60 protein-coding genes, 1 tRNA gene and 2 pseudogenes (1 of these 63 running past the window's edge) are annotated in these 57671 nt (G+C 37.5%); 37 read left to right on the top strand and 26 right to left on the bottom strand.

Annotated features, from left to right (window positions below; genetic code table 11):
* From AAV97_RS19535 to AAV97_RS19485, 11 genes are all read left to right on the top strand, one after another.
* Positions 1–49, top strand: the final stretch of a protein-coding gene (locus AAV97_RS19535; RefSeq protein WP_042085885.1) for a LexA family protein. 563 nt of this gene lie to the left of the window's left edge; the window shows 49 of its 612 coding nt (coding positions 564–612); its start codon lies off the left edge, out of view; its stop codon occupies positions 47–49.
* Positions 50–322: 273 nt separating this feature from the next.
* Positions 323–1114: a pyrimidine utilization protein D gene (gene rutD, locus AAV97_RS19530; protein ID WP_046761483.1), complete on the top strand. Its 792-nt coding sequence runs from the start codon at positions 323–325 to the stop codon at positions 1112–1114.
* A 5-nt stretch (positions 1115–1119) separates the two neighbouring features.
* Positions 1120–1707: a malonic semialdehyde reductase gene (locus AAV97_RS19525; protein ID WP_004828946.1), complete on the top strand. Its 588-nt coding sequence runs from the start codon at positions 1120–1122 to the stop codon at positions 1705–1707.
* A gap of 329 nt (positions 1708–2036) precedes the next feature.
* A complete protein-coding gene (gene rutA / locus AAV97_RS19520; protein ID WP_046761482.1) occupies positions 2037–3152 on the top strand; it encodes a pyrimidine utilization protein A in 1116 nt (371 codons plus the stop codon).
* Positions 3153–3157: 5 nt separating this feature from the next.
* Positions 3158–3928, top strand: a complete 771-nt coding sequence (gene rutB, locus AAV97_RS19515) for a pyrimidine utilization protein B (protein ID WP_396349566.1) — start codon at positions 3158–3160, stop codon at positions 3926–3928.
* A gap of 87 nt (positions 3929–4015) precedes the next feature.
* Entirely contained in the window at positions 4016–4399 is a 384-nt protein-coding gene (rutC, locus tag AAV97_RS19510) for a pyrimidine utilization protein C (RefSeq protein WP_005032464.1), read from the top strand.
* A 94-nt stretch (positions 4400–4493) separates the two neighbouring features.
* On the top strand, positions 4494–5060 hold the full coding sequence (gene rutF, locus AAV97_RS19505) for an NADH-dependent FMN reductase RutF (RefSeq protein ID WP_046761480.1): 567 nt from the start codon (positions 4494–4496) through the stop codon (positions 5058–5060).
* Positions 5061–5084: 24 nt separating this feature from the next.
* Positions 5085–6443, top strand: coding sequence for a pyrimidine utilization transport protein G (gene rutG / locus AAV97_RS19500; RefSeq protein WP_046761479.1), 1359 nt, complete (start codon positions 5085–5087; stop codon positions 6441–6443).
* A 16-nt stretch (positions 6444–6459) separates the two neighbouring features.
* The gene (locus AAV97_RS19495; protein WP_081409781.1) at positions 6460–7359 is read left to right on the top strand and encodes an NAD(P)-dependent oxidoreductase; all 900 of its coding nucleotides are present in this window, start codon (positions 6460–6462) and stop codon (positions 7357–7359) included.
* Positions 7360–7560: 201 nt separating this feature from the next.
* The gene (locus AAV97_RS19490) at positions 7561–7800 is read left to right on the top strand and encodes a hypothetical protein (RefSeq protein ID WP_005032456.1); all 240 of its coding nucleotides are present in this window, start codon (positions 7561–7563) and stop codon (positions 7798–7800) included.
* A gap of 310 nt (positions 7801–8110) precedes the next feature.
* Entirely contained in the window at positions 8111–8863 is a 753-nt protein-coding gene (locus tag AAV97_RS19485; protein ID WP_004828925.1) for a class II aldolase/adducin family protein, read from the top strand.
* Between the two features lie 100 nt (positions 8864–8963).
* On the opposite strand, the gene AAV97_RS19480 is transcribed toward AAV97_RS19485, so the two are convergent.
* Both AAV97_RS19480 and AAV97_RS19475 read right to left on the bottom strand, forming a co-directional pair.
* A complete protein-coding gene (locus tag AAV97_RS19480; protein WP_046761478.1) occupies positions 8964–9653 on the bottom strand; it encodes a pirin family protein in 690 nt (229 codons plus the stop codon).
* Positions 9654–9824: 171 nt separating this feature from the next.
* Positions 9825–11054 (bottom strand): L,D-transpeptidase family protein, encoded by a 1230-nt coding sequence (locus tag AAV97_RS19475; RefSeq protein WP_004828919.1) that lies wholly within the window; start codon positions 11052–11054, stop codon positions 9825–9827.
* Positions 11055–11326: 272 nt separating this feature from the next.
* Between AAV97_RS19475 and hemE the strand changes: the two genes are divergently transcribed.
* From hemE to AAV97_RS19455, 4 genes are all read left to right on the top strand, one after another.
* Positions 11327–12400 (top strand): uroporphyrinogen decarboxylase, encoded by a 1074-nt coding sequence (hemE, locus tag AAV97_RS19470; protein WP_046761477.1) that lies wholly within the window; start codon positions 11327–11329, stop codon positions 12398–12400.
* A 21-nt stretch (positions 12401–12421) separates the two neighbouring features.
* A complete protein-coding gene (locus tag AAV97_RS19465; RefSeq protein WP_171249402.1) occupies positions 12422–13228 on the top strand; it encodes a DUF817 domain-containing protein in 807 nt (268 codons plus the stop codon).
* 144 nt (positions 13229–13372) lie between these two features.
* A complete protein-coding gene (locus tag AAV97_RS19460; RefSeq protein ID WP_046761476.1) occupies positions 13373–13843 on the top strand; it encodes a DUF3015 family protein in 471 nt (156 codons plus the stop codon).
* 163 nt (positions 13844–14006) lie between these two features.
* Complete coding sequence (locus tag AAV97_RS19455; RefSeq protein ID WP_046761475.1) at positions 14007–15938, top strand: DUF4105 domain-containing protein; 1932 nt, start codon at positions 14007–14009, stop codon at positions 15936–15938.
* A 22-nt stretch (positions 15939–15960) separates the two neighbouring features.
* Here AAV97_RS19455 and AAV97_RS19450 read toward each other — a convergent pair whose 3' ends face one another.
* On the bottom strand, positions 15961–16779 hold the full coding sequence (locus AAV97_RS19450; RefSeq protein WP_046761474.1) for a helix-turn-helix domain-containing protein: 819 nt from the start codon (positions 16777–16779) through the stop codon (positions 15961–15963).
* A 301-nt stretch (positions 16780–17080) separates the two neighbouring features.
* Here AAV97_RS19450 and eat point away from each other — a divergent pair, with 301 nt between their 5' ends.
* From eat to AAV97_RS19410, 8 genes are all read left to right on the top strand, one after another.
* A complete protein-coding gene (eat, locus tag AAV97_RS19445) occupies positions 17081–18511 on the top strand; it encodes an ethanolamine permease (protein ID WP_046761473.1) in 1431 nt (476 codons plus the stop codon).
* A 2-nt stretch (positions 18512–18513) separates the two neighbouring features.
* A complete protein-coding gene (locus tag AAV97_RS19440) occupies positions 18514–19896 on the top strand; it encodes an ethanolamine ammonia-lyase subunit EutB (protein ID WP_004828909.1) in 1383 nt (460 codons plus the stop codon).
* Between the two features lie 14 nt (positions 19897–19910).
* Positions 19911–20726, top strand: coding sequence for an ethanolamine ammonia-lyase subunit EutC (gene eutC, locus AAV97_RS19435; RefSeq protein WP_046761472.1), 816 nt, complete (start codon positions 19911–19913; stop codon positions 20724–20726).
* Positions 20727–20991: 265 nt separating this feature from the next.
* Positions 20992–22167, top strand: coding sequence for an acyl-CoA dehydrogenase family protein (locus tag AAV97_RS19430; protein WP_046761471.1), 1176 nt, complete (start codon positions 20992–20994; stop codon positions 22165–22167).
* Positions 22168–22221: 54 nt separating this feature from the next.
* Positions 22222–25293, top strand: a complete 3072-nt coding sequence (locus tag AAV97_RS19425) for a peroxisomal multifunctional enzyme type 2 (protein WP_046761470.1) — start codon at positions 22222–22224, stop codon at positions 25291–25293.
* 108 nt (positions 25294–25401) lie between these two features.
* A complete protein-coding gene (locus AAV97_RS19420) occupies positions 25402–26583 on the top strand; it encodes a lipid-transfer protein (protein ID WP_046761469.1) in 1182 nt (393 codons plus the stop codon).
* Between the two features lie 146 nt (positions 26584–26729).
* A complete protein-coding gene (locus AAV97_RS19415) occupies positions 26730–27602 on the top strand; it encodes a metal-dependent hydrolase (RefSeq protein WP_046761468.1) in 873 nt (290 codons plus the stop codon).
* Between the two features lie 403 nt (positions 27603–28005).
* Complete coding sequence (locus AAV97_RS19410; protein ID WP_046761467.1) at positions 28006–28692, top strand: TetR/AcrR family transcriptional regulator; 687 nt, start codon at positions 28006–28008, stop codon at positions 28690–28692.
* 24 nt (positions 28693–28716) lie between these two features.
* Here the strand turns inward: AAV97_RS19410 and AAV97_RS19405 are convergent, their stop codons facing one another.
* From AAV97_RS19405 to AAV97_RS19370, 8 genes are all read right to left on the bottom strand, one after another.
* Complete coding sequence (locus AAV97_RS19405) at positions 28717–29460, bottom strand: hypothetical protein (RefSeq protein ID WP_046761466.1); 744 nt, start codon at positions 29458–29460, stop codon at positions 28717–28719.
* 314 nt (positions 29461–29774) lie between these two features.
* Positions 29775–30134, bottom strand: coding sequence for a cupin domain-containing protein (locus AAV97_RS19400; protein WP_004828890.1), 360 nt, complete (start codon positions 30132–30134; stop codon positions 29775–29777).
* Positions 30135–30211: 77 nt separating this feature from the next.
* The gene (folE, locus tag AAV97_RS19395; RefSeq protein ID WP_171064926.1) at positions 30212–30760 is read right to left on the bottom strand and encodes a GTP cyclohydrolase I FolE; all 549 of its coding nucleotides are present in this window, start codon (positions 30758–30760) and stop codon (positions 30212–30214) included.
* 128 nt (positions 30761–30888) lie between these two features.
* The gene (locus tag AAV97_RS19390; protein WP_005032424.1) at positions 30889–31590 is read right to left on the bottom strand and encodes a Smr/MutS family protein; all 702 of its coding nucleotides are present in this window, start codon (positions 31588–31590) and stop codon (positions 30889–30891) included.
* Between the two features lie 114 nt (positions 31591–31704).
* The gene (locus AAV97_RS19385; RefSeq protein WP_046761465.1) at positions 31705–32688 is read right to left on the bottom strand and encodes a hypothetical protein; all 984 of its coding nucleotides are present in this window, start codon (positions 32686–32688) and stop codon (positions 31705–31707) included.
* 262 nt (positions 32689–32950) lie between these two features.
* Positions 32951–33757 carry an indole-3-glycerol phosphate synthase TrpC gene (trpC, locus tag AAV97_RS19380; RefSeq protein WP_046761464.1) on the bottom strand — a complete coding sequence of 269 codons (807 nt, stop codon included), beginning with the start codon at positions 33755–33757 and terminating at the stop codon, positions 32951–32953.
* Positions 33758–33775: 18 nt separating this feature from the next.
* Positions 33776–34822, bottom strand: coding sequence for an anthranilate phosphoribosyltransferase (trpD, locus tag AAV97_RS19375; protein ID WP_004828881.1), 1047 nt, complete (start codon positions 34820–34822; stop codon positions 33776–33778).
* A gap of 15 nt (positions 34823–34837) precedes the next feature.
* Entirely contained in the window at positions 34838–35425 is a 588-nt protein-coding gene (locus AAV97_RS19370) for an anthranilate synthase component II (protein WP_005032417.1), read from the bottom strand.
* Between the two features lie 403 nt (positions 35426–35828).
* Between AAV97_RS19370 and AAV97_RS21585 the strand changes: the two are divergent.
* Positions 35829–36120 (top strand): annotated as a pseudogene (locus AAV97_RS21585) (terminase); the annotation flags it as partial.
* Between the two features lie 178 nt (positions 36121–36298).
* Entirely contained in the window at positions 36299–36676 is a 378-nt protein-coding gene (locus AAV97_RS19365; RefSeq protein WP_046761463.1) for a hypothetical protein, read from the top strand.
* Positions 36677–37289: 613 nt separating this feature from the next.
* On the opposite strand, the gene AAV97_RS19350 is transcribed toward AAV97_RS19365, so the two are convergent.
* Positions 37290–37691 carry an EF-hand domain-containing protein gene (locus AAV97_RS19350; RefSeq protein ID WP_228136571.1) on the bottom strand — a complete coding sequence of 134 codons (402 nt, stop codon included), beginning with the start codon at positions 37689–37691 and terminating at the stop codon, positions 37290–37292.
* A gap of 444 nt (positions 37692–38135) precedes the next feature.
* Here AAV97_RS19350 and AAV97_RS19345 point away from each other — a divergent pair, with 444 nt between their 5' ends.
* The 10 genes and pseudogenes from AAV97_RS19345 (at position 38136) to glnA (ending at position 45551) form a co-directional block, all read left to right on the top strand.
* Complete coding sequence (locus AAV97_RS19345) at positions 38136–38711, top strand: hypothetical protein (RefSeq protein WP_046761591.1); 576 nt, start codon at positions 38136–38138, stop codon at positions 38709–38711.
* 219 nt (positions 38712–38930) lie between these two features.
* Positions 38931–39230, top strand: a pseudogene (locus AAV97_RS21510) (transposase); the annotation flags it as partial.
* 137 nt (positions 39231–39367) lie between these two features.
* Positions 39368–39444: transfer RNA gene (locus AAV97_RS19340), tRNA-Met, on the top strand.
* 326 nt (positions 39445–39770) lie between these two features.
* Positions 39771–39992: a hypothetical protein gene (locus AAV97_RS19335; protein ID WP_004824682.1), complete on the top strand. Its 222-nt coding sequence runs from the start codon at positions 39771–39773 to the stop codon at positions 39990–39992.
* A 237-nt stretch (positions 39993–40229) separates the two neighbouring features.
* Positions 40230–40430, top strand: a complete 201-nt coding sequence (locus AAV97_RS21505; protein ID WP_046761460.1) for a hypothetical protein — start codon at positions 40230–40232, stop codon at positions 40428–40430.
* Positions 40431–40945: 515 nt separating this feature from the next.
* Entirely contained in the window at positions 40946–41206 is a 261-nt protein-coding gene (locus AAV97_RS19325; protein WP_046761459.1) for a hypothetical protein, read from the top strand.
* A gap of 111 nt (positions 41207–41317) precedes the next feature.
* The gene (locus AAV97_RS21500) at positions 41318–41443 is read left to right on the top strand and encodes a hypothetical protein (RefSeq protein WP_009586673.1); all 126 of its coding nucleotides are present in this window, start codon (positions 41318–41320) and stop codon (positions 41441–41443) included.
* A gap of 686 nt (positions 41444–42129) precedes the next feature.
* Positions 42130–43071 carry a hypothetical protein gene (locus tag AAV97_RS19320; RefSeq protein WP_005032399.1) on the top strand — a complete coding sequence of 314 codons (942 nt, stop codon included), beginning with the start codon at positions 42130–42132 and terminating at the stop codon, positions 43069–43071.
* Between the two features lie 121 nt (positions 43072–43192).
* Complete coding sequence (locus AAV97_RS19315) at positions 43193–43726, top strand: GTP-binding protein (protein ID WP_034707885.1); 534 nt, start codon at positions 43193–43195, stop codon at positions 43724–43726.
* 409 nt (positions 43727–44135) lie between these two features.
* On the top strand, positions 44136–45551 hold the full coding sequence (gene glnA / locus AAV97_RS19310) for a type I glutamate--ammonia ligase (protein WP_009586679.1): 1416 nt from the start codon (positions 44136–44138) through the stop codon (positions 45549–45551).
* 458 nt (positions 45552–46009) lie between these two features.
* Here the strand turns inward: glnA and AAV97_RS19305 are convergent, their stop codons facing one another.
* The 5 genes from AAV97_RS19305 to AAV97_RS19285 all read right to left on the bottom strand — a co-directional run bounded on the left by AAV97_RS19305 (position 46010) and on the right by AAV97_RS19285 (position 49356).
* Positions 46010–46417, bottom strand: coding sequence for a DUF3106 domain-containing protein (locus tag AAV97_RS19305; protein WP_046761458.1), 408 nt, complete (start codon positions 46415–46417; stop codon positions 46010–46012).
* The gene (locus tag AAV97_RS19300) at positions 46407–46733 is read right to left on the bottom strand and encodes a hypothetical protein (protein WP_004824662.1); all 327 of its coding nucleotides are present in this window, start codon (positions 46731–46733) and stop codon (positions 46407–46409) included. The genes AAV97_RS19305 and AAV97_RS19300 overlap by 11 nt, the downstream gene beginning before the upstream one ends.
* Entirely contained in the window at positions 46726–47340 is a 615-nt protein-coding gene (locus AAV97_RS19295; protein ID WP_010591608.1) for an RNA polymerase sigma factor, read from the bottom strand. The genes AAV97_RS19300 and AAV97_RS19295 overlap by 8 nt, the downstream gene beginning before the upstream one ends.
* A gap of 156 nt (positions 47341–47496) precedes the next feature.
* Complete coding sequence (locus tag AAV97_RS19290; protein ID WP_004824658.1) at positions 47497–48273, bottom strand: TrmH family RNA methyltransferase; 777 nt, start codon at positions 48271–48273, stop codon at positions 47497–47499.
* Between the two features lie 108 nt (positions 48274–48381).
* Positions 48382–49356, bottom strand: a complete 975-nt coding sequence (locus tag AAV97_RS19285) for a class 1 fructose-bisphosphatase (protein ID WP_046761457.1) — start codon at positions 49354–49356, stop codon at positions 48382–48384.
* A 174-nt stretch (positions 49357–49530) separates the two neighbouring features.
* Here AAV97_RS19285 and AAV97_RS19280 point away from each other — a divergent pair, with 174 nt between their 5' ends.
* Positions 49531–49716: an NF038105 family protein gene (locus AAV97_RS19280; protein ID WP_004824653.1), complete on the top strand. Its 186-nt coding sequence runs from the start codon at positions 49531–49533 to the stop codon at positions 49714–49716.
* 81 nt (positions 49717–49797) lie between these two features.
* Positions 49798–50403 carry an SMI1/KNR4 family protein gene (locus AAV97_RS19275; protein WP_042086463.1) on the top strand — a complete coding sequence of 202 codons (606 nt, stop codon included), beginning with the start codon at positions 49798–49800 and terminating at the stop codon, positions 50401–50403.
* 125 nt (positions 50404–50528) lie between these two features.
* Here AAV97_RS19275 and pal read toward each other — a convergent pair whose 3' ends face one another.
* From pal to AAV97_RS19230, 9 genes are all read right to left on the bottom strand, one after another.
* Positions 50529–51098 carry a peptidoglycan-associated lipoprotein Pal gene (gene pal / locus AAV97_RS19270; RefSeq protein ID WP_004824646.1) on the bottom strand — a complete coding sequence of 190 codons (570 nt, stop codon included), beginning with the start codon at positions 51096–51098 and terminating at the stop codon, positions 50529–50531.
* Positions 51099–51148: 50 nt separating this feature from the next.
* Entirely contained in the window at positions 51149–52432 is a 1284-nt protein-coding gene (gene tolB / locus AAV97_RS19265; protein WP_005032388.1) for a Tol-Pal system beta propeller repeat protein TolB, read from the bottom strand.
* Between the two features lie 221 nt (positions 52433–52653).
* Complete coding sequence (locus AAV97_RS19260; protein ID WP_046761456.1) at positions 52654–53133, bottom strand: cell envelope integrity protein TolA; 480 nt, start codon at positions 53131–53133, stop codon at positions 52654–52656.
* Positions 53134–53204: 71 nt separating this feature from the next.
* The gene (locus AAV97_RS19255) at positions 53205–53651 is read right to left on the bottom strand and encodes a cell envelope integrity protein TolA (protein ID WP_228136570.1); all 447 of its coding nucleotides are present in this window, start codon (positions 53649–53651) and stop codon (positions 53205–53207) included.
* A gap of 63 nt (positions 53652–53714) precedes the next feature.
* Positions 53715–55010 carry a cell envelope integrity protein TolA gene (gene tolA / locus AAV97_RS19250; RefSeq protein WP_046761454.1) on the bottom strand — a complete coding sequence of 432 codons (1296 nt, stop codon included), beginning with the start codon at positions 55008–55010 and terminating at the stop codon, positions 53715–53717.
* Between the two features lie 3 nt (positions 55011–55013).
* A complete protein-coding gene (gene tolR, locus AAV97_RS19245; RefSeq protein WP_004824636.1) occupies positions 55014–55463 on the bottom strand; it encodes a protein TolR in 450 nt (149 codons plus the stop codon).
* Entirely contained in the window at positions 55463–56161 is a 699-nt protein-coding gene (tolQ, locus tag AAV97_RS19240; RefSeq protein ID WP_004824635.1) for a protein TolQ, read from the bottom strand. The genes tolR and tolQ overlap by 1 nt, the downstream gene beginning before the upstream one ends.
* Before the next feature lie 24 nt (positions 56162–56185).
* Positions 56186–56593 carry a tol-pal system-associated acyl-CoA thioesterase gene (gene ybgC / locus AAV97_RS19235; RefSeq protein ID WP_004724526.1) on the bottom strand — a complete coding sequence of 136 codons (408 nt, stop codon included), beginning with the start codon at positions 56591–56593 and terminating at the stop codon, positions 56186–56188.
* Between the two features lie 568 nt (positions 56594–57161).
* Positions 57162–57356, bottom strand: a complete 195-nt coding sequence (locus AAV97_RS19230; RefSeq protein ID WP_046761453.1) for a hypothetical protein — start codon at positions 57354–57356, stop codon at positions 57162–57164.
* Positions 57357–57671 lie beyond the last annotated feature (315 nt).

Here is a 57671-nt window from a genome sequence, read left to right as displayed (position 1 = left end):
GTTTGAAATTTGGGGTGTCGTCACCTATAACTTAAAGCGTATGCGTTGATTAGCTTCTTTTTAATTGTCTCTAATTACTCAAGCTAGCAACATTCGTGTTGCTTTTTTTGATCGAATTTTAAGTAAAGTGAATGCATTACATGAAAAAATGAGTTGATATATTCACTACATTAAAAACCTGCCTTTAGCTGAGTTAGCTGTTTATAAACATGCTCGCTTCAAGCAAGCATGCTCAAAATTCATAAATACCAAAATTTAAAAAATATTAATTCGGCATATTTCTTGCTGTTGTTCGCTTAATTAATTTATCGAATGGTAAAAAATGAAAGAGAAGATTTTTCCTTGTAGCAACGGACAAGATGCCGAATTCGTCATTTTGTCTTCAGGTTTAGGTGGACATGCAACATTCTGGCAACCGCAGATTGAGCCGCTAACGCAATATTTTCATGTCTTGGTTTATGATCAAGAAGGCTGTCATGCAGATTCAGCCCATTTGCCTCAATACTATTCCATTCAAAATATGGCTGAACAAGCCCTCGCAATTTTGCAAAAGTATAAAATCGATAAATGTCACTTTATTGGGCATGCCTTAGGTGCAGTGATTGGAGCTGAACTGGCTGTGCTGGTACAAAATACTTCGATTTCTTTATTGAGTTTAACCATGATCAATGCTTGGGACACTTTGGATCCCCACACACAAAAATGTTTTCAAACTCGAATCGCTTTATTAAAAGATTCTGGGGCAGAAGCTTATGTGCGTGCACAGGCTTTATTTCTTTATCCCCCTGCTTTTATTTCAAAAAATCACCAAGAAATACAACAGATAGAGAATATAGGACTACAAGACTTTCCTCCATCGCACAATGTAATGGCACGATTGAAAGCACTGATGAAATTTGAAATTTTACCCATTCATCGAAAGGCTTTATTGAATACAGACTTGTATTACATTGCCAATAAAGATGATTTTCTAGTGCCTTATCAAAAAAGTCACGATCTTCAAGCAGCATTAGGGCATGGGGACTTAACCGTATTGGACTATGGTGCACATGCTTCAACAATCACTGACAGTAAAACACTCAATCATTTGTTGATTAAAAACTTAAAAGGATAAGCGCGATGAGTAAGCAAGAAAATATAGATTTAGATCAATTGTTTCATCAAGCCAGAACACATAATGGCTGGTTAGATCAGCAAATCTCAACTGAACAAATTCACAAAATCTATGACTTGGTTAAAATGGGACCGACATCAGCCAATTGTTGTCCTGCACGATTTGTATTTTTAACGACGGCTGAGTCAAAAGCCCAGCTTAAACCTGCGTTGTCTACAGGAAATATTGAGAAAACCATGTCGGCGCCTTTAACCGTATTAGTCGCCACAGATCAAAAGTTTTATGATCAATTTGGTAAATTATTTCCGCATGCCGATGCGAAGTCTTGGTTTACGTCAAGCCCTGAACTGACACAAGAAACAGCGTTTCGTAACAGTTCAATGCAGGCTGCTTATTTGATTTTAGCTTGTCGGAGTTTAGGGTTAGATACGGGACCAATGTCTGGCTTTAATCCTCAAAAAGTAAATGATATTTTCTTCAAGAATACGGATTATCAAATTAATATGATCATTAATATTGGATATGGAGATCATACAAAAATATATTCAAGACTACCTAGGTTGGATTTTTTGGAAGCATGTAAAATATTATAAATAATATTTAAATAAGAAAGAATTAAATTAAACCGTATCTATTTTTGATGCGTTTTTTTATTTAATGTAAGCATTTAATCGAGAAGTTTTAGAAATGATCTAATTCGGCGCATTTTGCACCATTTTAGTTTATACGTGTTTTCATAATATAAAACTATTTTTTACCAAAAGGTAAAATAAAAATTGAATATTAAAAATTAAATATAATAAACAATAATATAAATTTAGTGGCACGCCCTATGCATTATTAAAAATATCAAAGCGTCTAAATTTGAGTTTATGGCGAAGTTTTTTTTCTTAGAATATTTTTTATGCAGTGAGGTTTAAAGATGAAAATAGGTGTATTTTGTCCGATTGGAAACAATGGCTGGTTGCTGTCAGAAAATGCTCCGCAATATAAACCAACATTTGAGTTGAATAAAAAGATTGTACAACGCGCTGAATATTATGGTTTTGATTTTGCGCTTTCTATGATTAAACTCCGCGGTTTTGGCGGTAAAACTGAATTTTGGGATTATAACTTAGAAACTTTTACATTAATGGCAGGTCTTGCGGCTGTGACCAGTAAAATTAAAATTTTTGCGACGGCAGCAACGTTGGTGATGCCTCCAGCAATTGTGGCACGAATGGCTTCAACCATTGACTCAATTTCGAATGGAAGATTCGGTTTAAACGTTGTTACGGGATGGCAACCACCTGAATATACACAAATGGGCATGTGGCCTGGAAATGATTATTTTGCCAAGCGTTATGATTATTTGTCGGAATATGTCGAAATTTTACGTGAGTTATGGGCAACAGGAAAATCAGATTTTAAAGGTGAGTTTTTCCAAATGGATGATTGCCAAGTCAAGCCAACACCGCAAGCGGACATGAAAATTATCTGTGCAGGGCAGTCTGAGACAGGTCTGGCGTTCTCTGCACAATATGCAGACTATAACTTTGTTTTCGGAAAAGGGCTAAATACACCAACTGCCTATGCTGAAATCAATGATCGCTTAAAAGTACATACAGATCGAACAGGGCGTGAGGTTCAAACTTATGTGCTGTTTATGGTGATAGCAGCTGAAACAGATCAAGAAGCAATGGATAAATGGAAAAATTACAACGCAGGTGCAGATGTAGAAGCAATTAACTGGCTGATGAATCAAGGGAGTAAAGATCAAACATCTGGTACAGATACCAATATTCGTCAAATGGCGTCTAGCGTATCGCCTGTCAATATCAATATGGGTACGATCGTAGGGGCGTATGACAATGTTGCCAAGATGCTGGATGAAATTGCTGAAATAGATGGGACGGAAGGGATTTTATTAACTTTTGATGATTTTGTACAAGGTGTGGAGGATTTTGGTCAGCGTATTCAACCCTTGATGAAAAGTCGTGAAGCTGTTGTTGCAAGTTATCAAGAACCTAGCCAAACCATTTTGGAGAAAAGTGCATGAATATGATGGAAAACAAACAAGCTCTATCGAACATTGTTTGTGCTGATTTTACCTCTCAAGCAGGTACGGGAAAACTTTTAAAGGCTGAACCTGAATCTATTCAACTGGCACCTGAGCATACAGCACTTATTGTGATTGATATGCAAAATGCTTATACCTCGCTCGGTGGTTATTTAGATCTGGCTGGCTTTGATGTTTCAAAAACTCAACCTGTCGTTGCAAATATAAAAAAAGCGGTTAATGCTGCACATACTGCGGGTATCCAAGTGATCTATTTTCAAAATGGTTGGGATGATCAATATCAAGAGGCAGGTGGTTTAGGTTCACCGAATTTTCATAAATCCAATGCATTAAAAACCATGCGTAAAAAACCAGAGTTGGCAGGCAAATTATTGGCAAAAGGTGGCTGGGATTTTGCATTAATCGATGAGTTAAAACCTAAAGCTCAAGATATTGTTATTGAAAAACCTCGTTATAGCGGCTTCTTTAATACTGCTTTAGATAGCATGTTACGTGCTCGTGGTATACGGAATCTGGTTTTTGTCGGCATCGCCACCAACGTTTGTGTTGAGTCAACATTGAGGGATGGTTTCTTTTTGGAATATTTTGGCATCGCGCTAGAAGATGCTTGTTATCAGGCAGGTCCAGAAGAAGCTCAAGTCGCAGCTTTATATAACATTAAAACTTTTTTTGGATGGGTGTCAAATACCGCTGCATTTGTAGAAACTTTTCAATCACCTCAAGAAACTACAGTGGTTTTAAGTCAATCTGCCTAAGTATTTTTTAATGATTTATCCATTTTTGCCACCTGTTAATGATTCAGTTTATGGCGGAGATGGACTTTGTAAAATAAGGAATTTTAAATGTCTAAACAAGTTGTAATCCCAGCAGGAACTTCTAAACCACTCGCCCCTTATGTTCCTGCAACTAAAGCAGACAATATCGTTTATGTTTCAGGCACTTTGGCATTTGATGAAAATAATGATGTGGTTTATGTCGGCGATGCTGCGGGACAAACTCGGCATATTCTAGAAACCATCAAAAGAGTGATAGAAACAGCGGGTGGAACGATGGATGACGTCACGTTTAATTCAATCTTTGTCAGAGATTGGGCAGATTATGCTGCGGTGAATACAGTTTATGCTGAATATTTTCCTAATGATAAACCCGCACGCTACTGTGTTCAGGTGGGGTTAGTCAAACCCGATGCTCTCGTTGAAATTGCATCTGTTGCACATGTGGGATAAGCCTTCGTTCAATTTTATTAATCACCTGAATTTAATTTTTCAACGATATTTTTAACCCCTTTGAGCATTTGCGCATCGGGGTGGGAGAGCCATGATGCAAATGATCAAACCAACCAACACAGTCGCAGGTGAAATAATTGAATTCACTCAAGCCAATGAAGCCAACGTTCATTTAGAAGTCGATCAAACCTTATTCAGACAGGGGATGTCTAATTTAGGTGCGGCAGTCAATGTAATCACCACTAAAGGCAAGGCAGGGCAAGCAGGTTTTACAGCTTCCGCAGTATGTAGTGTGACTGATACACCACCCACTTTATTGGTTTGTTTAAATCGATCTTCTTCTGTTTACAGCACATTTTCAGAAAATAAAGTTTTATGTGTCAACACATTAGGGTCAAATCAGGCAGATTTATCTAATTTATTTGGGGGAAAAACACCCATGCAAGAAAGATTTGCACAAGCCAACTGGAGTGAGCTGATCACTGGATCACCCGTGTTGGAGAGTGCATTGATTTCGTTTGATTGTGAAGTTGTTTCGAGTCAATCCGTAGGAAGCCATGATGTGCTGTTTTGCCAAGTCAAAGCGATAAGACACAATCCAGACTTAAATGCGCTTCTCTATTTTAAACGTAACTATTGTGAACCTCAAAACGTATGTTGATTTTTAAATATGGGGAATTAAAAAATGGCGACAAAAGAACCGTGGTTTGCTTCATTTAAACCTTATACAGGAAATTTAGACCAAACACCTGTACAGATTGATGAGTATTTACCAGCAGGAAAAAGCATCGTTCTGGGCTTACAACATGCTTTTGCAATGTTTGGTGCAACTGTTTTAGCACCTTTATTGATGGGTTTTGATCCGAACTTAACCATATTCATTACAGGGATTGGCACAATTTTATTTTTCCTCATGACTGGTGGAAGAATGCCGAGTTATCTCGGGTCGAGTTTTGCATTTATTGGTGCTGTAGCAGCAGCAACAGGTTACGCAGGTGTTGGAACAAATCCCAATATCGCAGTGGCTTTGGGAGGAACTATTGTCTGTGGTTTAGTTTATGCTGCCATCGGTTTAATCGTGATGAAAACAGGAACAGGTTGGATAGAAAAACTGATGCCTCCGATCGTTACTGGGGCAATTGTCATGATCATTGGATTAAATCTTGCACCTGTCACTATTAAAAGCGTTTCAGCCAATTCTTTTGATACTTGGATAGCAATTCTTACAATCGTGTGTATTAGTGTCATTGCTGTATTTACCCGAGGGATGATGCGTCGACTTTTACTCTTGCTGGGGTTGGTCTGTGCTTATGTCTTGTATTTTATTCTTGCCAATGTCATGGGACTAGGCAAAGCGATTGATTTTGCCGTGATCAATAATGCCGCTTGGTTTGGATTACCACATTTTGTTGCACCGACATTTAATGCCAATGCGATGCTTTTGATAGCACCTGTTGCCATCATTCTTGTTGCGGAAAACTTAGGGCATTTTAAAGCGGTCTCTGCCATGACTGGGCGAAATTTATCGCCTTATATGGGGCGCGCATTTTTTGCTGATGGTGTTTGTACAACTTTATCAGCAACAGTCGGTGGCACAGGAATGACCACTTATGCTGAAAATATTGGCGTGATGGCGGTGACCAAGATTTACTCGACGACCGTATTTGTGATTGCTGGTATTTTTGCCATCTTATTGGGGTTATCACCTAAATTTGGTGCGGTCATCAGTACCATTCCAGTCGCTTTACTTGGCGGAGCCTCTATTGTGGTGTTTGGTTTAATCACTGTGGCAGGCGCAAAAATTTGGATAGATAACAAAATTGATTTTACTAAAAATAGTACCCTTATCATTGCTGCTGTCAGTCTGATCATGGGGGCGGGGAATTTTAGCGTGCATATTGGCTCGTTTGATTTAGGCGGTGTCGGTACAGCCACTTTGACTGCAATTATTCTAAATTTATTCCTCAACCGCGGCGAAAAGCCCTCTGGTGCAGTGCAGACGGAGTCTGATGAAAGTATCAAGTCATTTACGCATAGTGCTTAAAACGGAGATGAATGTGATGAGTAATAATACAAAAGACAGTGAGTTGCCCCATGTCGCATTCATTGGGCTTGGGGCAATGGGATGGCATATGGCTTCCCATCTGCCTAAGGTATGTAAAACAGTAAAAGTCTGGAATCGAAATTTTGAAAAAGCCCAACAACATGCGCAAAGCTTTGGAACAATTGCTGTAAATTTACAAGAAGCAGTACAGGCAGACATCATTTTTTCTTGTTTACCCACCAGCGCAGATGTTGAAAACTTGATTGCAAGGGTCCGCTTAAAAGCTGGAAGTATTTGGGTGGATTGTACCAGTGGTATTCCCAGTTCAGCGTGTCAATTGGCAGAAAAGCTAAAAAAGTTAAATATTGATTATTTGGATGCACCTGTTTCAGGACAAACCATCGGAGCAGAAAATGGCACTCTGACCGTGATGTTGGCAGGTCATTATGATGCCTGTCTACGTGCAAAGCCATTTATTCAAGCCTTTGCTGATCTCATTGAATATGTGGGCGAAAGTGGTTCTGGTTTTGCAGTAAAAGCTGTTAACAATAGTTTAATGGCTGTGAATCTTTGGGCAGCCGCCGAAGGGCTAAGTATTTTAAAAGCCCAACAAGTGGATTTAGCAGCGGCGCTTAACTGTATCAATCATTCCAGTGGGCGAAGTGGTATGTCTGAAACCATCGTTGCACAGAGAATCTTGAATGGTGCATTTGATCGAAGCTTTGCTTTAAACCTGCTTCAAAAAGATATGGGGATCGCTATAGATTTAATGCGTCATAGCCAGCTCGAACTTCAAGTATTGCAAACAACCCATGCTTGTTATGATCTGATTAAAACAACAGATGCAGCATCCATGGACTTTTCAGCAGCAATACAACGTTTGGAGCAAGACACAGGCTACAAATTACGGTTTTAATGAGTTGGTTTTAAATATTTGAAATTTAGATAATATTTAATTTATCTTATTGCTATTCTAGCAATAGAAACATCTCAAAAATGTTGTTCTTTATATTGAATGCCCTGTGCGACAATTTTTGTCGCATAGGGCATTTTTATATCTAGTAATAGTTTTCCCAATTTATATAATAGAACCTGTAAGCACGATGAGATTTAAAATATGAACGATTTAATTAAAGTACGCGAAGTTTTAAAGAATATTCAAAATCAACATAATAAAAATCGAGCCATTTCTTTGGTGGGAATGGTTGATTTAAATGAACTTGATATTACATGGTTGATTGAAGAAAATTATATTGAGATTGATGATGCTATTTCATATTTAGATAATAAAAACATTGTTTTTATTAAGGATTTAACTTTTAAAGGTAAAAAATTACTCTACCAACTTAGTGTCTAGTTAAGTTTTATAAAAACAATAAGACATGAATAAGATAAAACAATAATCGTTTTTTATTTTTTTTTTGAAAAAAATAATAATAAGAATACGGCTGAATAACAATAAGTGAAAAAGAAAAATAAATAACAATAAAATATGATAATTGATAATTTTAAATCCAAATCAATAGGTCAATATTGGTTTGGATTTTTTACGTTTAAAATAAGCAATATTATGCATGGGCGCGTCATTCACGAATTAAAACTTGTATCGTGGTGGAACACTGGTTAAAAATGAATAACGATCAATCGATACTAAAAAGGATTTTAGGATGAAACGACCAAAGTATATGCAAAAATCAGAATGGGAAGCACGTTGCCAGTTGGCAGCACTGTATCGTTTAATTGCATATTTTAAAATGACAGATTTGATTGATACACATATCAGTTTACGCGTTCCCGATGAATCTGATCATTTTCTGATTAATCGTTATGGCGTGACTTTTGATCAAATGACTGCTTCTGATTTGGTCAAAATTGACCATCAAGGCAATATCGTGGCGAAAGGTGATCAAGGTAAGATGGTCAATGTTGCTGGATTTGTGATTCATTCTGCCTTACACCATGCCAATGATCAGATTAACTGTGTGATTCATACCCATACAGCAGATGGTATTGCCGTTTCTGCACAAGAAAAAGGGTTATTGCCTTTGTCTCAACATGCACTGAAGTTTTATAACAATATTGCCTATCATGAGTATGAAGGGATTGCTTTTTCAACCGAAGAACGTGAGCGTTTAGTTAAAGACCTTGGTGAGCATCGTTGTATGATCTTGCGCAATCATGGTTTATTGGCAACGGGGAATAGCATAGCTCGAGCATTTCATGAAATTTATTTTCTTGAACGTGCCTGTCAGATTCAGATTAAAGCCATGAGCAGTTCAAAGTTACATTATCCGAGTAAAGAGGTTTCAGAATATACTGTGAAGCAATTTGAAAGTGACGCTGCTGAACCGATTATCTGTGCAGCTTGGAATGCTGCATTATCATTGATCAAAGATCAGAAAAAGGATTATTGTCGTTGAGTGGGGGAGTACTCGCCCTATCTTGAGCTGAATAGGCAGTTTTGAAATAGTATAAAAAAACCTCCATATATTGCATATGGAGGTTTTTATTTCAGCAGGATTAACTGTTTAAATCAAACCAAATAAATTGGCTGTTTTCATGTGCAGTGAGTGTTGAATCTTCATCAAATAAGTAAGCATCGCCTGCTTTCAGTACTTGACCGGCAATATCAATCTCACCTTCGATCACATGCACATAGTTAAATTTTTGAGTCGCTTTAACTTCTAGGCTGCGATCTTTTTCCAAATACGCTGCTTTGATTTCAGCATTTTGGCGAATGTGCATAGGAGCATCATTATTTGGTCCAACAATCAATTGCCATTCATTCGGTGATTTTTTAGGATCACGTTCGATTTGTTGATAATTCGGTTCAGCATCACGAACATTTGGAATCACCCAGATTTGAAGCATATGAACAGCTTCATCACCTTGGTTAATTTCGCTGTGTTGTACACCAGTACCTGCACTCATCAATTGCCATTCACCTGCATTGATATGACGTTCATTTCCCATACTGTCTTTATGTGAAATTGTGCCTTTCAATACACAGGTCAAGATTTCCATATTGTCGTGAGGATGAGTACCAAAGCCATTGTGTGCGGCAATCGTATCATCATTGATTACACGTAAAGATCCTACACCCATGTATTTTGGGTCATACCAGCTACCAAATGAGAAGCTGTGTTTGGTGTCCAACCAGCCCATTTTGACATGACCACGGTTTTCGCTGCGATGTAAAAAAGTATTCATCTCAAATCTCCAATTCTTTATTTTTTAACATAAGTTGAGTTTAATATTTAAATATATGAGATGAAATAATGAAATTACAACACATTGTTTTGTTTTTGCAACGATGTTTAACAGGTACTTTAAATAAAAAACCAGTGCATTAGCACTGGTTCTATACGGTTAAGTCTTTGATTATTCAAGGAACTTAACGGTAACACCTGATTTCACTTTTTTACCGAGATCATTTGCATCCCAGTTGGTTAGGCGGATACAACCATGCGATGCAGTCTTAGAAATCGCAGATGGGTTTGGTGTACCATGAATACCGAATGATTTTTTGCTTAAACCAATCCAGATATTACCTACAGGTGCATTAGGACCAGGTGGTAATGACAGTGGTTTCAAGTTTTTACCTTGTACAAAGTTGCTCGGTGAGTAGCTGTACCACGGATTACGTGCTACACCAGTTACTTTATAAGTACCTGTTGGTGACGGAGTATCTGAACTACCAATGGTTGCAGGGAACGAGCCAACCATTTGGTTTTGCGCATTAAACAAATACAACTGTTTGGCGCCTTTATGCGCAACGATCAAATGAATGTTTTCAGGTAATTCGTTACGGATATTGGTAACAATGATTTTTTCGCCAACTTTGTTGAAGTTCGCTTTGGGATTAAGTTTCTTTAAGAAATCTTCATCCATATGGAACTTTTCGCCCAACATTTCTGTAACACGTGTGTAGTACAAACCCGGCATTTTTGCTTGTAATGCATAATCATGTGGGATTGATTTTGCATATGGACCTTTTAAGTCCTCCGCAGTGATAGCGTATTCAACAAAAGCTGGTTTGTTGCCTTGTTGAGTCACAAGTGCATCCCAAGTTTCTTTGGTTAATTCACCTGTCGGTTTAATACCATTCATTTGTTGGAATGAAGCAATGGCTTTCAAGGTGTTCATACCACTTGAACCATCAATAGCACCAGGAGAAGCATGAGCATTATTTAACATGACATGCGCACGTGCATAAACAGGGAATTGTCCTCTGCCAATATTTTCATACCATTGAGCGTTGTTTATTCCGTCTAAAGTCCAAGATGCTTTAGCTGCATTCGGATTTGTAGGTGTTTTCGCTGGCGTAGTTTGTGGTGCAGATGGCGAAATTGCTGTATCTGAAGTTTTATCCTCAGTTTTTTCTAAATTCTGTAGCGTGTTTGCTGCTTTGTCCAAATCTTGCTGCTCTTGCGGACTGATCTGTGCTTCTACACTTGAAGCAGAACTGTCAATGGCAAGTGGATCGATAGGATCTTCAACAGGAGCAGCAACTTTTTTAGGCGTTAGCGGTTGCTCAGCTGTAGATGCAGCAAATGCTGTACCTGTTAACACACAGCTTAAACTCAAAGCAAGAATTGAGCGAACGAACATGTAGATCAACCTTAAGAATTATTCATAATTTATGACTAAAAATCTGCTTAAGTATTACAGAATTTATAAGGTGTTGCAGTATTTGTTTTGTGTTAATCATTTTTTTCTATAGACATTTTTGTCCCAGATGAGTTTTGTTTTGTTTTCGTATACAAAATTGCTGCTCAAATCAATAAGCTCAAAACTTTATTGAGAAAAATTTTCAAGAAATGAATATCAGTGGGACCTTTTTGTTATGATGGTGCGAAATTAATATTTGATTGGGAAAGTAAATGACGACCTTAAAAAATGATCGTTTTCTACGTGCCTTATTGCGTGAACCTGTAGATACCACACCAGTTTGGATGATGCGTCAAGCAGGGCGCTATTTGCCAGAATATCGTGAAACACGTGCTAAAGCGGGTGATTTTCTTTCTCTTTGCAAAAATACAGAATTTGCCTGTGAAGTGACGTTGCAACCATTACGCCGCTATGCATTGGATGCTGCCATTTTATTTTCAGATATTTTGACAGTCCCTGATGCTTTAGGTTTAGGGCTTTATTTCGAAACAGGTGAAGGACCTAAATTTCATAAAACTGTGCGTACAGCACAAGATGTCGCAAACTTACCCAAATTTAATGCCAAGTCTGATCTTGCTTATGTCATGAATGCAGTTTCAACTATTCGTTCTGCATTGGCGGGTCAAGTGCCTTTAATTGGTTTTTCAGGCAGCCCTTGGACATTGGCTACCTATATGGTTGAAGGTGGTTCAAGCAAAGACTTTCGATTCACCAAGCAAATGATGTATGCGCAACCCGAAGTCTTACATGCATTATTAGACCGTCTCGCTGATGCCGTAATTGATTATTTAAATGCCCAAATTGAGGCAGGTGCTCAAGCTGTTCAAATTTTTGATAGTTGGGGTGGTGCATTAGCACATCGTGAATATCTAGAATTTTCACTGAAGTATATGCAAAAAATCGTTGCTGGATTAAAACGTGAAAATGAAGGGCGTAAAGTGCCTGTAATTTTATTTACTAAAGGTGGTGGTCAATGGTTGGAACCAATGATCGCGACAGATGCAGATGCGTTTGGTTTAGATTGGACAACACCTTTAAATGTTGCACGTCAAACAGTGAATGGACGAGCAGCATTACAGGGTAATTTAGATCCTGCAACGCTCTATGGCTCAGCCGCGACGATTGCAAAAGCAACTCAGGCAATGTTGGATGATGCCTATGCGAATGGTGAAAAAACAGGTTATGTTGCCAATTTAGGTCATGGCATAACCCAGTGGGTGGATCCTGATCATCCAAAAGTATTTATTGATACTGTACATGATTATAGTGCGAAATATCTAGGCTAAGTGTTTGTTATTAATCATATGATGAACTACTTTAAATCATTGGTTGAATTTCTATCTAAGGCAGCTTCAGCTGCCTTATTTGGTATTTTATTGCTGATCGCATTTATCATCACGGCTAAAATGGGAAGCCAAGAGTTTTACGGTTTTTTCCGTTATGACTATCTTTTGTTTTATGCACTCATTATTCAAGCCTGTTTGCTTTATCTAAAATTAGAATCATGGGCAGAAGCTAAAGTCATTGCTTTGTTCCATATCATGGCAATGGGCATGGAAATTTTCTTGACTCATCCGCAAATTGCTTCTTGGCAATACCCGCAACCTGCTGTATTTAAAATTTTAACTGTGCCTTTGTTTGCAGGGTTTATGTATTCAGCAGTCGGAAGTTTCTTTGCACGATCATTGCGTTTATACCAAGTCTCATTTTTAAATTTACCTCGTTTTGGCAATATGCTGAGTTTAGCTGTGTTGTCTTATATCAACTTTATGAGTAAATTTTTTATTCCAGATTTTCGTAACGCACTGTTTATTTGGAGCGTGGTTATTTTCTGGAAGACTCAAATTCGTTTTAAACTTCAACAGCATGAATTACAACTTCCGATGTTGCCTGTGCTGATTATTTTGGCATTTATTATTTGGATTGCTGAGAATATCAGCACTTTTTATAAAATATGGTTGTATCCGAGTCAGGTCGATGCTTGGCATATGGTGGGTTGGGGGAAACTCGGTTCTTGGTATCTGTTATTGCTTTTAAGCTTGGTCTTGGTGCTTAAGATTTTGGGAAATCGAATGGAAAATGGTGATTGGTCACTTAAAAAATACAATAATTAATTTTTAAGTGATTAAATTTTGATTTGCTTATCTGAATTTATGTGATAAATCTACGTGGGTGTAACATCCGTTGCATAGTTTGCAAAACAACAATTCACATATGTTGTATTAAAAATAATACATATGAAAATTCTGGAGACTTATATGTTAAAAAAAATCGCTTTAGCTGCTGTATTGGCTGCGGGTTCTAGTGCTGCTATGGCTGATCCAGACGTCGGTTGTGGTGTGGGTTCTCAAGTTTGGGCTGGTCAATCTGGTAAAGTACCTAAAATTTTAGCAGCTACCACAAATGGGCTGTTTACTAACCAATTACTCGGTATTACTTTTGGTACTTTAGGTTGTAATGGTAATGGTAAAGTGACTGCGCAAGTGGTTACTTTTACGAATGAAAATTCTGAATCACTGGCACGTGATATGGCTGTAGGACAAGGTGAAAGCTTAACTGTACTTGCATCTTTGTTAAATGTTAAAGATGCTGATAAGGCACATTTCTATGCTGTGGCTAAATCTAACTTTGCCAATATCTATTCAGTAGAAAATCAAAATTCTCTACAAGTATTGGCATCACTTCAACAAGTGATGGCAAATGATGCTGTTTTAAAAGCTTACGTTTAAGCCAGAAAAAACCCTGCTTTGGTGCAGGGTTTTTTTATTCAAAATTATTGCTCAATATACGATTGAAAATGAAACAAGATAAGCTACATGAAACAGGGAAAGTCGTGAGTTGATCCCAACTTATAATTACCACATTTTATAACCATGATAAATTGATGATTGAATGAAATACATAGCACTTAGTTTTAGCGTATTCAGCACATTACTGACCATTTATTCCCATGCAGAAACACCAACATTAGAACAACAGACCTTAGCGAACTATTTGCAACTAGCTCAACAAAAACAATTGGCTGAACAGGTGACATGGAAACGTTTACTTTATGCTGAGGGCACTGCAGAACTTGGATCAAATCAAAAAAAGCGCAATCAAAGTGAAGTCAGCTATTCAGGTTATTTTTATGCTCCAGATGGGCGAACCAATATTCAACATGAGTTAGATGCCGATATCAAAGCATTGTTCCAAAAGGCTGAACCGAATCAATCCATTCGCTGTAAATTTCCTGCCCGAAGCCAATGGTTGATGCAGCAGTTAAATATTACTGAACAACAGTTACCTGTTATTTCTTGTCCGGAATTTGATCAATGGTTTGGACAAATTAAACCTTATAAAGCCACCTTGATCTATGCGACGGATTTTATGGGAAATCCAAGTTCAATGTTTGGACATACCTTACTTCGGCTTGATCCAAAAGATCAGAAGCAATTGAATTTGGTATCTTATGCAATTAACTATGCTGCCACCGTCAATAGTGAAGACAACTGGTCATATGCGTGGAAAGGTCTGGTTGGAAAATATCCAGGTGAATATTCATTAATGCCGTATTATCGAAAAGTAAAAGAATATGGTGATTTTGAAAGTAGGGATCTTTGGGAATATGAACTCAATTTAAATCCAGAGGAAACTGCATTTTTAGTCAAACATATTTGGGAAATGCAAAAAGTCAGCTTTCCTTATTATTTTGTCAGTGACAATTGCGCTTATCGATTGCTTGGTTTACTTGATCTTGTTCGTCCCGATTCAAATTTACGAAAAAAATTTACTTATGCTGCCATACCGATTGAAACCATTAAGGCAATTGATCAACAAGGATTAATTCAAGAAACGGTGTATCGTCCTGCATTAGAAACACAATTAAATTCGCAAGCCAAACAGCATGGTCATCGGCTAGCTAAGATAGCACATGAAGTTGCATCATTAGAACCGCAACAGATGCCACAAGCGATTGCTGCCTATAATGAAGCAGATCGAGCTAAAATTTTAGAAATGGCGTATGACGATTTATACTTACAGTTTGTAGCGCGACAAGTCGATGCAAGCTATACACAGCCACGTTTTAGACAGTTGCTCGGGTTGCGTAGCCAGATTTCAATTGCAAAGCAACGTCAAGCGCCCGCTGAACCTAAGATTAACCCCGTCAAAGGGCATGATGCACGTAAATGGTCAGTTGCTGTAGGTGAGGTTCAAGGAGATAAATATGCTGAGCTTGGTCATCGACAGGCTTATCATGATTTAACTGATCCACAAGGTGGTTTCCGAATAGGGACCCAATTACAGTTCTTAGATGGTGCAGCGAAGTGGCGAAATGACCGTTTAAAGCTCGAACATCTTGATCTACTCACAGTGAATTCGTATAACCCGATTACACCTTTTAAAACACCAATCACATGGGGCTTTACCTTGGGTTGGCAACAAGAAGCAATTCAAAATGGGCAGTTTACGGACCAACAACAACATGGTGTCATGAGTGCAAAAGCGCAGTCTGGCTATACCATTGCGGATGATGATCGGAAACATTTGTGTTATGCCGAGTTGCAAACTCAGTTGCAAGCAGGAAAGTCATTGGATAAGGGATGGCGGCTAGGATTAGGTCCAACTGTAGGTTGTCAAAATATTTGGTCGGATCGGCTGAATAGTGTAGTTCAAGTGGAATTGCCATATTGGCAAGATACAAGTCAGTGGAATTTACGGGTGAACAGCTTGTTTCAATACGCAATAGATTCACAAAATAGTGTGCACCTAAAATGGGAATATCAAAAACAAAATCAAATAGATTGGCAGAAAGTCGGTTTGGGTTTTGTTCACTATTTTTAGGCAGTTACAATCATCGAAAAAATTATCCAAGTAGGTTTTGGATTCGTATTCGAAGGATTTGTTGCCACTTGCGTAAAAAAGGGCTTTTGCATTTTGTAAAATAATCACCTTGATCAAGCTCTCGGATTGTATCGAGATAACCTGCGTCAAGTGCTTCTTCGAGTAGTTTAAAATCCGCAAAAACTTCAGCCTGAATTTGATAAGTTCGGGCGCAGATCAATTCGCCAACTTTATTTTTTAAATATGAAATTTCAGATTTTAGTGTGTTGAGGCTGATATTTTCATCCTCATATAGATAAAGGTGTAATTGTTCTAAGCTTAAGCCCATCGGATTGAGAATTAAAATACAGATGATTTCAAATTGGCGTGGTGTTAGAAGTACAGGCTGGTGATTGATTTTTATTTCATATTGGTTTGAATAAGCTTGGATGGATAAACACTGTATTGGTTCTTGATTTATTTTTTGTACAATCATCTCTGCACATTGCGTTGCAGCCAATTGTCCAAAAATATTTTCTTGTTTAAAACAGTTAAATAAAATCACCTCGCCATAAATATAGTGAGTTTTTAAATCGAAAATAGGAGCTTTGTAAACATATTCATTCTGTGATTCAAAGGGATACTCTATGTGTTGTTGTGAAGGCAATTGACTCGGATGGGATGTACACCAAAACAAACCTTTATACATATCCCAAATTTGTATCGTAATTAAAGCCAAGGATGCGGTATTGAGTAAGTCATTTTTACAGGCAATTAACGCAAATCTTAGCTTTTGATTTGCAAGTGAATCCTTCTGTGTTTGTTTTAGATTTTGATTCAAAGCATCAGTTTTTTCATCCATGGTCTTGGTCACATTGCACTTTATTTGTGTATAAAATCTAAATACTATATTAATTTTATTAAATAAATAGCAACTATGTATTTTTACTCCTTTTAATTTTTGCTTGATGATCTTTTTGTCCAAGTTCTATTTTTAAATGTTCTTCAACTTTTTTCCTACCTTTGTTTGTTAGATTGAAATTGAATCTGTTTTAACGGAAGAAACAGAACACTGATTAAAACAAATGAATAAAAATTGATGTGACCCAAGGAAAGGCACTTTTTTTGCTTATACAAGAAAAGGCAATTAAAAAGGAACGATGATGAGCGATCACAATGAACCATTATCTGTCGGTAAGGCGGGTGATTCCAAAGATTATTTTGCACAAAGAGAACTTAAAAAAGGCGCAGTCGGTTGGCTGTTATTGGTTGGTTTGGGTGTTGCCTATGTCATTTCAGGAGATTTTGCGGGTTGGAATTTCGGGATTGCACAAGGCGGTTGGGGCGGGATGTTTGTCGCGGTTGTTCTTGCTGCCATTATGTATTTATGCATCTGCCTTTCCATGTCTGAAATGTCGACCATGATGCCCACAGCCGGGGGAGGTTATAGTTTTGCTCGGATGGCTTTTGGTCCATTTGGGGGCTATCTGACTGGAACTGCGATTTTGATTGAATATGCGATTGCGCCAGCAGCAATTGCGACATTTATTGGTGCATATTGTGAGTCCCTATTTGGTATTGGAGGGTGGATCATCTATTTGATGTGTTATTTGGTCTTTATGGGGCTTCATTTAAAAGGTGCAGGTGAAGCGCTTAAAATCATGTTTGTGATTACTGCGATCGCCGTCGTTGCAGTTGTGGTGTTTTTAGTGGCTATGGTTCCCCATTTTAATAGTGCGAATTTATTTGATATCGCAGTTGATTCATCAAAAGTAGGTGCAAGCAGCTTTTTACCTCAAGGCTATTTAGGCATTTGGGCAGCAGTTCCTTATGCGATTTGGTTTTTTCTTGCAGTTGAGGGTGTTCCTTTGGCTGCGGAAGAAGCAAAAAATCCTGCACAATCTTTACCTCGTGGTTTGATTGGAGCCATGTTGATTTTAGCTGCATTTGCTATTCTGATCTTAATTCTCAGTGCTGGCGCAGCAGGTGCAAGTGTATTGAAAGACTCAGGTGCGCCGTTGGTGGATGCACTTGTTAAAGTTTATGGGCATGGTTGGTTAGCCAATTTTGTTAACTTTGTCGGTTTGGCAGGTCTAATCGCAAGCTTTTTTTCCATTATCTATGCCTATTCACGACAAATTTTTGCACTTTCTCGGGCAGGTTATTTACCGACTTCGTTGTCTTTGACCAATAAAAACAAATCGCCTTATTTAGCTGTAATTATACCAGGCATTATCGGTTTCTTATTATCACTAACCAAACAGGGTGATCTGCTGATTTTAATCGCAGTATTTGGAGCAACGATCTCATATGTATTGATGATGATGGCACATATTAAGTTGCGCATTTCTCAACCTGATGTATATCGCCCATATCGAACACCAGGAGGGATTGTAACCTCAAGCATTGCTTTGATTTTGTCGGTTGTTGCAGTGGTTGCAGGATTTCTTGTTGATCCTAAAGTATGGTTTATTGCTTTGGGGATTTATGTGGTCTTTATTCTGTATTTTCTAGTATATAGCCGCCATCATTTGATTTCAGGGACACCGGAAGAAGAGTTTGCCAGTATTAAGGCAGCAGAACAGGAATTATAACTATGGCTTATCGGCACAATGTTGCACAGCAACAATTTATTTTCCAAGACTTAAAAACTTTAATGGCAAAGGCGACACCGCTGCGTTCTGGAGATGAATTGGCAGGCGTCGCTGCTAGCAATGCAACAGAACGAGTAGCGGCACAAATGGCACTTGCCGAAGTCCCGTTAAAAACCTTTTTAAATGAGGCTGTCATTGATTATGACAAAGATGACATTACGCGCCTCATTATGGATGAGCATCGTGCAGATTTGTTCGCACCAATTTCACATTTTACTGTAGGTGACTTTAGAAATTGGTTGTTAAGTGAAGAAGCAACGGCTGAGACACTGGCAAATTTAGCCAAGGGGCTTACACCTGAGATGGTGGCTGCTGTCAGTAAAATCATGCGCAATCAAGATCTGATTCTGGTGTCCAGTAAGTGCGAAGTGGTCACACAGTTTCGTAATACGATTGGCTTGAAAGGGCATTTATCTACACGCTTACAACCCAATCACCCGACCGATGATGTATTGGGAATTTCTGCAAGTTTATTGGATGGTTTAATGTATGGGAATGGTGATGCGGTCATTGGCATTAATCCTGCCACAGATAACTTACATAATCTCTCTGAGTTGCTCAAACTGCTTGATCACATTATTCAAGAGTATGAAATTCCAACCCAATCTTGTGTATTGACTCATATCAGTTCAGGCATTCAGCTTGCAGAACGAAATATTCCCATTGATCTGATGTTTCAATCAATAGCAGGAACACAATTAGCAAATGATGGTTTTGGAGTAACGCTCGACTTGCTCCAAGAGGGCTATGAAGCGACTTTGGCACTGAACAGGGGAACAATTGGTCAAAATGTCATGTATTTTGAAACAGGACAAGGCAGTGCCTTATCCAGTAATGCTCATCATGGCGTAGACCAACAAACCATTGAAGCACGGGCTTATGCTGTCGCACGTAAATACAATCCTTTATTGGTTAATACTGTAGTCGGTTTTATTGGTCCTGAATATTTGTATGACGGCAAACAAATTATTCGAGCCGGTTTAGAGGATCATTTCTGTGGCAAGTTACTCGGTGTGCCTATGGGATGTGATATTTGTTATACCAACCATGCCGACGCAGATCAAAATGATATGGATGTGCTGTTAACTTTATTTGGTGCGGCAGGCATCAATTTTATTATGGGCATTCCCGGTTCAGATGATGTGATGTTGAACTATCAAACCACTTCTTTCCATGATGCGCTGTATTTACGTCAGTTAATGGGCTTAAAACCTGCCCCTGAATTCTCAGCTTGGTTGGATCATCAGGGCATTTTTCATCAAGAACAACGCCAGATTCAATGGCCGAATAGTATGCCTAAAAATTTTGCTAAATTATTATCGTAAAAGGAGCATCAAGCATGAAGCTCTCCAAATTTGAAACCTTCTCTAATGGTCTGTATGAAGACCCGTGGCACAAACTCAAACAATATACCGATGCGCGAATTGCAATGGGGCGAGTCGGCTGCAGTATTCCGACTCAAGAATTACTTAATTTTCAGCTGTCACATGCTCAAGCCAAAGATGCTGTTTTTCATCAATTGAATATTGAAGATATGCAGCACAAGCTGACGGATTTAAACTTTCAAAGCCTTGTGGTCGAAAGTAAGGTAACAAACAAAGAAATTTATTTAAAACGCCCAGATTATGGACGTCAGTTATCTGAACAATCGCAAATGCAATTAACCAATTATGTGGCTGACCATCCGCAACAATATGATGTATGTATTGTCGCAGGTGATGGACTTTCCGCACGTGCCATTGAGGAGAATGCAATTGCCTATATCAACTCGTTACGGGAGCATATTGTTGCTGAAGGATGGACACTTGCCCCGATTGTGATCGCGACAGGAAGTCGAGTTGCCTTAGGAGATGAAGTAGCTCAAACCTTCAATGCCCCAATGCTAATTATGTTGATTGGCGAACGTCCGGGTTTAAGTTCACCTGATAGTATGGGGATTTATTATACTTGGAAAGCTCGGAAAGGCTGTTTGGACTCAGGTCGAAACTGCATTTCCAATGTAAGACCTGCGGGATTAAGCATTCAAATTGCAACTCAGCGTTTAATGGCACTCATGCGAAACTCATTTAAATTACAACTTTCAGGCGTTGATTTAAAAGATGATCATGTGGTGCCTTTGCAAAATAATCAACAGCCTCCCAAATTGTTATTTTAATTGTCAATATTACTTTTTCATTACAATTTTAAGTACCAAGCAATATCTGAATCATATTGGGTATTGCTTTTTTTCTTCTCTGGCAAAGCCTTAGGGGGCATCTTGGCATAAAACGTCACCGTGCAATACTTTGGTGAAACTTTATACAATTGAACAATCTCTAAGCGCAGTATAAAACAATAAAACAAGTTGTACGTCCGTATTGTAAATATCGAATGAGCTACTCACTGCTAATTGTTAAGAAAAATAAATACAAGGAGTTGAAATGTCTGCTTTAAATATACCCCAACCGATCACTGCCATGATTCCACGTACATTATTTGATTCGGAACATGAACAATTTCGTCAAACAGCCCGTCGTTTCTTTGAAACAGAAATTGCACCTTATCGGGAACAGTGGGAAACACAGCAACATCTTGACCGACATTTATGGCAGAGAGCTGGAGAATTAGGTTTGTTGTGTTGCACGATGCCAGAACAATATGGAGGGTCGGGTGTTGATCGATTATATTCAATGATTTTAATGGAAGAACAAGCCAGAGTAGGTGACTCAGCTTCGGGATTTGCTTTGCACTCGGATATTGTTGCGAATTACCTTAATAATTTTGGAAATGAACAGCAGAAGCAACAATGGTTGCCACTTATGGCAACGGGTGAGGTCATTGGAGCGATTGCAATGACAGAACCAGGAACAGGTTCAGACTTACAAGCGATTCGAACCACTGCAATAGAAGATGGAGACGATTATATCGTCAATGGATCTAAGATTTTTATTACCAATGGCTACCTATGCGATATCGCTATTGTCGCAGTCAAAACGGGCAAAGGGGAAAGTGAAGCACAAAATGTTTCATTGCTGATTATCGAAGCAAGCCGTACTGGTTTTACCAAAGGTAAACCACTGAAGAAAATTGGTTTGCATGGACAAGATACTTGTGAACTCTTTTTTGATCAAGTTCGTGTTCCAAAATCGAATCTTCTCGGTATGGAAGGTTTGGGTTTTATCATGTTAATGAAAGAATTGGCTTGGGAGCGGATGATGATCGGAATTATTTGTGCTGCAGGCGCAGAGTTTGCCTTGGCAAGTACTGTTGAATACACCAAGCAGCGCAAAGCTTTTGGCAAACCGATTTCCGTATTTCAAAATACACGGTTTAAATTAGCCGAAATGCGCGCAGAAATACAGATTGCACGGACCTATATTGATCAATGTATGCAATTGGTCTTAAAAAATGAATTGTCTATAGAGGCTGCCTGTACCGCTAAATACTGGGTTTCCGATCTTGCTTGCAAAGTAGTAGACGAGTGTCTACAACTTCATGGTGGGTATGGTTATATGCTGGAATATCCTATTGCCCGTGCCTATTTAGATATTCGACCAAATCGAATTTATGGTGGTACCAATGAAATCATGAAAGAACTGATTTCACGTACGATTTAGCATTACAACTACAGTCATTGTTCAAAATAACAAGATATCAGTCAAGGAATCGAAATGTCAGAATTACGCTTTGATGGTCGTGTTGCCATTGTTACAGGGGCAGGTGGCGGCTTAGGACGCCAACATGCGCTTACACTTGCTGCCCAAGGTTGCAAAGTGGTTGTCAATGATCTTGGTGGTGGTGCACATGGTTCTGGTCAATCCTCAACTGCAGCAGACAAAGTGGTCGATGAAATCCGGGCAATCGGTGGCGAGGCTGTCGCAAATTATGATTCTGTTGAAAATGGTGAAGCGATTGTGCAAACAGCTTTAACGCATTTTGGAACAGTGGATATTGTGATTAATAATGCTGGTATTTTAAGGGATGTCAGTTTTGCCAAAATGACCGAACAGGATTGGGATTTAATCATGCAGGTACACTTAAATGGATCAAAAAGTGTATCTCATGCTGCATGGTCAATTATGCGTGAAAAAGGTTATGGACGAATCATCATGACCACCTCTGCCGCAGGAATTTATGGTAATTTTGGTCAGGCAAATTATTGTGCTGCCAAACTGGGGATACTGGGTTTAGCCAATTGCTTGGCGGAAGAGGGACGCAATAAAAATATTTTAGTTAATACAATTGCGCCTTTGGCAGCATCCCGTTTGACAGAAACTGTGATGCCAGCAGATTTGCTTGCCTTACTTCAACCAGAAGCTGTGAGTCCTTTGGTTGCTTGGCTCGCTCATGAAAACTGTAAAGAAACGAAGGGTTTATTTGAGGTGGGTGCAGGTTTTATGGCAAAACTACGCTGGGAACGCAGTGAAGGTTATGTCTTTCCAAATCAGCATGTATTGAGCGTTGATGATGTTGCCCGACAGTGGGACAAAATTACTGATTTCACGACATCCACTCACCCAAGTTCAACCACAGAATCATTTACCCCAATTCTTGAAGGTATTCAACACCCTAACTTAGGGGGGAATGAATTTATTGACTTAGATGTCGCATCTAAAGCCCAACTCGAAATTGAGTCAAGTTATGATGAACGTGATTTATCTTTGTATGCACTCGGGATTGGGGCAGCTCAAAATCCTTTGGATCATTCAGAACTTGCCTATGTCTATGAGTTGGGGAGTGAATTTCAAGCTTTCCCGACTTATGGTGTGATGCCTCAAATGAATGCCATGCTGAATATGGCTAAACAGGGTATTACCTTGCCAGGCATGAATTATGGTTTTGATCGGGTCTTACATGGTGAACAATATACTGAGATCAAACGACCACTGCCACCGCATGCAAAATTAACACATACCTTTAAGTTAAAAACTGCTTATGATAAAAATCCGAATGCAGTGATTACTTTTGCGATTTCTTCTAAAGATGAAAGTGGTGAAGAATTAATTTATAACGAAATGACAGCATTTGTCCGCGGCGCTGGGGGATGGGGAGGTGATCGCGGTGACTCCTTAGCGACCAATATTGCCCCTGATCGTGAACCAGATGCTGTCATAGAAGAAAAAACGGATATCAACCAGACTCTATTGTATCGTTTGTCAGGAGACTGGAATCCATTGCATGCAGATCCAGCTTTTGCCAAAGCTTTTGGCTTTGATCGTCCAATTTTGCATGGTTTGTGTACTTTTGGTTTCAGTGGAAGACATGTGATAAAAGCATTTAGCAACAATGATGGTCGCTATTTTAAAAGTATTAAAGTACGTTTTGCGAAAAGTGTTTATCCTGGAGATACACTATTGACCAAGATGTGGAAAATTTCTGACACTAAAATTATTTTTGAAACATGGGTCAAAGAGCGAAACGAGATCGTCATCAAAAATGCAGCGGTTGAATTGTATAGCGAAATTCCACAAGCCAAAGTTCATGCTCCAGATATGGCACAGTCTTCAGAGAAAATAGCGGATCCCCCTCAAGAAAGTTCATCTGAGCCAACACGATTAATCGCTGAAGATGTATTTAACGTCATTGCAGAACAAATCGCACAACATCCTGAGTGGGTGGATAAAACTAAAACCCAATTTTTATTCAAACTCAAAAATCCAGATTCAATATGGACGTTGGATTTAAAAAATACGCCTGCTTCATGTATACAAAGTGAAACTGCCCATCCAGATGTCATCTTGGAAATGGACGAAGTGCATTTACAAACAGTGGTGACAAGCACTTTAGCTGATGTACAGAAACTTTTTTTTGGGGGGCAATTAAAAATTTCTGGCAATGTCATGGCATCGAATAAGCTCATGATATTACAGAAAATTGATCCTTCAAGTTTTGAAGCGGCTAAAAAGCAGCGTATGGCTACGGCAAAAGAGCATTTATCAACCGCTTCTGATTCAGATACTTTAACTGCTATGCATCGTGAGATTACGCTTGCAGATGTTTTTACAGCTGTAAACGAATATATCCACATGCATCCAAACATGGTCGAACGCACGAATACAACATTTCAGTTCAAGATTAAACATCCTGAATCGTCATGGTTTATCGACCTAAAACATGACTTGGGCGGTGCAGGTGCTGGGGAGATTGCTGTCCCTGATGTGACCTTAGAAATGGATGAGCAACATGTAGAGACTATATTTAATGGCTCGCTTGCTGATGTGCAAAAGTTATTTTTTAGCGGACAGCTCAAAATTTCAGGAAATGTGATGGCATCCAATAAACTGGTCATATTACAGGATATGGATAAAAAACTGATTGCTCAGGCAAGAGATCAACGGGTAGCAGCAGGTCAAGCGCCAATACAAGCTTCGATTTCTTCTCATCAGCAGACGACAACTAAACAGCAAGCCAAAGCATCTGAATTTTTGAGTAAGTTGCAAACCTGTTTTCAAATACATGCTGAAGTACCTTATGTTTATCAGTTTCATATTACTGAACCACAGCAATCTTGGAAGATAGACTTTGCCAATGGCACTGTGCAACAAGGTGATGATCCCAATGCTGATGTGATTTTAACATTAACGGATCAGCATTTTTATGCACTGGTTTCAAAGCAACGAGATTTACGTGATTTATATCAGCATGGTGAGCTGATGATAGAGGGTGCTATTCGATATATTCAGCATCCTGCATTTTTGCAAATCCTGACAGACAGTTTTGCGGCTACAGCAGATCGTATATGAAGTTAAAAATAAATAAGCGTTGAATAGATACAACTAGAAATATCCAAATAATGGCAATCAGCACAGGACAATTGTTGATTGAATTTAAAAAACAATGAGGATTAAGGAATGCTAAGACGCGTTAATGTGATTGGTGTGGGTATGACCAAGTTTACCAAACCGGGAGCGAGTGAAGAATATTATGTCATGGCAAAAGAAGCAGGAGAGAAAGCTTTAAAAGATGCAGGAATTGGCTATCAAGAGATTGAGCAAGTTTTTGCAGGTTATGTTTATGGTGATTCGACATGTGGGCAACGGGCTGCTTATACATTGGGTTTAACAGGAATTCCAATTTTAAATGTCAATAATAACTGTTCAACAGGTTCAAGTGCTTTGTACCTGGCAAGACAAGCTATAGCGGGAGGACTGGCTGAGTGTGTGTTGGTTTTGGGTTTTGAAAAAATGGAAAAAGGTGCCTTAGGTGCAAAGTTCAATGATCGTGAACCACCTATGGGGCAACATGCACAAGTCATGTTGGATCTTCAAGGGTTTAATTCATCACCACCAGCGGCACAAATGTTTGGTGGAGCAGGACGAGAGTATCGTTGGAAGTATGGTACAAAAAAAGAAACCTTTGGAAAAATTGCTGAAAAAGCACGCCGCCATGCTAGCCATAATCCTTATGCTTTATTTGGTCAAACACTTTCCTTAGAGGAAATCATGGCTTCAGAAGAGGTGTTTGATCCGCTCACACGTTTTCAATGTTGCCCACCGACTTGTGGTGCAGGTGCCGCTATTCTTTGCTCAGATCAGTTCGCAAAAAAACATCAGATTTCTAATCCAGTCTATATAGCGGCACAATCAATGACCACGGATTATGCATCAAGTTTTGACGAAAAGAGTATGATCAAAATGGTGGGATATGACATGACGAAACAAGCCGCTCAACAGGTATATGAGGCTGCAGGTATCGGTGTGGATGATATTGATGTCATTGAATTGCATGATTGTTTTACTGCGAACGAATTATTGACCTATGAAGCTCTCGGTCTATGCCCCGAAGGTGAGGCTGAAAAATTCATTTGGGATGCGGAGAATACCTACGGAGGAAAATTTGTCACCAATCCTTCTGGTGGACTGCTGTCAAAGGGACATCCACTTGGGGCAACAGGTTTGGCTCAATGTACCGAATTGGTTTGGCAATTGAGAGGAACAGCAGATCAGCGTCAGGTCAATCATGCCCGTATTGCATTACAGCATAATTTGGGATTAGGCGGAGCATGTGTCATTACCATGTATCGGCGAGATTAATTTTTTCTAATAAAAGCCATAAAAGGGATGCAATGACATATAAATGAGTCGAAATGACCTATGGAATTACATTCAATTGGGTAAAATTCTAAATACAGCACCAGCTAAATTAAAAAAATGATAATCAGCCAGAGGCAGGATGAACCATGGGAATATTAACGAAATTTATTAAATCTGCGGTATATCATGAACCATTACCGATTCGCCGTGATGTAAGATTTAACTTGCCTGCAGAGCGAATTGCAGATTGGCACACACCGGCAGGTCCAATTTTTACGGCATTATTAAATACATTTTCCATTGTATTGCCTATTGGAGAGCGTTTCTTTATTGATGCTGTTCGAGCACACCGTGATTTAGTTCAGGATCCTGAATTGCAAAAAGCAGTCACCGCATTTATTGGACAAGAGGCGATGCATGGTCGAGAACATGAAGAGTACAACAATGCTTTATTTGCTCGATCACCCATTGCGCCAAAATTCGAAGCGCTCGTACTGGATATTTTTGGGCTGATAAAACAGCATTTACCCGCTTATTTTTGGTTGAGTGGGACGATAGCGTTAGAACATTTTACGGCGTTATTGGCCGATTCAGTGTTGCGTACACCTGAATTATTTGATGGTGCAGAACAACATTATGCCAATATTTGGCGCTGGCATGCCTATGAAGAAACAGAACATAAAGCAGTGGCTTTTGATGTATGGAACACCGCAATGGGACAGGGTCCTTATTCATATACAATCCGTAGCTTTGGTTTGGTAATCGCAACCATTGTATTCTGGGGATTGGTGATTCCTGTGTTTCTTAATATCGTCAAAGGAGAAGGAAAGCTCAGCGATATTTCAAGTTGGAAAAAAGCCTATCGTTATACTTTTGGTGATATAGGTGCACTGAGAAAACAATTGGGAAATTATATTGATTATTTTCGTCCTAATTTCCACCCTTGGGATCACGATAACCGCGAGTATATGCAACAAATGGAACAATTGATTTATCAATTGTCAGAAAAAAAGCAATAAGGAATATCACAGTCTGTTGACCATTTGTCTATGTTTGCGACTAGGTGTATTTTTAACCGATCCTACGCGATGAAACCTAGAAAATAGTCGCACTATTTTCTAGGTTTAATGCTTACGATGTATAGGTTTTATGCTCAATTTTAACCTACAGCCAAGCCATTTATGAAATATCAGCAGACCTAGATCAAGTACAATGCGTTTGATGAGATCAGCAAACTTTGATGAGTTGCTCAATCCATTGTACTTGATCGAAATATTGGACTGTGTTGTAAATATTGATTTATAAATATAGAGTAAGGCACATGACATTGAACCCAGCTATGAATTGCCGACATCTATCAATAACAACAAATCAGGTCTTATTCGGCTCAAATTACTCATAAAATAAGGTTGCAGAATATTGATGAATATATCTCATTCAAATGCTATTCGACGCAGTCAAAATGAACGTAGTGAAGCAATGCGAGCACGTTTGATCGAAGCGACATTACAAAGTTTGATTCAAGAAGGCTATGCGAAAACTACAATTAGTAAAATTATCCAAATTGCACAAGTCTCAAGAGGTTCGCCAGTTCATCATTTCCCATCCAAAGCTGCACTGATGGAGTCAACAGCAGAGCAATTAGTACGTCGTATATACATTGCCTTAGGGAAACTGATTAAGAATATGCAACAATCGGATGATCGTTTACATGATCTTGTTTCAGCAGGCGCAAATTTACTTAAAACACCTGAGATCACAGCATTATTAGAATTATTGGTGGCGAGTCGTCAAGAACCCGAACTTGCTGAGAAATTACAGAAACTATGGATGGCTTCGTACCATACTGTGCATAGTGCTGCAGCACACTATCTTGAACCGATTACTGAGCAAGATCATGTTGGTGATTTAATGATTATTACACTATGGTTTTTAAGGGGAATGGCGGAAGATCGACATCTAAGTCAAAATATTCAACAAGCTGATGAATTTTTTAACCGTTATATACAATTATGGACATCTATTTTAGCCAACCATTTACAGGCTAAAGTGAATGTGAGCTCACCACCACCCAAACCTGTATTTTGGGATCATCTTACAGAATTCTGACTGGATAGGCACAACTGAATATTATTAAAATAAATAGCCATTTTGACTAAGTACTGTTTTGGCTTTTAAAGTGACTTCTAGTTGCACGTCAGGCGTTTCACTTGTACCCAACAGATTTCGATAAATTATATACTGATAACCACCACTGTTAAAAATATAGTGATGATTTCCCCCAGAACCATCCATTACAATTTTACCCTGATTTAAGATTAAATCAGGTTTTTCAGTTTGTGATTGGTTCACTCCCCATGCAGCATAACGATATTGACCATTTGGCATTTCATCAATACGTATTTGAAATTTGGTTGTTTTGAACTGTAAATCTGGTTTGCTGAAATTTCTCAGTGACGGATGTAGTTTCTGTTTTTGTTGGGATATAAGTTGTGCCTTTAATTTTTGTTCTGCATCACTACTATAGTTGACGGCTTTAATCTGATGACCTTCTAACCAAACTGTACCGCTATCCAGCATGACACCACGCCAACCCACACTTTGCCACTGTGATGGCTTGGAATTGGCGATATTTTGAATCAATTTAGCGTCAAACACTTGGTTAAAGCGTTGTTTCATTTCAGTGGGGTTTTGGATACTTGGAAGGGGGTCTTCACGTGCTAAGGGATAAACAATATGATTTGAAATCGCTGAGATATTTTTTTGTTTAAACAATGCAATTACAAACTGAACATCTTTGAGTTGTTGGCTATTTAAGTTGTTAGCAAATGCTGTTGAGGAGCTTAATATTGTGATAAAAATTAATAAATTTTTCATTTATAAAAAGAACTCAGTTTTGTTTTTCTAAAGCATACATCTGAACTGAAAATAGAGTCAAACCTTTTGCCTATTTAGACAAGTGATTTGATTTCAATCATTCTTATCCAATAGACTTTATGGTTTGTATAAAAATTTTAAGAAGATTTGGTGATCCATTTATTTGGTACTTTTGAATCATCGATGGTCTTTCTATCGTGAGTCGACAAGGATGTTGCCATGTTGAGCTGGGGTATATGAGCAAAAACAAAGCACTGCTTTGTTTGCAGCGCAAGAACCCAGTTAAACAAAACATATTTTTTAGATTGCTGTAATTAAACTTCAACCACTACAAAATATTTTTTTACGGCTTCTACAACTTCAAATGTTCCTTTAAATCCGGGAGGAATAATACCTGCTTCGCCAGCTTGGATTTCTATAAATGTTTGGGTTAGTTGATCATGTAGACGAACAACGCCTTCAATCATTTGGAAAAATTCTTGTTTATTGTCTGCAAATTGAATATGCCAAGCACCAACTTCACATCGCCAAATACCACAGTTCATATTGGGATGTTCATATAAGCTTTCTGTAAGTCGTTTTGGATTTCCCTGTACCAAACGGTCTGCACGAGGATGGTCTACACTCGTTTCACTTTGTGTTAATCCATAACCAGCAAGCCAAATTGAAGACATGATAAAATCCTAAGTAAAATAAAGCCTCAGTAGAATGAGGCTTTAAGAATTATATTTGAAGCAATCAAATAAACGTCTTAATGTGCTTCTGGAACAGCAGAAAGAAACTCGCGACGCGCTTCTTTATCTGTTTTAAAGTCGCCGACAAATGAGACTGTACGTGTGGTTGACTCTTGTTTGCTCACTCCACGCATCATCATACACATATGCGCTGAATCAATCACTACAGCAACACCACGTGCTTGAGTCACTTCAGCAACAGCATCCGCGATTTGTTTGGTCAGTTGTTCTTGAATCTGCAAGCGACGTGCAAACATTTCAGTAATTCGTGCAAATTTGGATAAACCGAGTACATTACCAGACGGAAGATAGGCAATATGTACACGACCATGAAATGGAAGTAAATGGTGTTCACATAAAGAATAGAATTCAATATTTTTAACCAAGACCATTTCGTCATTATCAGAAGGGAAGACCGCATTATTGGTCACTTCTTCAAGCGTTTTGCTATAACCAGACGTCAAGTACGAAAAAGCTTTAGCCGCACGCATAGGCGTATCTTTCAGACCAGGACGGTCTAAGTCCTCGCCAACGGCAGTTAAAATATTTGCGTAGGATTGCTGCATAGACATAAAACGTGTTCACTTATACGGTTTGAACAAGGACGGCATTGTAGCAGAAAAATCGATAAATTTTTTCAATTACAAGATAAACCGCCACTGTGGGAGATTTTGGGATTGAATCAAATAAAGGATTATGAGTTACGATTAAACTTTGGGTTTTTTTCAGCACGTTTAAGTAGCACCAAAACAGCACCAGTACCGCCTTGTTTTTCAGGAGCACTCACAAATGCCAGAACATCGCGGTGCTGACGAAGCCACCCATTAACATAAGTTTTAAGAATAGCTTCAGGACCTTTGCCATGCACAATTTTAATGACATTTTGATTTTCATCTTTTGCCATTTGGATGATTTGTAAAACTGCGGAACGCGCTTCTTCAACAGTACAACCGTGTAAATCAACGGCCTCAAACCAACGAAGATTTCCAGCCTTTAAATCTTCAAAAACCTTATGTTGCAGTGTTGCAATGCGATAACTTAATGCAGCTTGACTGGCAACAGGGTTGAGCATTGCTTGAGTATCTGATAATTCAGCATCATCAGCTTCAAATGCACCTTCAGCGGCAGCACGTTTTGCGAGCGTTTTTGCATCTGGTTTTTTTCTGACATCATTACGCTCAATTTTAGCAATATTGCTGTTATCCAGTTTAGTCACACCTGTTAAAGCAGTTTTAAACAAATCGGCATCGTTAACGTCATCTTCATGGGATGAAAGCACATGTTTGGTTTCAGGTTGTGCTGCAACTTTTGACGTGTGTGGATGAGTGATTTGTTTTTTGAACTGCTTTAATAAATCCAGTTGAGACTTGGAAAATGTAGAATCAGACTTACTCATAATTGCAAAAAACAATGGACGGCGATATTTGGTGCTAATTATAGTCTGAAAGTGAATAAATTTGAACTGAATTGCATTCGCAAGATGGTGTGAAATTTAAGAGTGCCAAGAAGTTTATGGTTTATTGAGATATGATTCGATTAATTTTAGTACACGTTTATTTTTATATTTCTTTGCAACTTCTAATGCTGATTGTTGCTCATTAAATTTTGAAATACAGACTTTTTCTATTGAAGCGCCTTTGTTGAGTAAAAGGGCAACAGTTTGAAATTGATTGAGGCGTATTGCTTTACCCAGTGGTGAACACATCGTGAAATAAAATGTGTAGGGTTCGATTTCATCTATCACGATTTGGTTGAGCTGTCTAAGTCTCATATTATTTAAAAAATCCAGATCATGATGTTCGATGGTCGTCATAATTAAATCAATATCATTAAACTCAGTATTTTCGATTAAATATTGAAGATATAAAGCTTTGGCTTTTTTATAATCATTGACGTCCTGACTTTGAGTGAGATTTTTAATTAGATTTTGCATAAATTCATTCATATCATCGAAACGATTGATCGCCGCATAAAACATTAATGTATTCAGCATATAAGGTTCTGCTGACAAATTTTTACCCAACCAATCTTGAGATTTGACATTAAAATTTTGTTCAAACTGATTTAGTATTTCGAATGAAATCGGTTGAGATTGAATGTTGATTGCTTTGCGCAATTTACGTTCCTGTCCTTTATAAACAAGATGGTATGTTGATTTTTGAACTTTTTTATTTTCGGTGTCGATAGTAAAGTCAATATGGATGGATGGTCCTTGATAACTGATAATTTGAATTTGGTTGTTTTTAAACAGGTAGTTTTTTTGCTCAAGAAACTCCATATCTATATTTGGAAAAATTTGATCAAGATCAAGTTGAGCAGCAATGATACCTTCAGATGGTTGGGGGATATTAAAATAGAGTATCCGTTTTGAATCAATATAATAGGGTGAACCAGTGTAAATGGATATTTCCTTTGCCCAACTCATTTGCTGTAACGAATACAACAGCACTAACAATAAAAAAACAAAACTGCGAGTTATAGATTTAGATTTCATTATTCTCAATTCTCAATTCTCAATTCTCAATTCTCAATTCTCAATTCTCAATTAAAAGCAGACTTAAAATAAATTATATTGTTGGTATTTATGAGAACAATCTATGTAAATATTACTTATATTTAAAATTTAAAACCATAATGCAACAATCAATAAAAGATGAAAGTTAAATAAACTCCTTTTCAATCATTAAAAAAATTCTATCAATAGAGGCTAACTATACAGGTATAAAGGGTGAGCAGACTCACCCTTTATTCAACAGTTATATGTTTTCAGGTGTACCAAACAGCGCTGAAAAAGCATGATCAGGACGAGGTTGTTTCATAAAACTTTCACCCACCAAGAATGAGTGAATATCATGTTCCTGCATCATTTGAACATCATATGGTGTTGAAATACCACTTTCAGTAACCAATAAGCGCGTAGGTTCAAGTTGTTTTTTCAAACGCAGAGAGGTATTTAAATCGACATCAAAGGTTTTTAAATTACGGTTGTTCACCCCTAATATACAACGATCTGAAAGTTTTAATGCGCGCTCAAGTTCAGCTTCATCATGGACTTCAACTAAAACATCAAGATTGTGTTCAAATGCCGTTTTTGACATTTCTTCAAGTTGCTGGTCAGACAAGCAAGCCACAATTAACAAGATGCAATCTGCATGTAGGGCACGCGCTTCAATTACGCCATATGGATCAATTAAAAAATCTTTACGAAGGGCGGGTAAATTACAGTGATTTCGTGCAATTTGAATATTTTCATCAGCACCCTGAAAGAAATCAACATCTGTTAAAACGGACAAACATGCAGCGCCTGCTTGTTCATATTGTTGAGCGATTTCGGCAGGATCAAAATTTTCACGAATAATGCCTTTTGATGGCGAAGCTTTCTTAATTTCTGCAATCACACCTGGGCGTTTACTATGTAACGCTTGTGCAAAATGCCGAACAGGGCTTGCTGCATGAGCAAGCTCCTCAACATCCTTTAAACTACGTTGTTTTAAACGAGTTATAAATTCTTCATGTTTACGATCAACAATTTTACCTAAAATCGTATTGGCAATATCTAGCATGGTCAAATCCTTCTATCCTTAAGCTTCATATTCTTTAAGCGTTTTGGTAAATTCAGACAAAATGCTCATTTTTTCCAAAGCTTGCCCACCGTAGATAATATCATGTGCTAAAGCGACGCCCTGTTTATAGGTATTGGTTAAACCTGAAACGTAGATGCCTGCACCAGCATTTAAAGCAATCATACTTGCTGCTTTTTCACCTTTTGCTGATTTTTTCTTGCCCAACGCATCTTTTATTAATGCAAGGCTTTCAGCTGAACTTTCGACTGAAAGCCCTGTTAAGGTTTGCGATTCAATATCGACTTCTTCTGGTTGAATTGTCCACTCTGTCACTTCACCATCTTTCAACTCAGCCACATAGGTTGAGGAAGCTAGACTGATTTCATCTAGACCATCTTTAGAATGGACCACCATCGCATGTTCAGCGCCTAGTTGCTTGAGCACTTCAGCCAAAGGACGGCATAATTCTGTCGAAAAGACACCAATTACATAGCGTTTTACCCCAGCCGGATTCGTAAGCGGGCCGAGGAGGTTGAAAATACTGCGGAAACCGAGTTCTTTACGAGGACCCGCTGCATATTTCATTGCTTTGTGATGATTAGGAGCAAATAAAAAACCAACCCCCATTTCTCGAATACAACGTTCAGTTTGTTGCATATTCAAATCAAGATTGATGCCTGCTTGTTCCAAGAGATCAGATGAACCAGACTTTGATGACACACCTCGATTGCCATGTTTTGCTATAGTTGCACCAGCAGCAGCAATGACGAATGAGGATGCTGTCGATACATTAAATAGATTTTGTCCGTCACCACCTGTACCCACAATATCGACTAAATGAGGAATGTCACTGACTTCAAGTTTAATCGCAAACTCACGCATGACACGCGCGGCAGCCGTAATCTCGTCAATACTTTCACCCTTTAAACGTAAACCCATCATGAGTGCGCCTATTTGGGCATCAGTCGCTTCACCTTGCATAATGGTGCGCATCACTTCTTCCATTTGTGGTTGAGTGAGTTCAATATTTTTGGTGATATTATTTAAAGCTTGTTGAATATTCATGATTTGCTACTACACTCATTTCGCATAAATTTCTAAAAAGTTTTTAAAGATTTGATGACCATGCTGGCTCAGAATTGATTCAGGATGGAACTGCACACCTTCTATCGGTAGTGTCTTATGTTTTACACCCATAATTTCTTCCATTGAGCCATCTGTTTCATTGGTCCAGCAGGTAACTTCAAGGCATTCAGGAACTGTGGCTTGATCAATCACGAGGGAGTGATAACGTGTCGCTGAAAAAGGTGAAGGTAAATTGCTGAAAATCCCTTGATCGCTGTGATACATGTCAGATAAACGACCATGCATTACGGTTTTGGCACGAATAATATCGCCACCAAAAGCTTGACCAATCGCTTGGTGTCCTAAACAAACGCCAAGTGTTGGAATTTTTCCAGCAAAATGTTGAATTGCTGGAATAGAAATCCCTGCCTCAGTTGGAGAGCAAGGACCAGGACCAATGACCAAATACTTTGGTTGCCATCGTTCAATATCCTCTAAAGTCACGGCGTCATTGCGAACAACTTTTACGTCTTGGTTTAACTCGCCAAAGTACTGGACAATGTTATACGTAAAGCTATCGTAATTATCGATCATTAGAAGCATATTGATACTAACCTATAGAAATTTATCAATTTATTTTGTTTGGTGATTTTGGATACCCGTTAGGTTACCCGTTTTGGCAAAAGTACCTAGTCACAGCACAAAATAAAAAAAGCCTGCTAGGTGTAGGCTATAATATCAGATTCTTGTTTAAATTCTTCTACTTTTTGCTTTACATAGGACTCATACCAGAACACATTTTTTTCCAAAATTCGATTGGACCGTTTGATATTTCCTTTGTTAATTTCAGAGTAGAACTTTTTGCTACCTTATTCTAAGTAATCCATAATAACATTAGCTCGGACATGACGATCAATTTCCATCAACCTTCCTCCTTTTCTTCTATCAATTCACCATCACAAAAGCAGCAAAACTTAAATTCATGTTCACGTGGTAAGGATTTCTCTTTCATGGCAGTACTTTAAAACGCCTGCCTATTTCAGAGTTTGGTAAAATTTGTGCAAAAAATCCAGATAATGCGCGTGAAATTGTCACTGGTGCTTTTGAAGCTGTGAGTGTTGATGAAAAAATCACACTTGAATCAACAGCTGAGGGTTAGACGGGCTATTTTTATGATTATTGCCAAGAAGCTGAAAAGCTTCAATTACAAGGTAGAACTTTAGTAATATTAGATTGGAAATTCTTTTTCTTTTTTGTAGAAAAATGGTGAATATACTTTGCCAGTTGCAGGTGAATTGGCAAGACTTGATATAAATTATATAAAACTGACAAATATCTAATTGAGAGATTGATTAATCCATTAACTGACTAGAAATATACACTGAAGCAGTTAAAAGAAATTGATGAGAAGACATTTAAGAATTTAGGGTTTTCAGTATAATGTTGCTAATTTTTTAAATAATGGAAAAAACTTAAATGAAATTAATAATTTATTTTTTAGAATTTTTATTTGTGACTAACAGTTTTGCGGGGGTAGCTCAGCCATTTGAAGATGAATACTACAGGTTGCAAACTAAGTTTATTGAGGCTCAAACTAATAGTAATGATGTTTACAGGTATCCTGACGGGAACATGGTTACCAAGGTTGAAGATAAAATTAAAATTCAAGCCGCTAGAGACTGTTTAACATGGAAAGCAGAAAGGGATTTTGATTTACATATTTTAAACAACTTTAAAGAGTATGAATCTGCAAAAGAGAAATCATTTTTTATTAATGCTAGTAAAGATGAGTGGCTAGACAATTTAAAATATTTAAATGAAAAAATAAACAATCCAGAAAATAAATGCATTTAATCTCAAATTACAGAATGCCGCTGAAAGGCGGTTTTTTTATTGCCTGTGCAAATCTCAGGCTTACAACTCCGCAAGGTGGTTATTCCTCGCCTCTTAAAATTACTGAACTCAAACTTTGCCCAAATTGGATTAATACGGCTACTGCTGACACTGCTGTTCCACCACTAATTGAGATTGCTTTTATTGTTGTTTATATTGGTTTCATCCAAAGCATTTGCTGAAAATTAAACGAATGAACTCGAAGATATTCTTCAGAACGATGAAGGTGGTCATTACTTCGTACTAGCAAATAGAGCATTTTCAATTATGGGGTTCAGACAGGATGGAAGAAAGATAAGTGATCTTCAAAATAAGCTCCTTTCTGTAGACGAAAAATACAATAAAAATGAAATTAACAAACTAATTCAAAAAGCTTATAAAGAGCCGATTAATTCGAGTGCAATGGGTAAAATGGTTATCACGTCGAATTTTATGAATGACATCGAGCAAGAATGTATGCAACAAAACCCAAATAATAATGAATAATTTTATATACTTTTAAAAATTCAAATATTAAAGCCGAGTTATCACAGTCCAGTTTTTATACTCTCGTAAGAAGACTATTCAATAGTGGTTAGTTTTTAAATAAAATATTCATAAATTTTTCCCATGTAGAATCTGGTTTAATTTGCTCTCGATATTCTAATTCCGCACATGGATTTGTAAAATAGTAACTATAGACACCTTCAGCAAACTCATTTTTACTGAGTTTCCCATTTTTATCATCATCTAATTTCTCGAATATACTTAACCGATTGGGGTCTTTTTTTGATGGTGGATCTACCCATGGCATTGGCTCTTTTAATAGATTTAGTGCAACCCACTCATTTTTTTCAAGAAGTTTATTTTGGTTTTTATCAGCAGCTTGAAAAAGCATTGCCCAATCTGGTGTTGCAGGTTCACAGCCGTAAACAAAGTTACTTGCGGTTGTACACAACATTATCAATATATAGTGTCTTATTTTAGAAATTTGCATACCAATTCACTGTTAAAAGATGGAATCAATAATGCCAAATGTCGTTTTAGCTTACAATAAAGAAAAAATTAGCAATTTGCCCTGAACACTTTCTAAGATCATTTTTGTAAATCAATTAAAAATGGGCGTATCACATGACTGACTCAATCAAAGTGGTTTTTATTTTAGAAGATTTAAATTAATGAAAATTTAATTTCTGATGTACTTTAGATGAAAACTCATTTAAATAAAGTGTTAATAGTTTTACACATATTTAGTCGAATAAATATTCATTTTTCTTTACACTTTGTTACATTGAGCGCACTTTATAATAAGTAGTCATGATATGGAAAAAATCACATTTGAATTAACTATTGTGCTGAGCTTTGTTTCATTTACCGATTTGGGACGTGGTCACCAATTGTTGAATCGTACGTTTTCTATGACCATGTGAGTGCACAGATTGTGAAATATATTGTAGGTGTGCTCATTATTATCGTGTTATTAATCGGATATTTCATCAATAAAAACAACAAGGAAGACATGGCACGATTAAAGATGGCTGAAATTCAGCAAAATACAAGACTTATGCAGAATAAGATAGATGAAGTTCAAGCTCAACGAGAATCAGAAGCGAGAATAAAAGCAAAAGCGCTAGAACAATCGGTGAAAGAAAGACAAGAAGCTTACATTTATGAAGCTCAACAGTACTCTTCAAATGAAAGTTATCATGATATGAATAAACAAACTGAAAACGAGTCGATTCCAAATCGATATAGTGAACAAGAGTGGAAAGATATTTGTAGATCTGCGTCATTGACAGCAAGAACGGTAATGCATAACAGACAACGTGGTCATTCAATGAGTGATCAATTTGATGCATTATTACCGAATTCAGAACCTCAAATCAGAAGTTTAATTGAGAATATGATCAAACTAGCATATGGAAGGACACGATATAGTACACCTGAGAGTATGAAAAGGGCTGAATTAGAGTTTGAAAACGAATATCACTTAATTTGTTTACGCTCTTATACTTAAAAAAAGGCTTTGTTGCACAAACTTGTTCTTAAAGGCTTCTTTATTAATATAATTTTTGAATAAAGAAGTCTATCCCCGAAAATCTATCGTACTAAGAATTGGTCATCGTACAACCAAGCTCTAATTAGTCGTGGTGATTTCATCATTTGGTTTGATCCAAATACCTAATAGTACGCTAAGGAAAATGGCAAACAATGGTGCACTCCAACCTATTCAGATGCAGCTTCGATAATTCCACCCAGGAAAAATACCAAGCCTTGGAAAGATAAACGAGCGAGTTCAATTGAACGTAATGCACTATTTGATACAGTAAAACGTCTAGGCAGAACAATATGGAAGAAATAGGCAGGGTATTATTGCCGAAGTTTGGTTGAGACCAAGATGCACTGCATCAAATTATTAGGCGATAAATTGCATGCAAGGAACTTCGAAAGTCAGGTCAATGAGGTTCATGGATGTATTGCCGTATTGAATAAACTTACTGAATTAGGTCAACCACATACCCAGATTGTATCTTAAATTCGGTCAACCTAAGAAAAATTGGCTTTTTTATGTTTGTGTAACAAAGCCGATAGGCGGAAATTATATTTTTTAACATAACTAAAAAATAAACATTGTGTTACTGTTCTATTCAGCGTATAACTGTGACTCATTGCTGCGGGATGGAGCAGTCTGGTAGCTCGTCGGGCTCATAACCCGAAGGTCGTTGGTTCAAATCCAGCTCCCGCTACCAATGAAAAATTTAAAGTTTATAGCCTAGTTAGCTCTATGCTTTCTAGGTTTTTTTTATTCAATGCCGTACTTATTAGTAATTAGTTTAGAATATCGGATAAGTTATTTTGGTTAAAGTATTGAAAAATATATTTTTCTATTGATTAGAATTTAAATCAGGGTTGGCTATGTTCTAACTCATATATGTATTCCCTATAAATATGCTGATGTAAAAATTGGAAGTTTAATTTTAGGCGCAATTGCCTCTCACAATTGGATTTTAAAATATCTCTCTCAAATAGTGAATGACTGAACTGTTTTACAAAAGCTCAATGAAATGAGTAAAAAATGAATTTAATAAATGGATGGACGATTGCTAAAGCAGTCAATGGAGATCAAATTCAAGTCAGAATTATTCCACTGAAGCGTAAACAAAATAATGTTGGCGGCATTTCTTGGGTTGAAGTAGGCAAGCAAATTCAACTCGAAACAGGACAGAAGTGTAATTTTAATCTCGATGGACGATCTTTCTATATTGGATTAAACAAGCTTTATCGAATAACACTCTAAAATGTTCCATGTACCTTTGTTTTGATTGAAATTATCTTATGGCTTGCTTTGGCTTCTTAATTATTCAAATATTTTTGCATTGTTGAGTTAAAGATTAACTTGGAAAATTTATAATTTTTTGATAAAGAAAAGAACCATAATCGAGAGGGGGTATTTGAATCATATCTCGCTTATGGTCAAGAAAGATTATCAAATGATGAGCTTTTCTATAGCCGTCATATATATTAAAATTGAACCATGAAAAGATTACAGAAAAAACTCCAAAGTCCTCTATCGAATTGGACGACGGATCAAGACTGCTATTTGATTGAAAATAGTGTATTACCTATAGAAAGTTTAGTTCAGCATTTACCTTTTACCGAGGAAGAAATCCGTAAAAGAAAAGAAACTCTTGGTTTGGTCAGAAGACAAAGACAAATGATGAAAGCAACTCAATAGAGATATATTTATTTAATTCAATGTTTTATGTTTATAAAATTGAGGTGTTCGATCTAAATTATTCATTTTAAATGATAATCATTTGCATTTATGTTGAATCAATAGTATAGTCTCTAGCAAGAATTAAATAGAATAAAACAGGACATACTAGACCGCCCAGCTTGCATTCTCCTCAAGCTGGGCTTTATTTAAACTGCCTATTCTCATATCAAAAAGCGGGACTAGTTTTAAATTAGATTAGGTGCTATCAAATTTAAGCATTTAGAATGCATCCTGCTTGCAGGAAAGTAATCTCTTTTATTTTTTTATGGAAAAATCTTCAAATAATGTCGCATTCTTTATAACTTAATTTAAACAAAGTAAATGAAAAGATTCATGGTTTTTATAATTAATTGATATAAATTAATGATTTAATGTGTATTTTTAAAGATTGTTGTAATTTCATTATTTATACTGAATTAGGTGTTGCATCCCTCATAATCATTGATTGTGCTTATTAATATGAGATTTTTACCATGTTTACTCCTACAATTACTGAAACGAGAATGCACCAGAATCAATCACAATATTTTTCAATTGAGCAACTCAAAAGATTTTTGAAGAAGCAAATCAGATTAAAAGCAGATCAAGGCGAATTGTTTGTGAGCGAATGTCTTGCAAAAGATTTCACTCTTCATGAACTAGACAAATTAAGTGAAGAATTTAAGAAAGCTGGATACAAGGTAAAGCTTAAAATGATAGGAAAAGAAAAAATATTTTCTGTTTTCTGGAATTGATAGGCGATTATTTTTTTTCAGCACAGTAAAAAAATTGTGAGTTTCACGAATTCAACAATTTGATTATTATTTTCTGCTATTGTTTAATTTTTAAGCAAGATTGGGCTAGATATGAAAATCATTTCGATTGTAAGTTTAGTTTTATTATTGGGCTTAACTGCGTGTCAAAAAAGAGATTCGGATACGCAAAAACAAGATCAAACCACGACACCGCATTCGGTAGATAAAGACAGTTAGATCTTCATACTGTTCATTTTAACAAACAAAGTAGATTACATTGGATTACTGTCAGGTTGTTACTCTTAATGAATGTAGCCTCGTTTTGCGAGGCTTTATACCAATATCATATATGATGAAAGATTTGGCAGTACAAAATAAGAATAGTTAACAATTCACATCTCAATAAGCAATCACAAGTCGCATTCGAACAATTCAATTTGATCTTATTTAAAAGCCTTGTGACTTAATAATATATCCTAGGATGCAGTGTGATTTGTACCAGCAAATCAGGAACAACGATTTTATAGAATCTTTTAGTATATGAGAATGAGAGATTATCTCACTTAAGCTCAGCATGAGAATGATTTAATATACAAATGTTATTAATATTTTTAAATAAAATATTAAGTTTCATTAAATTTTTTAATTGATTAATATTTACCTTCGGTGGAGTTGGGGTAAAAGAAATTCAGATGTTATAATTAAGCTATTGAATTTTATATATTTTATAATAAATAACTTATTTTATTTATTTTGATGAAAATATTTTATTTAAAGCTCAGTTATTATATTCTTGTATTTGAAACATTAAATTGTATATTAACTTTGCTACAATTTTTTCACACTTACGATAGTGTTTTTTGTTTTATTTTTTGATAAAAATGATAAACTGGTCACACTCTATACGAGGCCGTGGGGGCTAAATGAAAGAAGAAGTAAAAATTGCGATATTTGGCTTGAGCTTAAATGTACTTGATGCAATAAAGCAGAAAATACGATTGATGTATGATGACTCACTTCAAGTAAGTTGGGCAAACATTGCTGATCCGCATTTAGATATTCTTCTTGTGAATGATATGTTTTTTAGTTCTCCTACAATTCAAAATTTGGTGGGTGTAAAAAAAATACCTTATCTAAGGTTAATCAATAAAAATGAAAAATCAGGGCAAATCGAAGGGGATAAACTGTATTTACCTTTTTCTGCCACTGATGAAATTAGAAAATGGTTTAAAGATCGTTATTTCCATGTGCCTGTTAGCCATAAAACAGTGCATATTGTAAATCAAATTTCAAAAACTTTAGATCTCACAAAAATTGTTCCAGAGTTTTTTAATGAAAGAAACGGTAATGTACAAGTTTTTGATGCCAAGGGTAATATTGCATTAGTGAATATTCGAACTCAGCAAGTATGGGTGGATGCATTACGTAAAATTCAAGGCACTGATGTTTCTTTAAATTTTACTTATGCCACCATGCAAATGGCGCAATCAGTGAGTTCAAATCAAGGTATCGAACTTAAGTCTTGGTTGTGGAATTTATTGTGGTATTCCAATGATATTAATACCACAATCCACAAAGGGGACTATTATCAACTTATTGATTGGCCACAGCCTAATCATCAAAATGAAAGACAAATGATTTTTAAAATAGCAGCTTGTTTTGAGCAAGGAGCGACTATTGCCCAAGTGGTGCAAAAAACGGGTTATAGTAAAGATCAGATTTATAAATTTGTCTCAATTGGTTTATTGAGCAATATGCTCAAAAATATACCTGAAGAAGAAGCAAAATTAATTGTTGAGGAAAAACAGTCGGCAGGTGTTCTACGTGGTTTCTTTGGTAAATTACGAAAAAAATTAGGGCTGTGATTTGGTAGCTGATTGTTCAACTTGAAAATTGATTGCATAAACATGGTTTTTTTAAAGTTGAAAAATAAGTAATACAACTTAATCAATGTGTAGCAATAAGAACTTGAATAAAGGTGATAATGTGATTTTACAACAGTATAAAATTGTATTTGGTGGCAAGATGGGGGCAGGTAAAACTGAAGCGATTAAGTCTTTGTCTGAAATTTCAGTTTTATCTACGGAAGCACAAAATACTGATGAACAATCACACAGTAAAGCGTTGACCACTGTTGGGATTGATTACGGCGAAATCCGTTTAGAAGATGGTGTTGTTGTAGGTTTATATGGGACACCAGGACAAGACCGATTTGATTTTGTCTGGTCAGTGATCTGCAAAGGTGCAATAGGTGCTGTAGTATTGATTGATCACTCTCAAAAAGACGCAATTGAGGATTTGAAGTTTTACTTTCAAAGCTTCAAAGAATATGTAAACAACATTGTTGTCGGGGTAACGCATGTCGACGAAAACCCGCAGCAGTTGCTAAAACAATATAAAGATTGGATGAGTTTAAATCAGGTCAACATGCCCATTTTCGCTGTAGATGCGAGAAAGCAAGATGATGTATTGTTAATGGTTGAAGCATTGATTGCTCGAGCAGAAGTTGAATTTGGATAAAATCATCAGCTCCTTATAATAATACGTTCAATATGAACGTATTCTGTCTGAATACACAGCGTATCCATTTTATGGATACGCTTTTTTAATGTGCTTGAAATGATTGAATGTCATCATCACTGTGAAAAATTTGAAAGTAAGCACCAAGATAAACCATTTTAACGAATATGCACAAAAATAGTGCGTTAAAATAGTGCTGAATGATTTTAAAATAAGAAGTGTGTCTGAATATGGTGCAATTCTATTTGCACTCAGTATAATAGAAGCGAAATAATGGTTGCTAAGCTTATTTTCTGATAAGAAATTCAATAAATTAGCAATTATTTTAAAAGTTGGTATGCTAATTGCTTTATAGATACCAACTACTAACACGCACTTCACAAGTGCAACAAAAATTCATTGGAGCAAAATGAGCATGGCGAACAAGGTCCTTCAACTCATACAAGAAAGTGGCGCAAAATGGGTCGATTTTCGCTTTACTGATACTAAGGGTAAAGAGCAACATGTAAGTTACCCTTCGGATACTATCGATGAAGATACTTTCGAAGATGGTAAAATGTTTGATGGTTCTTCAATCGCTGGCTGGAAAGGCATTGAAGCATCTGACATGATTTTACGTCCAGATCCTGAAACTGCTTTCCTTGATCCGTTCTTTGCTGAAGCGACAATTGTCGTGACTTGTGATGTTATTGAGCCTTCAACTGGTCAAGGTTATGACCGTGATCCGCGTTCAATTGCTCGTCGTGCTGAAGAGTATTTAAAATCTACAGGTATTGGTGATACTGCATTCTTTGGTCCAGAACCAGAATTCTTTGTTTTTGACGAAGTTAAATGGGATATCGACATGTCTGGCGCTCGCCATACTTTGATCGCTGAAGAAGCTGCATGGTCTACTGGTAATTCTTACGAATCTGGTAACTCTGGTCACCGTCCACGTGTGAAAGGTGGTTACTTCCCAGTTCCTCCTGTTGATTCTCATCAAGATATGCGTGCTGAAATGTGCGCGCGTATTGAAGACATCATGGGTCCTGGTCGTGTAGAAGTACATCACCATGAAGTTGCATCATGCCAATTAGAAATTGGTGTGAGTTTCAACACGATGGTTCGTAAAGCAGACGAAGTTCAACAGTTCAAATATGCAGTGTGGAACGTTGCTCATCAATATGCAAAAACTGCAACCTTTATGCCTAAACCAATGGTAGGTGATAACGGTTCTGGTATGCACGTTCATATGTCGATCTCTAAAGATGGCAAAAACTTGTTTGCTGGTGATGAATATGCAGGTCTTTCAGAGATGGCATTGTACTTCATCGGTGGTATTATCAAACATGCTCGTGCGTTGAATGCGATTACTAACCCTTCTACAAACTCGTACAAGCGTTTAGTACCACACTTTGAAGCACCGATCATGCTTGCTTACTCAGCACGTAACCGTTCTGCGTCTATCCGTATTCCTTACGTTTCTAGCCCTAAAGGCAAACGTATTGAAGCACGTTTCCCAGATCCAATGATGAACCCGTACTTAGGTTTCGCGGCATTGTTGATGGCTGGTCTTGATGGTATTCAAAACAAGATTCATCCAGGTGAAGCTGCTGACAAAAACTTATATGATCTTCCTCCTGAAGAAGAAGCAAAAATCCCAACAGTTGCTCACAGTCTTGATATGGCGCTTGAAGCACTTAAAGCGGACCATGACTTCCTTCTTAAAGGTGGCGTGTTCACGAAAGAAATGTTAGATGCCTATATCGAACTTAAAACTGAAGATGTTCGTCGTTTAAATACAACGACTCACCCAGTTGAATTTGATATGTACTATAGCTTGTAATTCAGATCTGAATTTAAGCGATAAAAACCTGCCTCGTGCAGGTTTTTTTATTGATTAATCATTCAAATTAATCTCTATAATTGATTCAAAGCGCAGTCAATCTGTGAAAGAGACATACAGTAAAATTTAATTTCTTTTGATCAATAAAATGAATATTAAAAGTACCTAGTTTGAGATATAAAACTATCAATGTCATGTTTTATATCTAAAGTTTAAATAGATTGATGAAGGCAATATCTCAACATAGAAAGACGCATCTATGATGCAAAAGTACAAAACAAATTAATCGCTAAAAGATTATAAGAGTTTGTACTAAATTGTGCAGTATTTGAATTTAAGATATTGAAATTTAATTATTTTTAAAGTGGTTGAGGGGGTTGGTTGTATTTTTGAAAGAATAAATTTGAGTAAAAAAAGCCAGTACCATGACTGGCTTTAGTACATATGGATAGATGATGTTAATGCGATACAACACTACTTGGTTGGTATTTTTGAATATATTTTTCACGAATTTCATTGCGTTCATCTGATGTAGATGCTTTTTGCATTTTTTTCCGCATTTCATTACGTTCAGATGTGCTCATTTGTTGCCATGCTTCACGCATTTTTTGCTTTTCTTGTTCAGGAAGTTGAGTAAACCAGTCCATACGTTGTTGTAAAGCAGCGCTTTGTTCAGTTGGGAGCTCTTTTAAATTTTGGTAGCGTTTGATTAATGCTTTTTGTTCATCTTCAGACAGCGCATCCCATGTTTCATTGACTTGCGTATTCGCATCTTTGGAAAAAATCCAAAAACGTTCAAATCCAGCAAAACTTGTTTGTAGAAAACCAAAAGCACAAAATGCCAATACTAATTTTCTAGCTACCATGAGAATTTTTATCCTCACCAAAAACAGATAACATATCTAAATCTTCCATCATTTGTGGTGAAAGTTTAGGGCTAATCACCACTTGTTGCGGCGTATGAGCTTCATTGGAAACATCGAAAGCATTTGGTACAACAACAAAGCCTGTAATTGCTGCTGCAAGTGCAAAGCCAGTCATTTTCCAATTGCTAAAGCGTGATGTTGGCTGATCTTGGATACGATCTAACACATTATTCATCACCACTGCTTTATTGCGGTGATGACGTGCAAGTTCATCCAGTTTTGCCGTCACTTGTTTGGTGAAATCATCATTATTCATGTGATGAACCTCCATACGGATTTAAATGTGATAGCGCAGTTCTTAATCCTTGAATTGCTCTATGGTAATGGGTTTTTACACTACCTTCGCTACAGTTCATAATTGATGCCGTTGTCTGTGTATCAAAGCCTTCCCATGCACGTAGCATAAATGCTTGTTGCTGGCGTACAGGTAATTCACTAATCGCGTCTTGAATTTCTTCAATAGTGACATCTTGATCTAAAAACTGAAGCGGGTTTGGCGTAGATTCATCAACAATTTCCATCGCTTCTTCATCATCAGAATCTAAATCGATTTTTCGAAATAGGGAAAAAGGAGATGCTCTACGTGCTTCTTTACGACGCCAATCTTGTAGTTTGTTATTTAAAATAGTGTAGAACAATGGATACCATTCTTCTGTGGACTTATCCGCGTAAGACTTATGTAGGGAAATAAATGCTTCCTGTACCAAATCCATTGCAATCCCATTATGACCTTGTGTTGCATTTTCCATCATGACCAAGGCACGACCTGTCACATCCTGCATAAAAAAACGCAGGCGCTGTTCACTGGTACTCGTTTGAGCACTGGCTGTTTCAGTCTGTGACTTCTTTGGTGCTAAGTCCATAGAGATGGAAAATCCCGTCATTGGGTACCCACCATTATTTTAAATTCATATCACTATAACGTTTAAAAAATGGTTTGGGTTGACACGTAAATCAATTATTTTTTTCAGTTTAAATGATTTTTTTCAATAACGGGCGATATTTAAAATAATTTAACCTTATAGTCGTTGACGAACCATTTCAAAGAAGCAAATTGAGCCTGCAACAGCGACATTGAGTGATTCTTGACCGCCTGGTTGTGGAATAGATACAGCTTCTGCACGTTTTAATGCAAATTCTGAAACGCCTTGACCTTCATTACCCAAAATCCACACACATTGTTTACGTAAATTTTTGGAATACAGACTTTCTGCTTCATGTGAGCTGGTGACATAAACAGGAATTTTGAATTGCTTTAAAATATCCTCAAGTACAACATTCTCATAGGTTTGTAAGGAGAAATGTGCGCCCATACCCGCACGCAGAACACGTGGTGACCATAATGAAGCAGAGCCTTTTGTACAGACAATTTGTTCAATGCCCGCAGCTGCGGCAGAACGCAATAGCGTTCCGACATTACCAGGGTCTTGAACATTTTCAAGAATTAACGTGTCTTCGCTAAAATTCAATGCTTGTGTTGAGCTTGGCAAATCAACGATTGCAAGGCAGGCAAGGGTGGTTCCTAAGGTGCTTAGGTCCTTATATAATGCTTCGCTGATCACGAACACCATCCCTTGGTATTGGTCAATGATCTCACCAAGATCCTCATGATCCAATGCATGCTCAGTGGTGAAAATCGAATTAATTTTGCGTCCCTTTTCTAACCATGCAAGACTCAGGTGTGTGCCTTCAAGTACAGTTTGTCCTTGTTTCTTACGATAAGTATTTTGTTCAATTAAACCTCTTAGGTGCTTAATTTTAGGATTGTCTTTTGATTCAAGGAAAATTGTAGGCATGGGAGAGTAGATCCAAAAATAAGTAAGATCTGTTGATCATTCCAAAATGAATTTACAACAGACCTTTACTGGTTTTACGCGCTTAAAGCGCACGTAAAAATGAAAGAATTAGTGATGATAGCTTGTAACAAGTTCAACTTCATTCTTAGAGCCAATCACGACTGGAACACGTTGATGTAACTCAGTAGGTTGAATATCTAGGATACGCACGCGACCTGTTGTAGATGCACCACCAGCTTGTTCCATTAACATGCTCATTGGGTTGGCTTCATACATCAAACGCAGGCGACCTGCTTTTTGAGGGTCTTTGGTGTCGTATGGATATAGGAAGATACCACTACGGCATAGAATACGGTGAATATCACCCACCATACATGCTACCCAACGCATATTGAAGTCTTTTTCGCGTACAGAAGTTTTACCTGCTTGTAGCTCATCAATATAACGTTTTACAGGCGCTTCCCAATGACGTTGATTTGAAGCATTGATTGCGTATTCTTTAGTATCCGCAGCCACTTGAACATTTTCAGAAGTCAGTAAAAATTGTTGAGTTTCTGGATCGAAGGTAAAAAATACAACACCAGCGCCAACAGTAAGTGCCATCATGGTTGATGGACCATAAAGAACATAGCCAGCAGCAGCTTGTTGTGAACCAGCTTGCATGAAATCTTCTGCTTGTGTAATGCTATTTTGAGCAGGAAGGATCGAAAAAATTGTACCTACACACATGTTAATATCAATATTACTTGAACCATCCAAAGGATCAAATAAAACAAGATATTTGCCGTTTTCTTGCGCTGGGGTAAACTCATCTAATTCTTCTGATGCTAAGCCACCCACATTTGAGTTAGCTTTAAGTGCATCAATTAAATAATCATTTGAAATAACATCAAGTTTCTTTTGTTCTTCACCTTGTACATTTTCATTTTGAGCACTTCCCAGTACACCTGCTAACGCACCTTTTTGTAGCGCCTGATCAATGGTTTTACATGTGTTGGCAATCGTTTCAATCACATTGGCAAGTTCAGGTGTTAAATTCCCTTGTTGTTGTTCTAAATATTGGGATAGAGTGCGATATGACATATCAGAGGTGCTCCAAAAGTGATAAATTTTGACACATTAAACAATAGCGGTATTTTAGATGAGTTCAGCTCAAAATAAAAATTATCCTGTGTTATTTGTCGTGAAATTACCCTTGCAAGTATTTTAGAAAGTGTTATGTTGGATATACGGATAATAACGTAAAGGAGCACTCACATGACAACGGCAAAGTTTGAAGCGACTCCGACTCAAAATGAAGGTATTGATCTTAAAGAGATTAGTGCTGAAAATGTGAAAGAAGCATGGAAGAATTACGAAGCTAAACCTGAGTTCAAAGAATTCAATAAGCACGATATGATTGAATCCATGCAAAGTCCCAAGCCAGACGAGTCAAAGGCTTAATCAATAAGAAGCGTTTATCACTTTGATAAGCGCTTTTTTATTTTATAATCCAAGTAAATTTCGAAGACTATCGCATCAATCATGATTGAAATTCATCATAAAGCAGATATCGTCTTTCCATTTCATCAAATTGGAGAGCCAGAGTGGGAGGTAAAAACCCAACGCATTTTGCAATCATTTGCAGATTTAAATGATGATGAAGTTGCATCTCCAATAAATATTGATGAAATTGATCAACTTGAACTGCGCTTAAAAACCACTTTGCCAGTTTCTCTAAAAATTTTCTATCAAACATTTGGCATTGCGGATATTGGTGAAGAGCTACAACAGTTTGATGATATTGGCTATTTAAAAGATATATGGGCTGCCGCACCAGAATATGCACCTGAATTCACTTCAAAAGATGTAGAAGTTTTACCGCATTTGATTACTTTTAGTGACTATCTCGGTAATGGCAATATGTTTTGTTTTCATGACATAAGCAAAGAAGTCTATTATTTTGATCATGATGATAGACCTTATTTGGCAAAAATCTTTGATGATGTCGATGAATATCTCAAATGTTGTTTAATCTTGTTGCAGTCGGATTTATTTGGTGATGCTACCCCTGATCAAGTTGAGCAATGGGTAGAAGATATGGTGATTGAGCTCATCGGTGATCAAAAGCTCAAAAAATGGCGGTATTGATTTTAAATCCAAAGAAAGTCTAGTTTTAATATTTGAACTTTTAAATATCAAAATCATCAATTGGTCGGCTAGCCTAATATAAAAATGCCCAATTGAATTGGGCATTTTTATATTGTTTTTAAAAATTATTTTAATAACGGTGGAACAGCTTCATAGTTAATTTCGACACGACGGTTTTCTTTCCATGCAGATTCATCATGTCCTGCATTGATTGGCATTTCTTTACCATAACTTACCGCTTCCAATTGGTTTGGCTTAACACCGTTAGTGATTAAGTAGCTTTCTACAGCTTTTGCACGACGTTCACCCAAAGCCATATTGTATTCACGGGTACCACGTTCATCCGTGTGACCTGTTAGGGCAACTTTTGAATTTGCATTGGCGATTAGGAATTGTGCATGCGCTTGAAGTGTCTGATAGTCATCATTTGAAAGATCACTACTGTCATAGTCAAAATGTACAACACGCTTTGCTAAAAATGCTTTGTTTGCTTCAGTTACACCTTTTGCTGAAGCGCCTGCTAAATTTTGTGCATTTAAAGCTGCATCTTCACTTAAGCCTGTCGTGTTTACTGTAGTCGCACTATTGGGATTTGTTCCAGATTCTACTGTTGCAGCAGGTTTACGGCTGGCACAACCAGTCATGACTAAGCTTGCTGCGAGTAATGGTAACGTTAAATATTGAATAGCCTTCATGTTGATCTCCGATACTTCCTTTTTAAATTAAGTCATGCGACATGGGTAAATCATTTAGGTGCCCAAGCAGGCTCACGTACTTCACCTTGTTCACTCGGTAAATTCATTCGGAAACGACCATCTGTTGACATGATTGCCAATAAGCCACGATTTCCTTCACGCGTTGCATATACCACCATTTGCCCGTTTGGAGAGAAGCTAGGTGATTCATCGAGACTTGTTGGAGTCAGAATATTGGTAATTCCAGTAGAAATTTCTTGAATCGCGACCTTGTAATTGCTGCCAGAAGGGCGATGTACCAATGCAACATATTTGCCATCTGCACTGAGCGTACCACGAGCATTGAATGCGCCACGGAAAGTTAAACGTTTTGTTGAACCGTCATCAAAGCTATAGCGATAAATTTGCGCTGAACCACCGCGGTCAGAGGTAAAAATAAATGATTTCCCATCAGGTGCATAGCGTGCTTCTGTATCAATTGCACTGTCATTGGTCATTCGTTTAACTTGACGAGTGTCTAAATCCATTTGATATATTTCAGGATTGCCGTGCATAGATGCGGTGAACAACATAGATTTTCCATCAGGAGAAAAACTAGGTGCACCATTCAAACCACGGAATGAGGCTAATTTCTCACGAGCGCCAGAAGCCAAATCTTGAACATAAATGGCTGGACGTTTGGTTTCAAATGATACATAGGCGATCTTTTTAGCATCTGGTGTCCAAGCAGGAGAGAGAATAGGATCTCTTGAGCTCAATACAGTTTTAGGTTGTTCACCATCGGTATCTGCGATTTGCAAAGTATAACGTGTATCAGGTGTTGCAGGATTGCGTAGCACATAGGCGATACGTCCAGTAAAGTCACCTTGGATACCTGTTAATGCTTGATAGATAGCATCACTGATCATATGTGCTGCGGTACGTACACGCGAAGCAGGAACTGTGAGCAATTCATTGAGCAAGAATTTTTGCTTTTCGACATCATACAGTTGGTAATGTACAGCCAATGAACCATCAGCATTTACTTTTGACTCACCTAGAACGACATAAGGAACACCAGCGGCTTTCCAAGCTTCTGCATTAACATTATTTACGCTGGCAGTTGCAGGTAAGTTTTTAGAAGAACTGGTAAAGCGACCAGAACGATTTAAATCCTGTTCGATGATCGGGTAGATGGATTGATCATTGCTAAAAGGAAGAATGGCAATTTTAGGTGCGGACTCAGGAGCTTTAGCAATTTCTAAATGCAATTGTGCATACGATGTGGTGATCAATGCTGGGCTCAATGCAACAATTATCGCTAATCCTAATAGACGTTTAGGCATGATTTTCATTGGACTTCATGTACTCAAATATCAATTTTTAACTATGCTTAGCTTTGTAGCATAAAGACATTATTTTAATCTATATAAAGCATGTAATTATGAATAAAAGATGATAATTCGCTGTTTGTTGATAAAAAATAAATCTAAATGTATGACTCAGATGAATGACAGCTTGATAAGTTATCTAAACAAATTGATTAAAATCATAACCGTTGACGAAACATAGGATATTATTCACTGACAGCGAATTGGAGAGGAATTTCTTGAAATTGTTTTTTAAGCGATTGTTCATTAGGCATTTCAAAGGGAGCAGCTTTATAAATCGCTGTTTTGATTGAAAGTGCAAATTCATCACTAAACTGTCCACCCACGAATAGAATATCTTCAACATTTCCTTGTTCATCTAGATAGACCCGAACATTGGCTTTCTCTGCTAAATCTGTTGCAGGGCGTTTCCAATATTTTGTAATACGATTCATTCTGCTTTTGTAAATTTGACTGGTGATTTGATTTTGTCTAAGTTGTTCATTTTGTGTAGGTGTATTTTTTTGCTGGGGTGGAGCAGTTGGTGGCATTTCATGTGTAAATGGGTTAGAAGGTATTTGTTGCCTGTTAACCTCAATTGGCGGGTTGATTTGATTTTTTTCAGCAAATGAAAATGTTGAGAAACAAATAAGAAAGCTGCTAATCAGCAATGTTTTATATTGCATTTTATTTTTCCAATGTGTCTATATGACTTGGTTGATAATCGATATTGTTTTAACTATAGAGAATGCAAATTCTATTCTACAATAAAGTTGACTGAGAAACTTTGTACATCTCTCCTAACTTCTGGTTGAGTGGGCAAGGTGAATGGCGCTGCATCGTAGATCGCTTGCTCTATACTTGCTTTGACATCTGGAGCTGCTGAACTGACAACGATTGAGTCAATGGAGCCATTTTGTGTAAGCTTTATACGTGCGTTGGTTTTTTGTTCTGTTGCGCCTGTTGGTATAAGCCAAGCCCTTAGAATTTTATGGGCAAATTCTTTTTTTATGCTGAATGCCAGTTTTTTAGCCTTCGCTTTTTGCTCGTTGGCAAGATCACTTTTCTTTTCAAGGGCTGACGCAGTTGTATTCAATTCCATTGGATGGATTGATGCAAAATTAGTTTCAGTATTTTGGCTATTTTGATTTGCAAGCGTGCTTTGATAGATCAATGCAGGAAATATAAATAAAAAAAATTTCACAAATTCCTTATCCATAGCGTGAATCAAATAATAACCCTGCCAAAGCAGGGTATATTACAAAAATTATTTCACAGTAAAACTCGCAGTAAAGCTCCGTGCCTCGCGTCGAGCATCAGGATCAGAAGGCATTGGGAAGGGGGCTGCGTTACGTACAGCTTGTTCTACACTTGCTTTAACATCAGGATCAGATGCATTCACGATAACCGATGCAACAGCTCCACTATCTGTCAACGTGACACGGGCAGTTGCCTTTTGACCAGATGAGCCTGCTGGCATACGCCACGCATTTCGAACCTTATTTTCAAAGTCCTTTTTCGCTGAAGATGCAATTTTTCTGGCTTCTGCCTTTTTATTCGCAGCTGCTTCTTTTGCTTTCTCAGCAGCAGAGTTCTTTTCTTCCTCTAACTCGCGAGCAAGATCAGCTTTGCGTTTTGCATCTGCTTTGGCTTTAGCATCTGCATCAGCCTTGGCTTTTGCGTCTGCCTTAGATTTTGCCTCAGCTTTGGCTTTTGCCTCAGCATCAGCCTTGGATTTTGCATTCGCATCTGCTTTGGCTTTAGCATCGGCATTACGTTTGGCTTCAGCTTCCGCTTTGCGTTTAGCTTCGGCATCAGCTTTGGCTTTAGCATCCGCTTTGCGTTTAGCATCTGCATCTGCTTTGGCTTTTGCATCCGCTCTGGCTTGAGCTGCTTTTTCAGCAGCTTCTTTTCTCACTTTTTCTGCTGCTTCGGCTTTACGTTTAGCTTCAGCATCAAGACGAGCTAATCTTGCTTTTTCAGCAGCATCGGCTTTAGCTTTTTGGAGGGCTTCTTGCTTCGCTTTAGCCGCCGTTTCAGCTTTAATTTTTGCATCAGCTTCAGCTTTGGCTTTTTCAGCTGCATTTTTTGCCTGTTTCACTTTTTCTGCTGCTTCTTGTTTCGCTTTCTCCGCGGCTTCAGCTTTCGCTTTTGCTTGTTCTGTGGCTTTTTCCTGATCAGCTCGCGCTGCAGCGAGTGCCATTTTTTGTTCTAAAGCGGCTTTAGCTTCATCAGCTGCTTTTTTTATATCCACTGCTTCAGTATCAGGCTTTGATTCGACTGGAATTTCAGGCGCAGTTTGGTCTGGTTCAGCAGTTTGTTGGATATTTTCTGAAATTTTTGAGTCAGCTGTTTCCGTTGAATCACTGTCTACCAATGGTTTTGGTTCTGGAGGAGGTAAATCTTCAGGTTTAATAAGAACAGTTTTAATTTGCTTCGGAGGTTCTGGTGGTCGACTAAGACCTAAAAAGAGTAAGCCTGTAATCGCCATCACATGAATACCAAGGGTAAATCCAAGTGCAATCGCTTTTTCTTTAGATTGTGGCTTTTGAGTATTTTTCATAACTTACTTTACAGACTCTGTCAGTAAGCCAACTTGGCTTAAACCCGCATCTTGTAGTGCAGACATAAGTTTCATCACTTCACCATATGGGCGTGACTCACTACCATTAATCAAAACACTCAATTGTTTGCTGTTTGCTTGAGCTTGCTTTTGATTTTCTGTAAGGACTATTTTAAGCTCTTCTAAAGTAAGCACATCATTGTTATGTGTTTTATCTTCGAGCTGAATGCTTCCATCCGCATTAAGCGTCACGATAGCAGGTCGATCCTCAGATTGAATCGGATTGTTATTGGCTTGTGGCAAGTCAACTTTGACACCCGTCGTAATCATAGGTGCTGTAACCATAAAAATGACCAATAAAACCAACATAACGTCGATATAGGGAACAACGTTCATATCACTTTTTAAAGGCTTTTTGACACGGTCAAAACGTCCTGAGCGTTGGATTGCCATTATTCAGCTTCCTGTGTAGTTCCCACAGACTGACGTTGTAACAGCGCCACCATTTCTTCGGCAAATAATGCACGATCTGAGTAAATTTCTTCACCTTTTGCCGTGTAATGGTTAAATGCCAATACTGCTGGAATTGCCGCAAATAAACCAATCGCAGTTGCAATCAGTGCTTCGGCAATGCCAGGTGCAACAGTTGCAAGAGTTACTTGTTCAACCTGTGCCAAACCGATGAAGGCACTCATGATGCCCCAAACAGTACCAAATAAACCTACATAAGGAGCGACAGAGCCTATGCTGGCTAAGGCACTTAAACCTTGTTCTAAACGACCTTGATCACGACTTAAGCCTACTCGCAAAATACGTTCTGTACCTTCAATCATGGGTACAGTATCAGCTTGGCGCTTTTTCAATTTCAAATATTCACTTAAACCCTGATAAAAGATGTCTTCCAGACCATCGCGTTTAGAGTTAAGTTGCGCATTGTTATAGAGGGTATTAAGTTCAGCGCCAGACCAAAATATTTTTTGAAAATGGTCGTCGCCTTGGCGTGCTTTCTTATAGCCCATATGTAACTTGGCAATTAGATACCAACTAAAAACAGATGCAAGTACTAAGACCAGCATGACCAATTGAACCACAGGGCTCGCTTGTAAGATTAAATCAGAGATGTGCAGAGAAGATTCTAGTTGTGTTGCCATAGTTACATGTGCCAAAAATATTTTTTATTCGTGGGCTAATTCTCGAAGAATTAAATCACGGATTTCGTCAGGAATTCTACGAGGTTTCATATCTGTACTTAAACATGCCAACTCTACCTCGCCAGAAGCAAGCATGATTTCACCACGATATATATTTTGTTGCAACACAAATGACGAAGCTTTACATGAAACTACACTTGCTGTAACAGTAATCAGGTCGTCCATCAGTATAGGACGTGAGTATTTCAAAGCAATTTTATGCACGACAAAATTGTAATCTTTTTGATGCCAGTAATGATCAATCCCAGAAGCACGTAGCCATTCAGTACGAGCACGTTCCATGAAGCGAATATGATTGGCGTGATAGACGATGCCGCCAGCATCTGTATCTTCAATATATACACGGATTTGGAATTCGAATTTGTTACTCATGTTGCTATGCATTCCTGTGTTGTTTATTGCATATCTATCAATAGTTTGTCAGTACTGATTCAATTTCAAATCACTCAGTTGAAAAAAGAAGGACTTTGTTTGAATGATCGAATTGCTGAATTAAATTTTACAAGATCTATAAAGAAACATCTCAATAGTACCTCAGCAGCTATGTGGTTTTTTGAGCGACATAGGTATCTACATGAACAACGACGGATTGTTTGAACATTATCTGTACATAGGCTTTAAAATTAATATTGCAGAAAAAAATTGATTCGGTCCACTTATAGATTTTCACAAGAATTCAGCACTGACTTTGGCGCAAATTTTAGCACAAGGTATGTTTTCTCAAATGGCACAAGATTACATTCCAAATTAAGAATGAAAGGCTGATGGTGATTAGATTGAGTGTTTCTATAAATCAAGTGGTATTAAAGAGTAACAAATTGCTCGTAGGGATCTACTCGAAAGTTGTATTATAGAAAATGGTGTAGTGGCAAAAAAACTGATGTTGAAAGATTAAGTAAAGCTCATTTCACATAACACCCATTATGTTAAATGCAGGGTGTTATTCTTTTGAGTTTTCACAATTTAATAAAATACATTTCCCATCAATTTTACCAACTAAGCTTATAGGTTTAGATGTATCCTCATCGTCAAAAGATATTTCAACTAATAAGTTTTGATCCTCGAAAGATTCTAATTCTTTAATTAATTGCTTGATGCTTTTACCACAAGTTACCCATTCTGGATCTTTAGGCATATTATTTCCAGTCATTAAATATTTTATAATACAGCTTATACGAAATTCTTTGCTATTTTTCAAATTCTGTAGTCATTGAAACTTTATGATCAGTCATAAATTGATAAATGGGTGGTATTGTATTTGGGTTTGATCTTGTATTTTGATAAATTTGGATATTTGGGGTGCCAATGTTCCATCAATATTTTCTATGTATGCGGCATAAGAATATTTATTTAAGTTGACAAAAACCACAATTGCAGCATCAGTATCACATAGGTGTGCTTTACAACCTTGTAATACGACATATTAACCATCGGTAATACTCCCATTTTT

Origin of the sequence: Acinetobacter sp. Ag2, from assembly GCF_001005515.1 — a bacterium.
Lineage (GTDB): Bacteria > Pseudomonadota > Gammaproteobacteria > Pseudomonadales > Moraxellaceae > Acinetobacter > Acinetobacter bereziniae.
Note: the sequence above shows the minus strand (reverse complement) of the source record. Positions and strands in the feature narration are given on the sequence as shown.

What these genes read in the sequence shown, in the direction of transcription:
- tolA (WP_046761454.1), bottom strand. Translation starts at nt 55,010, where the DNA reads ATGAAAAATACTCAAAAGCCACAATCTAAAGAAAAAGCGATTGCACTT.
- AAV97_RS19425 (WP_046761470.1), top strand. Translation starts at nt 22,222, where the DNA reads ATGTCAGAATTACGCTTTGATGGTCGTGTTGCCATTGTTACAGGGGCA.
- AAV97_RS19480 (WP_046761478.1), bottom strand. Translation starts at nt 9,653, where the DNA reads ATGAATACTTTTTTACATCGCAGCGAAAACCGTGGTCATGTCAAAATG.
- pal (WP_004824646.1), bottom strand. Translation starts at nt 51,098, where the DNA reads ATGAAGGCTATTCAATATTTAACGTTACCATTACTCGCAGCAAGCTTA.
- AAV97_RS19290 (WP_004824658.1), bottom strand. Translation starts at nt 48,273, where the DNA reads ATGCCTACAATTTTCCTTGAATCAAAAGACAATCCTAAAATTAAGCAC.
- AAV97_RS19485 (WP_004828925.1), top strand. Translation starts at nt 8,111, where the DNA reads ATGAAACGACCAAAGTATATGCAAAAATCAGAATGGGAAGCACGTTGC.
- AAV97_RS19410 (WP_046761467.1), top strand. Translation starts at nt 28,006, where the DNA reads ATGAATATATCTCATTCAAATGCTATTCGACGCAGTCAAAATGAACGT.
- eat (WP_046761473.1), top strand. Translation starts at nt 17,081, where the DNA reads ATGAGCGATCACAATGAACCATTATCTGTCGGTAAGGCGGGTGATTCC.
- AAV97_RS19525 (WP_004828946.1), top strand. Translation starts at nt 1,120, where the DNA reads ATGAGTAAGCAAGAAAATATAGATTTAGATCAATTGTTTCATCAAGCC.
- AAV97_RS19260 (WP_046761456.1), bottom strand. Translation starts at nt 53,133, where the DNA reads ATGCAATATAAAACATTGCTGATTAGCAGCTTTCTTATTTGTTTCTCA.
- AAV97_RS19390 (WP_005032424.1), bottom strand. Translation starts at nt 31,590, where the DNA reads ATGAGTAAGTCTGATTCTACATTTTCCAAGTCTCAACTGGATTTATTA.
- AAV97_RS19495 (WP_081409781.1), top strand. Translation starts at nt 6,460, where the DNA reads ATGAGTAATAATACAAAAGACAGTGAGTTGCCCCATGTCGCATTCATT.
- AAV97_RS19230 (WP_046761453.1), bottom strand. Translation starts at nt 57,356, where the DNA reads ATGCCTAAAGATCCAGAATGGGTAACTTGTGGTAAAAGCATCAAGCAA.
- trpD (WP_004828881.1), bottom strand. Translation starts at nt 34,822, where the DNA reads ATGAATATTCAACAAGCTTTAAATAATATCACCAAAAATATTGAACTC.
- AAV97_RS19440 (WP_004828909.1), top strand. Translation starts at nt 18,514, where the DNA reads ATGGCTTATCGGCACAATGTTGCACAGCAACAATTTATTTTCCAAGAC.
- tolB (WP_005032388.1), bottom strand. Translation starts at nt 52,432, where the DNA reads ATGAAAATCATGCCTAAACGTCTATTAGGATTAGCGATAATTGTTGCA.
- AAV97_RS19490 (WP_005032456.1), top strand. Translation starts at nt 7,561, where the DNA reads ATGAACGATTTAATTAAAGTACGCGAAGTTTTAAAGAATATTCAAAAT.
- AAV97_RS19460 (WP_046761476.1), top strand. Translation starts at nt 13,373, where the DNA reads ATGTTAAAAAAAATCGCTTTAGCTGCTGTATTGGCTGCGGGTTCTAGT.
- rutB (WP_396349566.1), top strand. Translation starts at nt 3,158, where the DNA reads ATGGAAAACAAACAAGCTCTATCGAACATTGTTTGTGCTGATTTTACC.
- AAV97_RS19295 (WP_010591608.1), bottom strand. Translation starts at nt 47,340, where the DNA reads ATGGACTTAGCACCAAAGAAGTCACAGACTGAAACAGCCAGTGCTCAA.
- AAV97_RS19300 (WP_004824662.1), bottom strand. Translation starts at nt 46,733, where the DNA reads ATGAATAATGATGATTTCACCAAACAAGTGACGGCAAAACTGGATGAA.
- tolQ (WP_004824635.1), bottom strand. Translation starts at nt 56,161, where the DNA reads ATGGCAACACAACTAGAATCTTCTCTGCACATCTCTGATTTAATCTTA.
- rutA (WP_046761482.1), top strand. Translation starts at nt 2,037, where the DNA reads ATGAAAATAGGTGTATTTTGTCCGATTGGAAACAATGGCTGGTTGCTG.
- AAV97_RS19280 (WP_004824653.1), top strand. Translation starts at nt 49,531, where the DNA reads ATGACAACGGCAAAGTTTGAAGCGACTCCGACTCAAAATGAAGGTATT.
- AAV97_RS19325 (WP_046761459.1), top strand. Translation starts at nt 40,946, where the DNA reads ATGTTTACTCCTACAATTACTGAAACGAGAATGCACCAGAATCAATCA.
- AAV97_RS19450 (WP_046761474.1), bottom strand. Translation starts at nt 16,779, where the DNA reads ATGGATGAAAAAACTGATGCTTTGAATCAAAATCTAAAACAAACACAG.
- AAV97_RS19455 (WP_046761475.1), top strand. Translation starts at nt 14,007, where the DNA reads ATGAAATACATAGCACTTAGTTTTAGCGTATTCAGCACATTACTGACC.
- eutC (WP_046761472.1), top strand. Translation starts at nt 19,911, where the DNA reads ATGAAGCTCTCCAAATTTGAAACCTTCTCTAATGGTCTGTATGAAGAC.
- AAV97_RS19400 (WP_004828890.1), bottom strand. Translation starts at nt 30,134, where the DNA reads ATGTCTTCAATTTGGCTTGCTGGTTATGGATTAACACAAAGTGAAACG.
- AAV97_RS19475 (WP_004828919.1), bottom strand. Translation starts at nt 11,054, where the DNA reads ATGTTCGTTCGCTCAATTCTTGCTTTGAGTTTAAGCTGTGTGTTAACA.
- AAV97_RS19320 (WP_005032399.1), top strand. Translation starts at nt 42,130, where the DNA reads ATGAAAGAAGAAGTAAAAATTGCGATATTTGGCTTGAGCTTAAATGTA.
- AAV97_RS19465 (WP_171249402.1), top strand. Translation starts at nt 12,422, where the DNA reads ATGAACTACTTTAAATCATTGGTTGAATTTCTATCTAAGGCAGCTTCA.
- AAV97_RS19370 (WP_005032417.1), bottom strand. Translation starts at nt 35,425, where the DNA reads ATGCTTCTAATGATCGATAATTACGATAGCTTTACGTATAACATTGTC.
- glnA (WP_009586679.1), top strand. Translation starts at nt 44,136, where the DNA reads ATGAGCATGGCGAACAAGGTCCTTCAACTCATACAAGAAAGTGGCGCA.
- AAV97_RS19365 (WP_046761463.1), top strand. Translation starts at nt 36,299, where the DNA reads ATGAAATTAATAATTTATTTTTTAGAATTTTTATTTGTGACTAACAGT.
- rutF (WP_046761480.1), top strand. Translation starts at nt 4,494, where the DNA reads ATGCAAATGATCAAACCAACCAACACAGTCGCAGGTGAAATAATTGAA.
- tolR (WP_004824636.1), bottom strand. Translation starts at nt 55,463, where the DNA reads ATGGCAATCCAACGCTCAGGACGTTTTGACCGTGTCAAAAAGCCTTTA.
- trpC (WP_046761464.1), bottom strand. Translation starts at nt 33,757, where the DNA reads ATGCTAGATATTGCCAATACGATTTTAGGTAAAATTGTTGATCGTAAA.
- AAV97_RS19385 (WP_046761465.1), bottom strand. Translation starts at nt 32,688, where the DNA reads ATGAAATCTAAATCTATAACTCGCAGTTTTGTTTTTTTATTGTTAGTG.
- AAV97_RS19275 (WP_042086463.1), top strand. Translation starts at nt 49,798, where the DNA reads ATGATTGAAATTCATCATAAAGCAGATATCGTCTTTCCATTTCATCAA.
- ybgC (WP_004724526.1), bottom strand. Translation starts at nt 56,593, where the DNA reads ATGAGTAACAAATTCGAATTCCAAATCCGTGTATATATTGAAGATACA.
- rutC (WP_005032464.1), top strand. Translation starts at nt 4,016, where the DNA reads ATGTCTAAACAAGTTGTAATCCCAGCAGGAACTTCTAAACCACTCGCC.
- AAV97_RS19350 (WP_228136571.1), bottom strand. Translation starts at nt 37,691, where the DNA reads ATGCAAATTTCTAAAATAAGACACTATATATTGATAATGTTGTGTACA.
- AAV97_RS19430 (WP_046761471.1), top strand. Translation starts at nt 20,992, where the DNA reads ATGTCTGCTTTAAATATACCCCAACCGATCACTGCCATGATTCCACGT.
- AAV97_RS19285 (WP_046761457.1), bottom strand. Translation starts at nt 49,356, where the DNA reads ATGTCATATCGCACTCTATCCCAATATTTAGAACAACAACAAGGGAAT.
- AAV97_RS19335 (WP_004824682.1), top strand. Translation starts at nt 39,771, where the DNA reads ATGAATTTAATAAATGGATGGACGATTGCTAAAGCAGTCAATGGAGAT.
- hemE (WP_046761477.1), top strand. Translation starts at nt 11,327, where the DNA reads ATGACGACCTTAAAAAATGATCGTTTTCTACGTGCCTTATTGCGTGAA.
- rutG (WP_046761479.1), top strand. Translation starts at nt 5,085, where the DNA reads ATGGCGACAAAAGAACCGTGGTTTGCTTCATTTAAACCTTATACAGGA.
- AAV97_RS21505 (WP_046761460.1), top strand. Translation starts at nt 40,230, where the DNA reads ATGAAAAGATTACAGAAAAAACTCCAAAGTCCTCTATCGAATTGGACG.
- AAV97_RS19420 (WP_046761469.1), top strand. Translation starts at nt 25,402, where the DNA reads ATGCTAAGACGCGTTAATGTGATTGGTGTGGGTATGACCAAGTTTACC.
- AAV97_RS21500 (WP_009586673.1), top strand. Translation starts at nt 41,318, where the DNA reads ATGAAAATCATTTCGATTGTAAGTTTAGTTTTATTATTGGGCTTAACT.
- rutD (WP_046761483.1), top strand. Translation starts at nt 323, where the DNA reads ATGAAAGAGAAGATTTTTCCTTGTAGCAACGGACAAGATGCCGAATTC.
- AAV97_RS19415 (WP_046761468.1), top strand. Translation starts at nt 26,730, where the DNA reads ATGGGAATATTAACGAAATTTATTAAATCTGCGGTATATCATGAACCA.
- AAV97_RS19305 (WP_046761458.1), bottom strand. Translation starts at nt 46,417, where the DNA reads ATGGTAGCTAGAAAATTAGTATTGGCATTTTGTGCTTTTGGTTTTCTA.
- folE (WP_171064926.1), bottom strand. Translation starts at nt 30,760, where the DNA reads ATGCAGCAATCCTACGCAAATATTTTAACTGCCGTTGGCGAGGACTTA.
- AAV97_RS19405 (WP_046761466.1), bottom strand. Translation starts at nt 29,460, where the DNA reads ATGAAAAATTTATTAATTTTTATCACAATATTAAGCTCCTCAACAGCA.